The sequence below is a fragment of the Marinobacter daqiaonensis genome (assembly GCF_900115285.1).
GTDB classification, from domain to species: Bacteria; Pseudomonadota; Gammaproteobacteria; order Pseudomonadales; family Oleiphilaceae; genus Marinobacter; species Marinobacter daqiaonensis.
The window spans coordinates 1,089,616-1,147,286 of the sequence record NZ_FOYW01000001.1; the positions used below are offsets into that span (position 1 = coordinate 1,089,616).

The following is a 57,671-nucleotide window of genomic DNA, read 5'->3' on the forward strand; positions in this document are numbered from 1 at the left end:
ACTGTAGGGCTGGCCTGCCAGCGAAGAAGCCAGCACCATCGCCAGCAGGCTGGCTCCTACAGTAAGCGGTTGCCACGATCTTGAAAACGAGGCCCCTGACAGGCCAGAGAAACATTTTGAAACAGGAGCAGCAGATGAGTTTTGCATTCGGAATTGGCATCGGTACCCAGAACCAGAAAAGCGAGTGGCTGGAGGTGTTCTATCAGCAGCCGGTGCTGATGCCCGACCGCGACCTGATCGAGATCGCCGGTAACACGTTGGGTTACAAGGGTGGTAACCAGGCCATCGAAGCCTCGGCCGAGCAGCTGCGGGCCTTTGCCGACGCCCTTGGTTCGACAGCCCACACCGCCCAGGCCGAGCTGGCCCGCAGGGCGGCGGTAAGCCAGCGGCCAGTGGCTGTGACCATTCTTGAGACCGACGACTCCGCGATCACCACGCCGGAGGTCTACCTCAAGCTGCACCTGCTGTCCCATCGACTGGTCAAGCCCCACGGCATCAAGCTCGATGGCATCTTCGGACTGCTGCCCAACCTGGCGTGGACCAATGAGGGCGCCATCGACCTGAACGAGCTCCCCGAGCGCCAGCTGCAGGCACGTCTGGCCGGCCATACCCTGGAAGTGAAGTCCGTGGACAAGTTCCCCCAGATGACCGACTACGTGGTGCCCAAGGGTGTGCGTATCGCCGATACGGCCCGTGTTCGTCTCGGCGCCTACGTCGGTGAGGGAACCACCGTCATGCACGAAGGCTTCATCAACTTCAACGCCGGCACTGAAGGCACCAGCATGATCGAAGGCCGCGTTTCCGCCGGCGTCATGATCGGCAAGGGCTCCGACCTGGGTGGCAGCAGCTCCACCATGGGCACCCTTTCCGGCGGTGGCAACATCATCATCTCCGTGGGCGAGAACTGCCTGCTGGGCGCCAACGCGGGCATCGGCATCCCCCTGGGCGACCGCTGCACCGTCGAAGCCGGCCTCTACATCACCGCCGGCACCAAGGTTGCCCTGCTGGACGACCAGAACCAGCTGGTGGAAGTGATCAAGGCCCGGGACCTGGCCGGCAAGACCGACCTCCTGTTCCGCCGCAACAGCCAGAACGGCGCGGTTGAGTGCAAGACCAACAAGACCGCTATCGAACTGAACGAGCAGCTGCACGCCAATAACTGACTGTTTGCCGCGGAATCCGCGGAACGCGCGGAAAGAAAAGATAAAGACGATCTAGCCACGGAAACCACGGAAGGACACGGAAAAGGACAAAGAAAAAGCTGAAGAAAAGAGAACCCGGCTGCGGGTATCTTCAGTGTTCGAGGGTTACCCGCAACCCATTTTTTCTTTTTTGTTTTCCTTCCGTGTCCTTCCGTGGTTTCCGTGGCTAATCAGTCTTTTTTCCGCGTCCTTCCGCGGTTTCCGCGGCAAAAAAGAGGCCCCTATGACACTCTCCCCCACTCTCGAACTCGCCATGGACCTGATTCGCCGGCGGTCGGTAACCCCTGATGATGCCGGCTGTCAGGAACTGATGATGTCCCGCCTGGCGCCGCTGGGATTTGCCGGTGAGAACCTGCGATTTGGCGATACCGACAATCTCTGGGCCCGCAAGGGCAAGGACGGGCCGGTGCTGGCGTTTGCCGGGCACACCGATGTGGTGCCGACGGGGCCTGAGAAGAACTGGGCCTATGCACCTTTTGATCCGGTAATCCGGGACGGCTATCTGTATGGCCGTGGCGCGGCGGACATGAAGGGTAGCCTGGCCGCATTTGTCACCGCCTGCGAGCGATTCGTGGAGAAATACCCGGAGCACCGGGGCTCCATAGCCCTTCTGATCACCAGCGACGAGGAAGGCCCGGCCCAGGACGGTACCGTGAAGGTGATCGATACCCTTGAGGCACGCAACGAGAAAATCGACTGGTGCCTGATCGGCGAGCCTTCCAGCACCCACGAGGTGGGCGATATCATCAAGAACGGTCGCCGGGGCTCACTGCACGGCTACCTGACCGTACACGGGGTACAGGGCCATGTGGCCTATCCCCACCTGGCCGAAAACCCGGTCCACCTGGCCGCCCCGGCTCTCGACGCTCTGGCCAATGAGTTCTGGGACAACGGCAATGATTACTTTCCGCCCACCACCTTTCAGATTACGAAGATTGAGGCCGGCACCGGCAGCAATGTGATTCCGGGAGAACTGCTGGTGCACTTCAACTTCCGCTACTGCACGGAAAACACCGCGGAAAGCCTGGAAGAACGCGTGGTGGCCATCCTCGAACGCCACAAGCTGAAGTATGACCTGCAATGGCACCTGAGCGGCCGCCCCTTCCTGACCGACCGTGGCGCCCTGGTCACCGCCAGCCAGAACGCCATCCGCCGGATCACCGGCCGCGAAACGGAACTGTCCACCTCCGGCGGCACCTCGGACGGCCGCTTCATCGCCCCCACGGGCGCCCAGGTCGTGGAACTCGGGCCCTTGAACGCCACCATCCACAAAGTGGACGAATGCGTAAAGGCCGAGGATTTGGATACCCTGTCCGCGATCTACGAAGAGGTGTTGGTGGAGTTGCTGGCCTGAATACAGGAGCTGGCCAGCCAGCGAAGCGGGTTCCACCATCGCCAGCAGGCTGGCTCCTACAGAGGATCGGGGCTTGCGCAGACTGTAGGAGCTGGCCTGCCAGCGAGGAGGGCTCCACCATCGCCAGCAGGCTGGCTCCTACAGAAGACCGGGGCTTGTGCCGACTGTAGGAGCTGGCCTGCCAGCGAAGCAGGTTCCACCATCGCCAGCAGGCTGGCTCCTACAGAAGAGCGGGGGTTGCACAGACTGTAGGAGCTGGCCTGCCAGCGAGGAGGGCTCCACCATCGCCAGCAGGCTGGCTCCTACAGAAGATCGGGGCTTGCACAGACTGTAGGAGCTGGCCTGCCAGCGAAGCGGGTTCCACCATCGCCAGCAGGCTGGCTCCTACTGAAGACCGGGGGTTACGCAGGCTGTAGGAGCTGGCCTGCCAGCGAAGCAGGTTCCACCATCGCCAGCAGGCTGGCTCCTACAGAGGATCGGGGCTTGCGAAGACTGTAGGAGCTGGCCTGCCAGCGAAGCGGGTTCCACCATCGCCAGCAGGCTGGCTCCTACAGAAGATCGGGGGTTGCACAGGCTGTAGGAGCTGGCCTGCCAGCGAAGCAGGTTTCGCCATCGCCAGCAGGCTGGCTCCTACAGTCTGTTCGAGGCTTAATCGAGGGTAGAGACGTTATCCGCCTGCAGGCCCTTGGAGGCTTCTACCACGTCGAAGCGCACGGTCTGGCCCTGGCGCAGTACCCGGCGGCCGCGGCCGCGGATGGCGCGGAAGTGGACGAAGACCTCGTCGCCACTGTCGCGAACGATGAAACCGAAGCCCTTCTTGACGTTGAACCACTTCACCGTGCCTTCCTCGGCACCTTCGGGACCGTAGTCCTCGTCGTCTTCCTCATCCGTTTCGGTCGAGGCGGCGCTCCGGGTCCGGTCGTTGCTGCTGTACTGCTGACGGCTGGAAGTCCGGGGCTGGCGCTCGCTGACAAGCACTGTCAGCACGCCCACAAGGACGAACAGGATAAAGGTGATGATATAGGCCGCAATGGCTGAAGGCTCTCCGAGAATCTGCAGGCTGCCGGTACCCTCACCGGTCATTGAAAGATAAAGCACCTGGAAAAAGGCGGGCGTGGCGTTGACGAGAATGAACCCCAGAATCAGAGGGGCGAGCACCGCAACCAGAACCGCTGAAAGGATTGTTCTAACTGGATTACGCATGGACAAAACAGGCTCCGTAAATAGGATAGATAAAAGTTGACTGACCATTATTCGCCGGACACGTGTCTGAACCTGACATCCCGGCAAATAAAGCGGGCATAATAGCAGATTCACCACAAACCTGACCAAAGCGTTGCACACAATGGCGAATACAGACACAAACGCGACAGAAAAACTCGTCGCCCGAATGGATGAACTGGAGACCCGGCTGGCCTTTCAGGACGAACTGATCCACACCCTCTCGGATCAGGTCGCACAGCAGGAACTGGACATCCGGGCGCTCTGGGAAGCGAAGCAGCATCTGAAGAAGCAGTTATCGGAAATGAGCCCGTCCAATATCAGGCCGGAAGAGGAAGAGTCGCCCCCACCCCACTACTGAACACAGGCCAGTGAGTCACCGGGACGGGGCGTCAGTGTCCCGCCTGGCTAATTCCACACCACCAGCTGTTCGCCCCGCTCATCCAGGCGCCACCACTTTTCATCCTGGACCGGGTCGCCCTCCTGCCATTCGCCCTGGCTGCAGCGGATTTCGGTTTCCAGGGCCCGCCAGGCACTGCGGGCGCAGGCCAGGTCGGAATCCCATGGCAGGCGTTCGCCCTCCAGAACCACTGAGCTGAAGCGCTTGCCAAAAGCCTCTGCGTAGACGCTGATGCGAATCAGGCTATCGCTGTAACGGCCCTCTGCCTTGAAAAGGCCCGGCTTGTTACCGAAGGGCGTTGGGGGCACCAGGATCTGGTCCAGATTGGCTTCGAGCCACATGGCCAGACGAACGGGGTCAAGGTCACGAACGTAGATTTCCAGATCCTGCACTGCGGGCGCCTCCGGCGACATCTGATGGAACATGCAAGTCGGGATGATCGCTGGTCCCGGTGAGGGATTCAAGCTCCGCCCGCAGATCCTCCGGTAAAACCTGGAGCAGGGTGCCCCGGCTCTGACGCTCGAGCCAGTCGATTTCAGCAGCGGTGAGTTCCAGGGAAAGAATCCCCTGCTCCCGCTCCAGCTGCTCAAAGGGCTCACCCCGTTCGCGATTCGCCTCAATGCGACGTTCGAGGGTGGTCAGTTCGTCCCGCAGTCGCCGGCACTCCCGGGGACCCTCCTCGGCCACCACGGCAACCCTGGCCGCTGCACGCTCCAGCCACTCCACCACCTGCCCGGGCGTGGCCCGGTAACGGAGACCTGACACCGCAAAGGCCATGGCCTCATCGCTGATCTCAACCTTCCAGCGGGCCTCGATCATGGGACGATGGGCGACCAGGATCGCCTGGTTCTGGGCACGGCTGCTGGCAGGGAGTTCATGACGCATCAGCGACCGACCCGTTACCCGCTCCAGGCGCCGGGCCGCCACCTGATCCTCTTCAGCCTCAGGGCTGAGCAGAAGGATTGGCCCGGGATGGCCGGGCACGATATGCCTTGCGGCATGGGACGGTTCCGCCAGCAGGCCCATCAGCTCCGACGGAGAGAGATTGTCCAGGATCAGGGCCGGTGCAGTGCCCTGGATATAGTCGGAATAGCCCGCCATGTCTTCCCGTACAGAATGGACCTCAGCTTCGTGGCGCAGGTCCAGCAGATAGAAGTCCGTTCTCAGGGATGGCGTCAGCGCCTGCAGCCAGGCGGTCTTGCCGCATCCCCTGGCGCCGGTAATCCAGATCAACCCCCTGGGCGCGGATGCCAGGGCCACGGCAATATCATCCGCCAGGCGGTACCAGGCGTTATCGGTAATCACCACCGGGTCGGCAGTGCGACCGGATGCAGGCACTTGGCCCATTCGCATAAGGAACTCCTTTTCAACGGCAAGGAGGAATCGGAACTCCCCAATCTACCGTGTCATTCGTGCGCCTTCGCTTGCCGGCGTCACATTCCATCCTGAGTAATGTAACTCAAGTATCCGCAACGAGAAGTACGTCGCATTCAAGGTCCAGAAAACGCGAATAAAACGAGACCTTATCCAGAACGTCTCACTACAGGTTAGACCCGATTGTAGCTATCTTCAAAGCGCACGATATCATCCTCGCCCAGATAGCTGCCGGTCTGCACTTCAATCAGCTCAAGGGGAATGACACCAGGGTTGGTCAGGCGGTGGGTCACGCCCAGGGGAATGTAGGTGGACTGGTCCTCAGTCAGCAGGGTTTCCTCACCGTTGCGATGGACCCGCGCCGTACCTCTCACCACGACCCAGTGCTCCGCCCGATGGTGGTGCTTCTGAAGGGACAGTGATGCTCCCGGGTTGACGGTAATACGCTTGACCTGGAACCGCTCGCTGTTGGCGATACCTTCATAGGTGCCCCAGGGACGGTGCACCTTCTTGTGGAGCTTGTACTCAGGACGACCCTCCGCCTTGAGGCGATTGACCAGTTTCTTGACGTCCTGAACCCGGTTGCGATCGGCCACCAGCACGACGTCATCGGTTTCCACGATGACATGATCGGTAACACCGAGGGCAGCGATCAGACGCCCCTCCGAGTGAATATAGGAGCCGCTGACGTCTTCCAGAATCACGTCCCCATGGCAGGCATTGCCATGCTCATCCTGGGGCTGGATCTCCCAGAGCGTGGACCAGGAGCCAACGTCACTCCAGCCCGCATCCAGAGGCACCACTACCGCATCCCGGGTGTGCTCCATTACCGCGTAATCGATGGAGTCGTCCGGACAGGCCGCGAATGCCTCCCTGTTCACCCGGGTAAAGTCCAGGTCGCCCTCGCGCTGCTGGTAGGCCCTGCGGCAGGCTTCCAGTATGTTCGGCTGGTAGCGCTCCAGCTCCTCAAGATAACGCCGGGCTGAGAACAGGAACATGCCGCTGTTCCAGAAGTATCCCCCCTCGTCCAGATAACCCTGGGCGGTTTCCGCGTCCGGCTTCTCGACAAAGGCATCCACCGCGGACCAGCCCTTCTGCGGGCTACCGGCGCGAATGTACCCGTAACCGGTGTGGGGTGACGAGGGCACGATGCCGAAGGTGACCAGCTTGCCCTGCCCGGCCGCTTCCGACCCGGCGGCCACCGCCCTGGCGAAAGCCTTTTCGTCCTTCAGCACCTGATCGGAGGGCATCACCAGCATCAGCTCATCCGGGTCCCGCTCGGCCATCGCCAGGGCGGCAAGGGCAATGGCCGGAGCGGTATTACGCCCCACCGGCTCCAGTATGATGCCCTCGGTCCGGCCCGGCGCCAGGCGCTGCAGGTTCGCCGCCACCACAAAGCGATGCTCCTCGTTGGTAATGGCCAGCACCCGGATATCGTCACCCAGCTTCAGGCCCCGGGTCACGGTATCCGCCAGTAACGACTCCTCGGAAACAACGGGAATGAACTGTTTGGGATAGGCTTCACGGGAAAGCGGCCAGAGGCGGGTTCCGGAACCACCAGAAAGAATGATCGCAAGCATGACGTGTCCTTTTCAGCGAATCAGGGCAAGTTAACAAGTCACGCTAATGATAACAAAAGAGAGGGAGTTTCTCTGCGACAAGGAGGGATTTGAGGAATAAAATCACTTAAAAAACGGACAGGAAACAATAACCCGGGCGCGCTGAAAGCGCCCGGGTGGGTCTCGCAGCTTAGTTTTGCTGCCAGCTCTGTACAGCTTCCTTACCGTACTTGTCGCGCCACTCATTCAGTGTCTTGTGGTTGCCACCACGGGTCTTGACCACTTCACCGGTGTGTGGATTCTTGTAGGTCTTCAAAGGACGCTTGGCACGGGTACCAGTGGTATCGGACTTGCCACCGGAGACAGACGGGTCGATGGCACTCAGGATCTGGAGAACGTCCTTGGGGGCCTTATTGTGCTCGTCCATCAGCGCCTTGATCTTGTTTTCAAACTCAAGATCACTCTTCAGCGTCTGGTCCTGTTCCATCTTGCTCAGTTCTTCGGAAAGCTTTTCGAGGAGCTGTTTCTTCTGGTAGTAATCGTTGATATTCGCCATGAGCTAAACCTTTTAAGCTGTAAATATTCTAATGTATGGTAACCCTTCGCTCCATGAAACCACCCGCATAATAAAATAACGCCCATCGTTTTAAAAGTATTCAGCGGGCATTGCCCATGAAGAAAAAATAATAAATGGCACCATCAGCAAGGAATGACAACATTCCCATAGCCCTTTTCCTGCAATAAATTGTAAAACCGTTGTTTGACGTCAGTATCACCATGGACAATGCGGATTTCTTGTGGAGCCACCGGAATACCATCAATAAACCGGCATAAATCCGCCTGATCCGCATGGGCGGAATACCCCGATATCTTATGAATGGCGGCCCGGATGGTATAGCGCTCTCCATCCAGTTCCACCCAGCCCTGGCGGGGGCCATAGGTTAATATATCCCTACCCGGCGTGCCCGCTGCCTGATACCCCACAAACAACACGTCATTCCGTTCATCGCCGAGCATACGCTTGAGGTAATTGACGATTCGTCCTCCGGCACACATGCCGGACCCCGCCAGGACAATGCAGGGCCGACCGGACCGTGCCAGATAATCCACCGCCCGCAAATGGTCCTCGTGGTCGTTGATAACCGTCAGCTGTTCGAAGGAAAGCGGATGACGGCCGGCATTTACCCGGGCCATTGCCTCTTCATCCCAGAAAGGTTTCAGGTCACGGTATATGCGGGTGAACTCCGCAGCCAGGGGCGAGTCCACAACGATCTCCAGGTCCGACCAGATCAATGACGACCGGCCGGCCGCCACAGCCGCCCGAGACGGCAACCGGTGATCGCCGTGGGCATGAATGATATCCTCCAGCTCATACAGCAGCTCCTGGGTCCGGCCGATACTGAAGGCCGGAACCAGCACCGTGCCGCCATCTTCCAGGGCATGCTCAAGTATCTGCCGCAGCCGATGACGCCTCCCTTCGCGGCCCTCGTGATGACGATCACCGTAGGTGCTCTCGATGATCAGCCGGTCCGCCCGCTCCGGGGAGGCCGGCGGTGGCAGCAATGGCGAATGCTCCGCCCCAAGATCGCCGCTGAAGACGATCCGCTCGTCTCTGCCATCCGCCCGTGTATCACACTCCACATAGGCGGAGCCGAGGATATGCCCTGCCCTTTGCAGACGCACCCTCAGGCTGAATTCGTGGCCATTCGAGCGCTCATCGAGAACGTCGTGCCACTGCCCATAAGGTACCGGCACCAGGCGGGAGCGGATCAGGGAAAGGACCTGGCCAATCAGCTTCCGGTCACGGGTGAAACCTATCCTGAGGGCGTCCTCAAGGATTTCCGGCAGCATCACGGCTGAGGGTTCAGAGCAGATAATCGGGCCTTCAAAGCCGGCGGCCAGCAGATAGGGAATCCGGCCAACATGATCGATGTGGACGTGGGTGACCACAAGCGCCCGGATATGATCAACAGGAAAGTCAATGGCCAGATCCCGGGCATTGGCTCCCACACCCGTGTCCTGCCCCTGGAACAGGCCGCAGTCGATCAGAATGCCGTGGGTACCAACGGTGAGTTCGTGGCAGGAGCCGGTGACGCCGGTGGTGGCGCCGTGGTGTTTGAGGTTAAGCATGGGAACATCACTCCTTGATGTCATTTCGTATTCTCTTGGGTTGGGAACCCAATACCGAGACAGGTCAATCAATTATCAGGAGACCGGCAAAGTCATCAAAAGGCAGGTTACCCTTAAATACTACCACTGGCCGGTTTTTACTGCTTTTCAAGTCTGAAAAATAAGATCGACACAGAACCACCTCTCCCTGGTTCAGATCCACTTATCATCCTCTTCAGCATCCTTCCATTCTTTAACCGACCGTACTCGTCAGGGATCCGCACCACGCCGTCCCGTATTTCAGTTTCAAACTCAATGGCGTACATATCAGAGCCCTTAAGCAAAGAATGACTGAATCATAGTACACCGCCGTGTCGGTTTTTTTCGATTGCCGGTTCATGCAGACATCATCCAAAGGCAGCGCCACTCAGACGTGCAGACCACACTCCCGCTTCAGACCAAAGAAGCGGGTTTCTTCTTCCGACATGCCTGGTGTTAAAGGCCGGGAGGTATGCCAGTCCCCCACGGAAACATAACCCTGCTCCCACAGCGGGTGATACGGCAGATCGTGCTTGACCAGGTATTTGTGGACATCACGGTTGTGCCAGTCGATCAGCGGGTAAACCTTGTAGCGACCGTCCTGACGCTGCTCGACAACCGGACGATGCTCCCGGGAGCCAGACTGCTGGCGACGAAGACCCGCGAACCAGGTACCCACGCCCAAGTCGTCCAGGGCCTGCTCCATGGGGGCCACTTTCATTATCTGATTGTATCGCTCGATACCCTCAACGCCCTGCTCCCACAGCTTGCCATGGACTGCCTCGAGCCTGGCCGGGGTCCAGTTGGAGGACACCACCTTCAGGTTCAGGTCCAGCCGCTCCCGCAGGGCTTCAACAAACTCGTAGGTCTCCCGGAACAGGTAGCCGGTATCCACCAGCAGCACCGGAATATCCGGCTGGATCCTGGTCACCAGGTGCAGCAGAACGGCAGACTGGATACCAAAGCTGGAGCTCAGCACAAACCTGCCCGGCAACTGGGACAGGCCCCACTCCACCCGCTCCTCGGCGCTGGCCGATTCGAGCCGGGAGACATCTGATGCAGAACGCTTGAGGGCCACACTGGAAACTGTCATTACCACTCCTGGTGGAAGAATTTCGACAGCACACAGGGTAAGGCCTAAACCTTAGAACGTAAACGAACAAAAAATTATGTGGTTATGCCGCAACAAAAATAGGGTCAGCCCCACTAGTGTCCCATGAAACGTTGGGACACTAGTGGGGCTGACCCTATTTTTCAGAAAGCCCAGACCAGCGGAATCAGCAGCACCGCCGTGATGCCGACAATCAGGCTCAGGGGCACGCCGATGCGGACGTAGTCCGTAAACTGGTAGCGGCCGGGGCCGTAGACCATGAGGTTGGTCTGGTAGCCCAGCGGGGTGATGAAACTGGCGGAGGCGGCGAACATGACCGCGATGGCGAAGGGAATGAAGTTCACACCGAGCTGTTCGGACACCGCCAGGGCAATGGGGAACATCAGTACCGCGGCGGCGTTGTTGGTGATGACTTCGGTAAAAGCCGTGGTGAGCAGATAGATCAGGGCCAGGGCGACCCAGGGCGAGAATGGCCCTAACTGCAGCAGGCCCCCGGCCACCCACTGGGCGGCGCCGGTGTCTGACATGGCGGTGCCCAGGGCAAACGAGGCGGCAATGACCACCAGCACCGGCAGATCGACGCTGCGGCGGGCGCGGCTGGCGGTAATGCACCCGGACAGGATCATCGCCCCCGCCGCCAGGAAAGCCGCTTCAAGGATATCCAGCAGCCCGGAAGCACTTACCGCCACCATGGCCAGCAGGATACCCAGGGCCATGGGCGCCTTGCTGAAATCCGGCGGAGTGGAATCGTTCAGGGCGCTCACCAGAAGGAAGTCACGCCGGAAACGGTACTGCTCCGCAAACTCCTGGCTGGCCTCCAGCAAGAGGGTGTCACCCATCTTGAAGCGGATATCGCCAAGCTTGCCCGGCACCCGCTTACCCTCACGGGAGACCGAAAGAATCGCCGCATTGAAGCGGGACCGGAAACGGCTGTCGCGCACCGTCTGGCCCAGGGCCGCGAATTCCGGCCCGAGCACCACTTCCACCAGACAGCGCTGATGGTTGGCCAGGTCCAGCTTGTGAACGCTGCCATTGGCAGGCTTGAGCCCCTGTATACGGCGCAGCTCGCTGGCGCACTCCGGCGCGCCCACGAAATACAGTTTGTCGCCCGCCTGCAGGGTACGGTCCGGCTCAACCGCCGTGATCAGGCGGCCCTGGCGGTCAATCTCGGTGAGGTAGCCGTAATTCAGGGCCCGCAGGCCTGCTTCGGCCACCGTACGGCCCACCAGGGGGCCGGGGCTTTCCACCTCCACCTCAACGCCGTATTCCCGGACCAGTTCCAGTTCCTCGTTCAGGCTACCGCGATCCGGCAGCAGGCGGCCGGCAAACAGCACCATGAAGCCACCACCCACCAGCAGCAGGGGAATCCCCACCCAGGCCAGCTCGAACAGCCCCAGGTGAATATCGAGACGGCTCTGGAGCAGGCCGTCTACCACCAGGTTGGTGCTGGTACCGATCAGTGTACAGGTGCCACCGAGAATGGCGGCATAACTCAGGGGAAGCAGAAGCTTGGAGGCGGGAATGTTCAGCCGCTGGGCCCAGTCCTGAACGGCGGGGATGAACATGGCAACCACAGCGGTGTTGTTCATGAAGGCCGACAGCACCCCGGTGGGTGCGATCAGCCTGGCCTGGGCCCCGGAGGCGGTTTTCGGGTGCCCCAGCATCCGCCGGGCAATCCACTGGACGGCCCCGGTTTCCTTGAGACCGGCGGCAACAACGTAAAGCGTGGCGATGGTGATGACACCGGGGTTGGCGAACCCCGTCAGGGCGGAGGCCGGGCTGAGCACCCCGAAGATAACCAGCGTTATCAGGGCGGCCATCAGGATCAGGTCCGCGGAGACCCGGGTAAAGGCCAGCGACCCAAGCACCACACCCAGCAACACAAGAGTAAAAACGGCTTCCCACGCCATGGACATCAGGCTCCTTACCCGGCCACACCATCCCTAAAAAGGCATAATCACTTATACGCTAATAACCAGAGCGCACAGTAAACCCGTAACCCGGCGGTTTTCCAAATACGGAATACGAATAAGGTAATGAAGTTCAGGGGGTTTTGCCGTTGTCGAAGATCAGACCCCGCTGCAGCAGATAACCGATCAGGTGATCAATACACTGCTCGACGCCCATAATCGAGGTATCCAGGCGGACCTCCGGACGCTCCGGGGATTCGTAAGGAGAGTCGATACCGGTGAAGTGCTTGATCTGCCCCGCCCGGGCCTTCTCGTAAAGGCCCTTCGGGTCACGCTGCTCACAGGTTTCCAGGGGGGTGTCCATGAACACCTCGATAAACTCGCCGGCGGGAAACAGGTTGCGCACCATGCGCCGGTCGCTGGTAAAGGGCGAGATAAAGGCGCTGAGCACAATCAGCCCCGCATCAGTAAACAGCTTGCTCACCTCACCAATACGGCGGATGTTCTCCACCCGGTCCGCGTCGGAAAACCCCAGATCCTTGTTCAGCCCATGACGAACATTATCGCCATCCAGCAAAAAGGTGTGGTAACCCCGCTCATGGAGGGCCACGTCCAGGGCATTGGCAATGGTGGACTTGCCGGAGCCACTCAGCCCCGTGAACCACAGCAGGCAGGGCTTCTGGTTCTTGTTATGGGCGCGCTCCGCGCGGGTGATTTTGTGCTGGTGCCAGACAATGTTGGTAGACAAAGGATCCATCCTTTCTTGCAGAGGTCGGGAATTAGATTATAAGCGGAGGAGATATAGGGGGGCAAATGAAGGAGGGTTTTTAGCTACAGAATCTGCGGAAGAAAAGAAGGGGAACCCGGAAGGAGATTTATTGCCATGTCCTCCCGGGTCGAGCTCCGTATCGGTTTACACCGACACGAAGGAAAGAACCGTTGGCATCACCTTGACATCTCGCGGGTGCGGCCACGGAAGACGACAAGCAGACGCCATGCATGCTGAAGCATCCAGTTGTAACCGGCGAAAACACCCATGAACACAGCGAACATTATCCATTCCGGGATTACCAGCCACTCACCGAACAAACCGAAACCGGCAAACAGAAGTGCTATTACTGTAATAACTACCAGTGCCTCCCTATCCGTAAACCCGGCCCGCATAAAGATATGGTGCAAGTGATCCCGATCCGCCATCATCACGGACTGCCCCTTACGCGCCCGACGGACCATGATGGCAACCATGTCCATCAAAGGCACGGCACAGAGCCACAAGGCGGTAACCGGGCGGAAAGCCTGCTCCCCAGCCTGCGTGCCGTTGACCAGCAGCCATACCACGGAAAAACCGATAAACATCGAACCGGCATCCCCCATAAAAATCTTATGGCGGAACGGTGGTAGCTTGAGATTGGCGGCCATATACGGCAACAGAGCCATGGAAATAGTCACCGCCAGCGCAAATTCCATCCCAAAGCCCGGAGCAGCTACAAACAGTAGCGCCAGTGCCAGCAGTGTCACCAGGCTCATAGACCCTGCCAACCCGTCGATTCCATCAATCATGTTGTAAGCGTTAGTGGCACCGATTACTGCCGCGATGGTAATCAATGGCCCCAGCCACCCGAGGGAAATGTCACCAAAACCGATGAGGTTTCCGAAAGTATTCAGATAGATGCCCGAGCCATAGACCAGCAAGGCCCCCAGCGACACCTGAGCCCAGAGGCGGAGACGAGCAGGAATGTCCCGGGCATCATCAATCGCCCCTAGCAATACCAACAAAGTGGCGCACAACAAGTAGATGCCAAAGCCATTGGTTAGTGGCATCGAGATCAACCAGGCCACCAGCAAACCGAAAAATGCGCTCAGCCCTCCTGTCAGCGGGATCGCCCCGCTATGAGCCTTACGATGATTTGGGGTATCCAACAGCTTGATCCTCTTAGCAAAAGGACTAAGAAGAAGCAGGGCAATGAATGCCGATATAATGGCAATCATTCCCGTGGAGCTTGCAAATTCCATGAATGTTACCTGACAGGTATGGGGTGTCGTTTTCTAATATTTGGTATCTCATCTTAGATGAGAGTGGCTAAGGTCGTTATACCTCCATTGGCTAAACTTTGAGAAAATCCACCAAAATCAGGCCTCCTTCAGCTATTAATTTTTTTAAATGTGTAGATAAACCAACCCCGCGAACGAGCGATCAAGATCACGCCATCAATGAGATAGCTCAGGTTTTTCGCCGGTAACGTCGGCTTTGACCCTATTTTCAGGTTTCTGGAGCCCATCCAGCCTCAGAGCAGCGATTCCGCCTGGGCCAACATCCGGTTGAGATGTTCCTCGTCGACGAAGCTCTCCGCGTATATCTTGCAAAGGTTCTCGGTACCACTGGGACGGGCGGCGAACCAGCCGTTGGCGGTGGTCACCTTGATGCCACCGATGGACTCGCCATTGCCGGGTGCGTTCGTGAAGCTGGCGGTGATGGGATCGCCCGCAAGCTCTGCGAACGGGATGTCTTCGGGCTTCAGGGCTTTCAGGCGTTGCTTCTGTTCCGGGGTTGCCGGGAAGTCTTTCCGCCGGTATACCGGCGCCCCATGCTCGCCGGTGAGATCGCGATAGTATTCGCTCGGGAGCTTGCCTGTTCTGGCGGTGATTTCCGCCGCCAGCAGGCAAAGGATGATGCCGTCCTTGTCGGTACTCCAGGGCTGCCCGTTCATCTTCAGGAAACTGGCGCCGGCGCTTTCCTCCCCGCCAAAGGCCAGATGCCCTTCTGACAGTCCATCGACAAACCACTTGAAGCCTACCGGTACCTCATACAATTCGCGTGCATTACCCGACACGACCCTGTCAATCAGCGACGACGATACCAGGGTTTTGCCGACCGCCAGCCGGGAAGACCAGTCCGGCCGGTGTTTGAGCAAGTAGTCTATGCACACCGCCAGATAATGGTTCGGGTTCATCAGGCCGGCGGCGTCAACAATGCCGTGGCGGTCTGCGTCCGGGTCATTGCCGAAGGCAAGATCGAAGTCGTCCCGGATCTTCAGCAGATTGGCCATGGCCGCGCTACTGGAGCAGTCCATTCGGATCTTGCCATCGTGGTCCGGCGGCATACAGGTGAATTCAGGGTCCTGGGCGCTGTTAGCAATCTTCAGCCGGACACCGTACCGCTCGGCAATAGCCTCCCAGACCGCCAGAGCCGATCCGCCCATGGGGTCCACGCCGAGGTTCAGGCCGCTGGCCGCAATCTGGGCCATATCGACCACCTCGCCCAGAGCCTCCACATACCGGCCCACGAAATCCCAGGGCTCGGCTTCCGCCCTGGCCAACCTCAGCGGTGATGTACGGCAGCCAACCAAGCCAGCCTCAAGTAATTCATTGGCACGGGCTTCGATCCAGCTGGTTACATCGGTGCTGGCCGGACCACCATCCGGCCCGTTGTACTTGATGCCGCCATCTTCCGGGGGATTGTGCGACGGCGTGATAATCAAGCCGTCAGCCAGAGCGCCGGGCTTGGCCTCGTTATGGGCAAGAATCGCCCGGGAAACCAGTGGCGTTGGTGTAAAACCCCTATCCCGATCAACCCGAACCGCAACGCCATTTCCCACCAGCACCGACAGCACGGTATCCAACGCCGGCCCGGAAAGGCCATGAGTGTCCTTGCCAACATAAACCGGCCCTCCCAGTCCCTGTCCCCTGCGCCAGTCAACCACCGCCTGGGTAATGGCCAGAATATGCCACTCGTTAAACGACCAACTCAGAGAGCTGCCCCGGTGGCCGGAGGTGCCGAAGGAGACACGCTGGTCAGGGATGGATGGCTCTGGCCTGTACTCACTGTAGCCGGTAAGGAGCTTGCTGATATTGATCATAAAAGAGTCCGATGTTGTGCCGCCGATTACGCGCAAAAAACAGTGAAAAAATGCAGCCGCGGACGGCACGGACTACCACGGTCGAAAAGACCAACAGTCAAAAGAATTTCTTTATCCTCGTCCGCAGTAGTCACTTTCATCCTTGGCTATCTTTAATCTTTTCTATAAAGCACAGCCAACAAGCCACGCAGGAATGACCTGAACTAGCCAATTCGCCACCTTTTTGAACATACCGCCTCGACTAGTTCGAAATAGGCACGGCCCACTTGATCCCAACAATAGCGACGCTGCGCAATCTCCTGCATCCTCTCGCCAATCTCGTGCAAACGAGTCATATCCACCCCCCTCACTTCCGCTACAAGCCCAGCGGCGCTTTCAAAGTAGCGGGCCTGATCCTCTGTCGTGTACCGGTTGAAGCTGCAAGCATGGGCGAAAACAGGAATGCCGAAATGCATCATTTCAACAAGAGAAGGATTCGTGCCCCCTGCAGAGTGCCCATGGATATAAGCTCGAGCGCCATCGCGGATCCAACGCAGCCGGCCGGGATCGTAGATGGGATCAACCATGTAAATATTCGCGTGATCGTGATAGTGCGCACGTAGGTCACGTCCAAAATCGCTTTTATCCCAATTACCGACGAATACCAGGTTACGCTCCGGCATGCTGGAAAAAGCTTCAAGAATCATACTTACGTTGTTCTCGGGCTCAATCCGACAAAGCGCGAGAGCATACTCTTTCGGCAGATCCAGAGATTGATCTTCAACGGGCTCGACGGCTAGGGCGTGGTCTCCTCCATAAGCAATAACCTCACAGCCAGAGCGATACCGCTCCCGCACATGCTCAGCAATAGCTGAGTTGTCTGCAATGACAACATGAGACCAACGCACAGCGACTCTTTCAGACCAACGTAAAATCATGCGCGCCAGACCGCGCCATTTCTCCCGCTTCCACTCAATGCCGTCAATGTTGGTCAGGATGCGCGCTCGCGACACCAATCGAACCAATGGCAGTGCCAGAGCGCCAGAGACGCCCAACAGCACAATCACATCATCTCTACGACGCACCGCATCCAGAAGAGAAAGGACATCGTAAGGAATCGACTGCGGGCCATTAGCGTTCAGAGGAAGGAAACGTAATTTGGCACCAAGATATTCGTGCGGACGCGATTCAAAAGCCCTAGACGAGCAGTACACGCTCAGTTCCACATCAAGATCATGTTCCTTGCGGAATCTCACTAAATTTTCTGCAAGTGTCTCAAACCCACCATAATTGCCAGGCACCCCAACTGTCCCAACGATCGAGACAGAGTATCTTGTCCACATTCGTCCACCTTAAATTGAAATTTCAAATAACACCAAAAATTATACCATTTTCAGGTACATAGATTAGTCAGATCAGAATACAATCCCCGGACTGCCTTCATCCCAAAATATCCAGCAGCGTACTGAACGAAATTAGGAAAATAATTTCTCTTCTTCTCTTCTTCTCTTCTTCTCTTCTTCTCTTCTTCTCTTCTTCTCTTCTTCTCTTCTTCGACCATTGTCCGCGCCTAACTCGTGTGCCGGTGGAAAATTTTTAACTTCCAGAAGCCACTTTTCTGAATCCGATACTTAAAGATGGCTCACCGGAAGGCTTGAAACTCTTTTCTTCCTAATCACGAGCATTAGAATCGTGATGCTGAGATGGCCCGATTTTACCGGGTAACCCCATACCTGATCAGGTGATTATGTATTTAATCATTGATCGCGGCGCCTTAATCTCTGCTTATTAAGAACTAATTTACGTATAAATATATCAAACAATGAGACATCAAAAATCCTCGACAATTTCATGTAAAGAACCATCCTCCTTTTTAAATGCCTCAACTGACCGATCATATAAAAAATATCCACAGGCTTAGCACCTTCGACATTCGAAGAGTGCTGCCTATAAAGAATAGTTGGCGTAGACAGCCAATCTATATGACCATTTTTTGCAACGTTTATAGCTAGCCAATGGTCGTATATCATGTCCAGATTAGGCATAGGAGGGCACACGTCTCTCGCTTGAGAATTTATCATTACAGTACAGCCAGTGACAACATTTTGAGCGAGGATATTTCTCCAGTTTTTTGATAACAAACTATCAAGACGTTGAAATCTCCAAAATGAAGAGGATATTTCACTTAAGTCATCAGCAACAACTAAAAGATCCGTGAAAGCAAGCAATGCAGTATCACGGCCATATTCAGCTTCCATTTCTTTAATTTTTCTTAGAGTTATATCAATCTTATCAGGACACCAAACATCATCCTGATCCGCAAACATAATATAAGGAGAGCTTGAACGCCCCAGTAATTCCGAAAAACTTAAGGCACTCCCTAAGTTACCATAAGCATCATCAAGCACACGAACCTTACCCGGATATCGCCTAGAAAACTCATCGATAATATGAACTGTAGAATCTCTTGACCCATCATCCCTAATTGTAATAATAAAGTCTTTGTAGGTCTGCTCTATAATAGAACCCAACAACTCACTAAGATACTTTTCACCGTTATAGGTTGACAACAAAATTTCAACTGTATGCATCTTTGTTTTCTTTTCTCTGTGAAAGCAAAAACTTTGAAAGTAGTACGACCATTAGGAAAAAATTAAAACCATAAGGCGAGACGAAATAGACATCCTTGAAATTTAGCAAAAATAACATAACCACAAAAAAAATTGCGATAAAACTACGAGAAATAACCGCTATCACAAAAAGAAATAAGAAATATAAAGAATAGAGAATAGCACCAACAAAGCCAGAGCTATTAATCATTCTAACAATACCCAGGTCACTTTTTACGTCACTAAACTTAATTGAGTCGCCAATCAAAAGGCGCTCTGGTAAGAAAATGTGATGGGAAACAATTCCGCTTACAGAAGAATCAATCTGACTTGAACCGGAAAAAATCCGACGTAAAAAAGAAAATGACCAATCCTTATACCATTCATAAGAGCCCCAATCTAGAAGTGTAAGGGAAAAAAAAGCGATCCCCATAATCAAAATATTTTTCATAGCTGAGAGATTGAACGTAAGCAACCTTGAAAACAAATACAATAAAACGATCACAATCCCAACCCGCCCGGAAAGAACAATCGAAGCAGCAATAATTATAATTGAAACAGAAATATACAATCTAGACTTTATAATTCTCTTAAAAGAACAATCCAAAAGCAGGCAAAGCCCAAAGGCATTTAAAGCTGACAAATATGAAAACGAATCATATGCAAACCCCGGATACCTTTGAATTGGATACGTAAACACTTTTGGATCAATATGTACAAAATTATAAAAACCGACTACATCCAGCACTCCCAAATTCAAAAAAATGACAAATACTGAATTAAACAAAATGGAATTTATAAGTATAATGTAGATTGATGCAGCACTATAATTTTTTAGGATTAATAGTACAAGAGTGTTAGCTGAAAGAAAAATTATTGGAAAATAGACCGCCAGTTCGACTACTCTAAAACTGAACACCCCCCCTTTAACAAGGCCGATCGTAAAAGTTACTGAAAGAAAAAATAAAGACAAAGAAACTGCAATCAGTTCGTATTTTTTTAAGCTAACCTTTAAAAAATAGGGAAGCAATAAAACCGAAAAAGACAACACATACACAGGCAACGGAAACCCGAAGACAATAATGTAGGGTGCAATTATACACAAAAACGTTATTATACTAATACAAGCAAAATCGATCCTAGATGCTCGCAAACCTTAATTTCCCAAATCCGACTGTTTTTTTGTAAACCTACCCTTAAATCGTTTTTTAAGATAATCTTACGAGAATAGGCCTCTACAATAGTAATCATTCTTCTCATCACATGGCAGATAACCGTCACCATTCACAAAAAAGCAACAGGTGCCCTTAAGTCACAAAGCAACAGGATTCCACCGTTTAATAAATCATCGACATTAAACAGCTTAATTCTTCGGCGCACTCAACAAAAGCTATGCAAGCGACAAACAACGCTGACTCTAACTTGGCGCCAGGCTACCTCGGAATCCAGCCTCGCCGATGTCTTTTTGCTTCCTACAAAATTTATTTTTATTCTCTTAGCTGTCGGACGCCCTGCAAGACAAACTCATTTATATTTTTTTAATCTCAAATGCTATACTAACTCACCGAACGACGAGTAACAAAGAACCGAATACAGTGATCGTTCGTTATTGCAATCATCAATAATTCTTATTTCAATACGGATATACTATTTATTAATTTTGTCTTTAACACCGTCATAAATATATAAGCAGAGCCATACAGCAAAGCAATCGAAACCAAATAAAATCGTTTTTGGAGAAAGGCGTTGCTTTCTGCTTTTAACTTGAAAGAAGTTAAAATAGCGTCGGTCTCTCTTTGTCATTGGAATATTTTTGGTTATCCATTCACGCACTTTTGCAAAATCATTTATGAGTTCCGGATGAACGTCTTTGCGACGGCCACTCATACTCACACCACCAATCTGATGCTTCATCGTGATACGATCTATGAAACCAATAGAATAACCTTTTTTTAAAGCTTTTAAATATAAAGGATAGTCTTCGAGCAACACAAAATCTTCATCGAAACCGCCCATCTCTTGAAGAAATTTTTTTTGATAGTAAGTGCAGGCACCGCTAATAAAATTGCCTTTCACCGCTAAAGCCTTAAGGGTCTCTTTTCTATCCCCTTTTTTAAGTAGCTCTGCATCACGACGGACTGGTCTAACTGAAATCGCTTGGTCGTTGCTCAATATTTCCCTAAATGCAGTCAACATTTGAAAATTACTGGATTCAAAGGCCCGCAATATTGTTGAAACTGAGCTTTTATTATAAAACTCATCTCCCGAACTAAGCGGAATTATAATATCCCCTGAACTCAGCGACACCGCCTTATTAAAAGACTTTACAGTACCCAAATTTTTTTCGTTAGAATAGATCAAAAAACTACAATGAATTTTCTCATTACAGCAATATTCTGATACTTTAGAAACGAGGAAGTCGTAGTTATAGTTATCAGAACCATCATCGGCTATTATATATTCTACATCCCTAGACATGAAAATATCTTGATCAAATACTGATCTGATGGTGCGCTCTATTCTTGAAAAGTCGTTATAAGAAAGCGTTATAATTGTAACTTTATGGCCATAAAATCTATCAAATTTTTCCTTCATATAAAACCGACCCAGTCGTACTAGTTTTGAAAAATTGTCTCAAAAATATATTTTTAATAGGTATAATACTATTGCGATTCGCTGGAAGTTTAGTTAACTAAGCAGCCAGAATAAACGAGTGAAATCGGTTTGACCAGTGTTTATGTGATGGTGGCTGGGCATCACGTCTAGCTTGCAAAAAAATTTTCACTTAAATAATTTCTGGTTCTTTCTAGCAAAGATCAGGATTTATAGAATAACTAATAAACTAGGAATTCCTCGTGCTTACAAGACCACTTTTCCCAAATGCTCGAAAAGAGCTTCAGATTGGAAGGTCCCATTTATATTGCCAGTAACCCCCTTCAAGGCCGATACGAGTTCCGTCCTGATTGTACTACCAGAGTACGCAATCCGCAGCAACGGCTCGTATTTTAGCTTTCGATATATGGGCGTTTATCTGGAACATACTCGCTTCAACAAACCACAGCTTTGTATTTGGTTTGCACGCCAATGTAGCATTTTTATACTAGTGCGCTCGGGACAAATATTACAAGGGCTCAAGCGGACTCCGTGCCCAGCTCATTTATCTGCGACAGGAATCGAATAACGAGCTCTGCCCGAAATGAAACTTCGGCCTCAATACTGAAGGTATCACGGAAGAAGAGATTGATGACCTTTTAAAACAGCTTGCTGCGACCACCCCTATGCGCCAAGGTAGTACATGTGAAGCTCACGGGTAACCGTCCTGAAGAGCGTCCAACGCTGCTGGGCGCGCGGGCGGCAATATGAAGTGGGCCTGTCGTCGGAGCAATCTCAGCGTCACGCGCCAGCACGCCAGCACGCCAGCACGCCAGCACGCCAGCACGCCAGCACGCCAGCCTGATCGTAGGTGAATGTCCTGTCAATTTTATCCGGCTGAGCCCGATATAAACACCTCCTGCAGCTTGGCAGCGAGTACTAATTACTCTTGCGCTTGATCCGGCACCTCATATTTAGCACAGTTGAGATGAGCGGCAATTTTCAACCCAGTTGTCCAAATGACCACATTTAAGCGGCCAGTTTATTGCGCTCAACTTCCTGCATCTTGCCAAGGTTGAGCGATACCGGTCCGGTGACCTCCCAGTTCCGGGTATTGTCAGACCAGCACCGTGGATTCCGGCGCTTTGCTCTTTCATAAACCATTTTCCGGCGTGCTAGGCGCTCAAGATCAACACCACGGTGGCGATCTGATGGTGTCACGCACCGGATGCCGCTGTGAAGGTGCTGTTCGTTGTAGGCATACTCGAATGCCAGCACCCAGTCGCGCACGGCCGTGAGCGATTTAAAGCCCTTTGATGGCCACTCGGGGCAGCATTTGACGGTCCGGAACAACGACTCCGAATAGGGATTATTGTTGCTGACTCTCGGTCGACTATGGGACAGCAGCATGCCTAGATCGGCCAACCTGGCTTTGAGCATGTATGACCTCATTGGCGCTCCATTGTCGGAGTGCAGCACGGGTGGATTGTGCCAGCAGCCCTCTCTTAACGAAGCACGCTCAACCAGCTTTTTAGCCAGCTCCCCGGATTCCACATCATGGATTTCCCAAGCAACGATCTTGCGACTGTAGATGTCCATGATCAGGTACAGGTACCAATGCTGGCCACGCACCGCTGAAGGACAATAACTAATGTCCCAGTTCCACACCTGGTTCGGGCCTGCCGCGGTAAAGCTGGTAGGCTCCAGCACCTTGCGGGGCGACTTCACGCGTCCCCGGTGATTCTGTTGCTGGTGCTTTTTCAGTACCCGATAAAAGGAGGATCCCGAGGCTAGGGAAAGGTCTTTGTCGGCCAGTGACGGCATAACCGGCGACGGTGGCGAACTCCGGTACTGAGGTTGATTACACGTACTCAGGATGGCCAGCTCCTCGGCTTGTGTTAGTTTATGGGGCTGCTGAATCGGCTCTGCTTCAGGGCGCTGATCTTCAGCAACCTGGCCGTCAGTACCTCGCCAGCGCTTCAATGTGCGCTCGCTGATATCGATTGTCTGGGCCACCTTGTACCGGGCAGCGCCACCGGTAACGGCTTCATCAAACAGCTCCAGAAGCCTTGCACGCTCGTCCAGTGGCGTCAGCTGTCCCCGCCGGTGTCCGGATCCTCGCCGTACAAGGCTTCGAGCTTTTTTGACAGCACCAGAAGCGACGTGGTCTCAGCCAGAGCCATGTCCTTGCGGCGAACTTCCGCTTTCAGCTTTTTGGTGGTTTTCCGGGACTCTCGTTTCTGCTTCTGAGCCGCTTTGTCCTGGTCTTCTTGCATGCCAGCACCCTGAAGGGAGGCTTCTTTCCAGCGCTGCACCTGTTCTGGATACAAGCCTTTCTCGCGGCAATAGCCAATGAGTTCGGCTTCAGACATAGAGGCCGTTTCCGCTACAACGGCCAGCTTGGCTTCAGGGGACCAATCTTCCCCGGTGGTGCGATTACCTGGCACGGGCATTCCTTGTTGTCGACACTGTTTCAACCAACTATACAGAGTCACATCGGATATGCCTTCCTCCACCGACACTGACAAAACACTGCGGTTCTGTGGTGGTAACAACTTATTCAAAACGGCTGCGTTACGCTCTTCGGAATAACGCGGCATAAATGCTCCCATGCCGCCCCTAGATTATTAAATTCAGGCGAAATCGCCAACTGGACAACTAGGCGGACAGAGAGGGGGGGGGATCGTCTATCCTGCGGCGCGTTAGCTACCGCCTCAAGCTACTGGGAAATCAGTTCAGCTCATGAGCGATGATCCAACGATTGCCGCCCTGCGCGTCATTCATTTGAACGTGACACGATCAGTGGTGCAGAGGAGACGATTGCGTTTTTCATCTGCAATAAGAGTCCGTTTACCAGAGGGTATTGAGCTTAATTATTGAAGGCGCGCCCTCTTCACAAAACGAAAAGCCATTCCTAGAAAAATAGGGTCTTTAAGAAGGATTAACATCGAAAAATACACAACGGAACCGACGCCCACTTTCATGCAAAGCCAGTACCACTCTTCCGAGAAGCCTAAAAGCCCTACGCCAATGAACATTATTGCAGCGGCAATAAAATAGTTTTTGGTTGAATTTAGCTGCGCCAAGGCCCCAAAATCAAAATATTTTCCGGGGAAATAGGAATTTATCAAGAAAGATATTAGTACATTAATGACAACAGCAACGGCAACAGCTTCGATCCCAAAATTTACGGCAACAAGAAGAGTACCTACAGTAACAGGGAGCTTAACTAGATCCACCTTAAGGAAAAGATCTGATCGACCAATAACATTTAAAATACTCATACTAACAGCGCTAATCGGCGTTATCGCGCGCGCAAAGCACAATATTTGAATAATCGGCACCGCCGACAGCCATTGTTCTCCAAGGAAAAGATGAACGAACTCTTGTGCGACGGCCGAAAAACCAATCAATGCTGGCAAAGAAACCAACATTGTTAACTGTATTATTTTCCGATATGCAGCGATTAAACGCTCTCTTTCCATTTTAATCGAGGTGAGGACTGGGTACGAAACCCCTTGCATTGTAGAAGTAATAAACTGAGCCAAAAAATTCGTTAGATTGGTGGCTTGCGTAAAGTATCCTACGCTCGCGGCGTTATAATACTTCCCCACCAACGCAATGTAAATATTGTTTACTAATGTTGATATAAAACCTGCAATGATCAAATTCGAACCAAAGAAAAAAAGACTCTTAAACGAATCGAGGCTAAATACTAATTTTGGGATCCAGCGAGTGAAAAGCCAAAGACATATAGTCTGAACCAATGCTCTGAGCAAGAGCATCCAGACAAAGGCCCAGTAATCGTATCCAGATTTTGCCAAGTACAGCCCCGCACCAGCGCTTATAACTGTTGCGATTGCTGCTGCGATAGCTTGACTCTTAAAATCAACCTTGATTAATAATTGGGCACGCACCACTACTGCCAGAGAATTAATTATAATCACCAAAAACAGCAATCTCGCTATTTCTACTAATTCAGGCTCACCGTAAAACTGTGCGATCAGGGGGGCGGAGAAATACAGCAGTGCATAAATGGCTAAACCGTAGGCAACATTTACATAAAAAATAGTAGATGTATCATCACTAGTCAGGGCTTCGCTACGTTGGACCAATGCCTGAGAGAACCCACTGCTAACAACGCTTTCTGCTAGAAGCATAAAGATCATCAACATTCCGATCAAGCCAAAGCTCTCAGGGCCGATCAGTTTAGCTAGATAGAGGGTTACAATCAGAAAGCCGAACTGGCTTATCAACTTATCCAAGACGTTCCAGACTAAGCCGGACACGAATTTCTTTTTTAGATTGTCAGACAAGAGAGGTAATTCTCTATAGACCAGTTTAGTCCGCAAGCTCAATATACGAGCTAAGGCAATTCTGGGTGTGCATTTGATTATACTTTTCGAGTTCTATAGCAGTATCGACTTCCAGCCAGCCGTTGGAAATCAGAGCTGGTCTAATGTCCCAGCCCGAATCAATTAGAGATTGGATAAAGCTAGTCATATACATATTTTCAAAATCTTTACCATCATAACTTTCCGAAGGATCGAGTGAATGATAAAAGTTGATGAAGTCCTGAACTTTGTCTGCCCGAACTTTAATCAAGCCCATATATTGCGCTTCGACATCTTTATAGTCATTTGGCTTTTTTCCAAGCTCGACTACACGACCTGACTTTATTTTAAACGTTTCTGCATCGGCAAGCGGATCCTCCATGCGTAGTGACCATAATCGTCTCCATTCTTTATCTGCAGCAATGCTCACTTCGCCTTCAGTTTCTAATAGCCTTTCTAAAACTCTCTGTTCGTAGACGACGTCACCATAACAGATTAGTAAATCAACGCCGGGACTCATGAAGGATTCGGCGCAAAACAAAGTGTTTACCATATTGGTTTCTGCAAATCGATCATTTACAAAAACCTTTACACCAGGTGCGGTAAGCTGGTTTTTCAGATAGCCGCCGACTATAGCAATATCAGAAATCCTAATACCGACCGATTTAATTACATCAAGTTGCCTGTGTAATAGCGGTCTACCTGCTAATTCAACCATACATTTTGGCCTGTCATGAGTGTAAGGTCGCAACCGTGTACCCTTTCCCGCAGCCAGGATAATCACTTTCATTAATTTCGCTCCTTCTTTAAGAAAAAATCTATTACACGACTCCGAAGGGACGGGTGCATAAAAAAGTAGGTCCGTCCTCCAGATGCGTTTTGAGGCGCGCCGGAGATATTTAGCATGTCTATGTTTCCACTATTGTCGAGCAGCGACTTATTTTCAAATATTGAGTTCAAGAAATTAATAAACGTTATAATCCGAAGGGCAGGGTCGTAGAACTCAAGAATTGCCTGGTAGATTTTCTCATTTTCAAAAGCTCCTAGATCGGTTCGACTAAAATCGACCTCAAACTCCTGCTGAACGATCACATCTCCTGTATCTATTCCTGGCTCCATATAGAATGCACTATATCCAACTTTACCTCTCAGGAGCAATGACCAATAAAAACCGTCAGCCCCCCTAACTTCGGGCACGATTCCCGGGTGAATGTGGAGAAATTTTATATTCTTAACGGATAGTACTGGCTCTTTTAGCAATCCGCCCCCGGTGAAGAGGACAACTTGCGGGCTGATCAGTCGTAGATATCGCGTTAAACGGTCATCGTTGATTCCTGTAACCGAAATTTTTTCTATTGGATTTTGACAATAAGTGTTTAACTTTGCGTTTAAACAGTGACGTGTGAGTCCATTCTCTTTAAGAAATATTTTAGATAAATTAGACGGAATAGTCAGTGCCGAATATCTCTTATATAATTCGACTATCTTTCGAGCAACGAATTTTCCGATCCCAGCCTTTAATAACTTATATTTTTTCGAAGCCGGCTCAATATCCAGAAAGATAATTTTATTCGGTCGATAACCATGCTTTTTCAACAGTGCTAGGTATATCCTAGCGGGAATGGTATCCACAAACAAAACTGTTAAACCAAGCTCTTTCATAGATGATGACCCACAGTTTTTCTCATAAGCCTGATGGCTAAACATTGCAATTTTTGGAAAACTTCTTGGGCCTCCCATTCCTCAAGAAACTTCTTTTCTACCAAGAGATCATTCAATTTTAAAGCCGTGTTAAGAAATTTATAGTCTTCGAAAGACGAAGCTGCAACTAAGAATAATTCCAGTAAGTCCCTATAGGGTTGCCTGCCAATTTCTTCGTTGCTCATCTTGACGGAAAGATCCGGCGTGTAGCTACGGTAGACCTTTTTTACTACATCAACTTTTTTACACAGACGGTCAATTTTAACGAAATCGATCTCACTAAAAACGAAGTCGCAGCTTACTTTCAAAGAAAGATATTGTTCCGTATTAAAATCACCGTTCACAGTTATTTTCCATCGAAATGGTTTTTCAACAAAGCCAGGTCGCTGTCGGCTATTGGTTTTTCGCGCTCAGGATGCCACATGATCCCTAGCCACGGTAACGATCGATGCCTTAAGGCCTCAATAACACCATCAGCAGACTGTGCGAGGGGCGTTAATGATGATGAGAGCGTTGTAGAGATGATCGACTGTTTGTGGAAACTGTTGACAGCCAGCAAACCGTTTTCTTCTGCCCAATGGCCCGAAAGACTGTGTCGAGTATTTACATGGCCTTGGGTCACTATGAGGTCTCCGCCGCAATAATAGTTAATAAATTGCATACCCCGGCAAACTCCAAGCACTGGCAATCTTTTGGAACTGCTATAATCAAGAACACCTAGCTCAAGACGGTCACGAGCTGGAGCACTGCCAATATCATTGCCCCCACTAAGGATAAAGCCATCCAGACTCAGCGCTTCCAAATATTCAGTGACCTCAGCCACTCCGCTGCATAGTGGCAGCGGGAGATACCCAAGACTCCATAGCAATGTTGCCCATCGCACGTCTAAGGCGTCGCGCTCCTCGCAGCGCCCTTGAACTTCATCTAATCTCGCGCTTATACCGATCCGTTTCATTAATAAAGTATCTTCAGTTGCCTGTTCGGAGGGTCCAACTCCAGAACATTTGCTTTCGCTAGCTGCCTATAAAGGTGTTCCCCGATACCAATGGCGGCAGGTAACCCAAACTCCGCAGTACGAATGGCCATGTGAGAGTTTGCACCACCATACATTGTGACAAGACCAGCGATGTCCTGCCCGAATAGCCAATCATATCCGGGGTCAGCTTGGGGGATCAGTACGATCCGACCCTCGACTTGAAGTTGCTCTGAATCCGTGGTTATTTGCGCCAAATTAATACAGTCGGCTACTATCCTCTTCGATCCGATGTAGTTTGGCTGACCAGCCTGCAGCAGAAACGAATAAAAATCCTGCCTTCCGCAAATGAGAGCAGGCAGTTCACACGCCAATGACACCTGTCGTTGAGTAGCGCTACGACTCGCCAAATAACGCGCATAGTCGCCATTATCCTGAGATTTCACACAGATATTCTGTAAATCAGATAGCGTAAGGTTGGCAATTTCATCTCTTGTAATAGAATATTTCTCACCCCACTTCGCTATCAGATCGAGGGCCCGCGACAGGTTACGGGTGAATATGAATTTAGCTTTTTCGCGGCCCTCTATTGCATTAAAGAGAAACCGTTCAAGTTCCACGTCTGAATAATCGAGTCCTTTTGCGCGAATGGCTTCAAAGAAGGCCGCTTTTTCTCTCTGCCAATTCCCAACACTTTTCGCTTTTCGTTCACTTCCACTACTGCTATACACGATTGGCCTCAGATATTTCTCTGGGTCATCTCTGTATGCAGGCGACGTGATGTCATACGTTCCTGGGCGTAAATGGCCATACTTATTCACAAACACTTCCCAGGGCATTTCGCCTTTTTCCGTCGCTTGAGCGTCTGCATTCAGTTCATGAGAAACAGTTCGAACAGTCGTCATTAACTCATCATGCGCTGACCCACTAATTATGCCGGTTTTAACAGCCTCCTTAAGTAAGGTCACGGCAACGAATGCGCTTCGAGCTAGGTGCGCAAAAGGCAGGGTTCCTAACATTTTACAGTCATCGAGCAAGATTTTTGCTTTTTCAATCAGCGCCGAGTTACATGTAATTGGTCTTTCATTGATGGCAGTATAGTTCGACTGCAAACGAACCAGGCCTCCAATATCTGCATTAGTACGCTCAATAGCATTTGCGGTTATTTGACGAAGGCCCGTTTCCAAGCAGTCCACCTCCGTATCCGATAAGCCAGCTTCGTTAACGAGGCGATTCCTCCAACCAGCGAAATCCAGTCCTAGACACGTTGGTACTACATCAAACTCAACCTTGTCGTGTAAATGGGGGTGCTGGCGCAACCAATTGAGGTAAAACGTAACCAAACGCTGCGCAAGTCCATCTGGCACACTGGCCGGAATAAAAGAGTTGAAACTGGCTCTGACGTCGATGTATGGCTTGCCAGCAAAGTTCACCAAGAGGGGGTGAGGGCGCACATCCCGGTAACCAAATTCTGCGCGCTGCGTCGCCCAAACCTCATCCAAAATCAGGTAACGGTAGAGGCTTTCTGCAAGGGTCGACGGGTGGGTCCCTATAATCTCAGCCGGATTCCAGTCTGGCATTACCCCATAAATTGGATCGGTCCCAACCACTTGGGGTAAAGCGGGCTCCAGCGAATCCCAACGCATCTCCGCTTGTCGCAAATTTTCGTTGATGACTTCTGATAGTCCTGGGACGTTAGTGTGCTCTACTGCAATTGGCCGAACCTGAAGTATGTAAACCTGCCCAGATTCATCCAGGGCAAACTCTACATCAAGAGCGTCATAGGCCAGTAATTGTTCAATTTCCTTCAGGGCCCTTACTAACGTAACTAGCCTTTGATCCGCAACCAGGTCCATAGATGCGTCCCGGCGGACATAAAGGGTCCGGCTGTTAATGCTGTGCCCCCCTGTAATACCATCCGTTCTGCCGCTTTCTTCATAATTGACTACATACCAAGGTCCGCCCCGTTCCAGAGTACGGGTGAACGCCACCCCGCTCATTAAAACGTTCCCTAGCATTGGCTGTATTAAAACCTGATCTTCGAGACAAGCATTCTGATATGACGAAATAACTTCGGTTACAGCACACTCCAATCCCGTACGAATATCAACATTCAATACACTTGAATAGGCTCCTGCATTGGAGTGATTAAACCCATCCTCGCTTCGCGCACTTGAACGAACTACTACGGAATTACCATTAAATTTATCTAGAACAGACTTCATTATACTACTGGCGTTGCTTTTCCAGTCAGAAATGCTGAAAGATACCTGATCCAGTATAATCGCGGAGGAAATCATTCCTCGTAGGCGAGCGAGAGTATCTGCCTTGGTTCCCAGAACGAAGTGAGCGATGTCTCTTTCCTGATTCACTTCAGCCCAATCTCCGGAAACATCGTACCCAACAACAGGAAGTCCATTACTACGCAACCACTCCACGAGACCTGAAAGGTGCATACGTCGTAGACTTTCGGGCGCTTCAGTTTTCAATAATCGAAGATGATCTATCGCTCTTCCTGTTAACCAGACCAAACCGATGAATTCTCCGCTAGCCCAGTCCATTGGAATATCGCTTCCGAGGCGGTGAACAGCCGGTGATCCGCCAAGAATTTTCTCACTTTGCTCCATGTCCCGAGGATCGCGATCGAGGTATCGTTGCTTCCAAAGGCTGTCCCATGCAACAACAATAGGGGCTTCTTTTTCTTTCATCTCCTCCACAACCTGAGGTCGGAAAAGAATGTCGCCATAACAGACGAGCAGGTCTTCAACGTCATCAAGATCAACCTCAAGAAGAGACCCAGCACTTCCCGTAGTTTCCCAGCGTGGATTAACTACTCTTCTTATATCTGGATAACGTTCGGCAATATGCTCCGATTGATAGCCAAGCACCAAATCGATCTGTGATTCTGGTACGGCCAATGCGTTGAGTAACCAGTTGAGAACGGAAATCCCGTTCACAGGTTCAAGTAAGGTAGGTTGTTCTCCTTGATGGGGTGCTCCCGCCCCGAGAATGACGCAGCGACTGTAAGTAGATTTCAATTTAACCTCAAATTCTTCAGTGATAACTTTTAGTCAAGGCACTCTTAATATCTTTAATTATTTTCTCTGAGGGAAGCTCTTCATCGTAAAACTCGGAAAGATACCGATTGAAGCAGGAACTATCACTATTTTCATGAAAGCTTTTGTCTCTTACTAAATCTAGGATGAAGTCGCTAATCTCTGCCTCCGAGTTAGCAGTCCGATAACGCTCGAAGACACATTTTCCAAAATCATTAAGGAAATCCATATCGCTTCTAGTGCCATTTTTTAGATATAAACCTGGCTTCCCAGTAACTGCATACTCAACAATAAAAGAGCTGCAATCATGAATTATGGCGTCGGAATGCATAAATAAGTATTCGTACTCGCCTTCGTCCAACTGGGTGTGTGCTTGATTTGACCAAAACTCATAATACTCATCAGTTCTCTCTTTGCCCCAATCAGGATGAAGATAAAGTTTCGCCTTAAGAATGGGGTGAGGCTTAAAAGACCACTGGACGAAATCTGCATATTGCTCAGCAAGCTGCTTCATAACCATGCCAAGCCTAAGGAAGGTAGAGAGAGACGAGTTATCATCCGATATACTGTGGTGCGGTGCATAAATTATTTTTTTCTTTTTATTAATCTGCATTTTCCAAACGTCCCCTTCGGCCGGGAGGTCGCACTTTAGCAGCATCTCAGTCGCCGGATAACCCGTGAGTTTACTATTTCTTCCTTGAATTCGAGAGACAACAGAAAACTTATCAAATATATACTTGTGCGGCCAATATATTCGCCACATAGAATTTAGCATCAGCGTATCGAGCTCTTCCTGGGCATCACCTACGTGATTTGTAGCCATATAGTAATAGGGTACGTATATACTCAAGTATCTTGAGTAAGCATCTTGATAATACTCTTTCAACGTTAGGTTATGGGGATTCGTAAATACAACAATATCTGGATCCAAATCGCGAAGACGAACAATTTGACCATCATCTTTAATAGATTTTTCAACTGAATAACCTTTAGTCTTGAAATACTCATAGGTTTTTTCGAGCTCTTCGCGCATCCTTTCGTGCCCGAACGAAGTATAGGGACATACCAAAACTTCAGGTTCAAAAAATGGATCGGCGGCCATTATTTGATAGAGAGCATCCACTTTCCAGACACTCTTGTGAACCGCAAGGAAGACCACTTTTATCCGTTTTCGCTGCGCAAGTTCATCGACTAAGTAGGCGTGCCTCAGCCTAACTCTATTAATTTTAAGACGGCCACTAATTCGATCGAAAGTATTACGCTTTAGTATTTTAAGATAGCTTTTCAGAGGACCGGGTAGGTAAGCCTTTATAAAATCAATCATGAGGGGGTTGCTATTTCAAAAAGGCGTTTATTGCATCAATAACGGCGAAGACCTGGGATTCTGTCATCACAGGGCTCATCGGCAAGCTAAGAACATTCCTGTGAATGCGCTCGGACACTGGGTGGCTGCGTTGACTCCATGATTTAAAGGCTTTTTGCTTATGTGGCGGGACGGGATAATGAATCAGAGTTTGGATGCCCGCTTCACTGAGATGTGCCTGGAGTTCTTCTCGATTATCGGTACGAAGGACGTAGAGGTGAAATGCATGGTAACCCAAGCCTGCAAGGCTACAGTTAGACGATATCGGATGCTCAATTTTTGAGCTAACAATATGTTCTACGTAATTAAGAGCAATAATGCGCCGACGCAATATTTCTGCGTCAAGGTTTTGGAGCTTGACGCGCAGTAATGCTGCCTGCAACTCATCTAGGCGGCTATTGACCCCCTGGTAAACGTTCTCATATTTCTTATGGCTACCGTAGTTGCCGAGAGCACGGATGCAGCTCGCCAGCTCTGGATCGTTAGTCGTCACGGCGCCTGCATCTCCCAACGCCCCAAGGTTTTTACCTGGATAAAAACTGAATCCTGCAGCATGGCCCCAGCTGCCGGCTTTCCTTCCGTTCAGAGTGGCCCCATGAGCCTGGGCGGCGTCTTCCAGAACGAGAAGACCCCTTCGTTCCGCAAGCGGCATTATTTCAGCCATCGGAGCCAATTGACCATATAAATGCACAATCACAATGGCTTTCGTATTCGGAGTGATCGCTTCTTGAATACTATCTGCACTGAGGTTGAAGGTGGACTCATCCGGCTCAACCAAGACCGGCGTAAGACCGTTTTCAGTGATCGCCAAAATACTGGCGATATATGTGTTTGAAGGCACGATCACCTCGTCACCTTCGTTGATCTTCCCCATCTCCTTCCAAGCGCGAAGAGTCAAAGTAAGTGCGTCCAGACCATTCGCAACGCCAATACAGTGCTTCGTGCCGCAGTAGGCCGAAAACTCGTTCTCAAAAGCATGAACCTCAGCCCCTTGGATGTACCAACCTGAGTCAATGACTCTGGTGGCAGCTTCCACCAATGCGTCACGATATTGGCCGTTGATAGACTTTATATCCAGGAAAGGAATCATTCTTCTAAATACCTTAAAATTCGGGCAGGGTTTCCGATAACAAGCGCGCGCGGCGGAATATCCTTAGTTACTACAGCCCCGGCTCCAACCATAGCGCCCTCACCGATACAAATTCCGGGCAACACCGTTGCATTTGCTCCAATGCTCGCTCGACTTTGGACAGTAATACCTAAAAATTCATCTGGATACGCCTTAGAGCGGGGGTAAGAGTCATTGGTGAAAGTCACATTCGGACCAACGAAAACGTCGTCTGAAAGCCGGGTTCCATTCCAGAGCTGAACTCCTGACTTGACCGTTACTCTATCGCCTATGATTACGTCACCCTCAATCAAAGTTTGGGCACAAATATTACAGTCGCGACCGATTGTGGCGCCTTTCAGAATGACAACAAACTGCCAAATTTTTGTTCCGTCGCCAATGGAACATTCGGCAACGTCCGCCAGCGGGTGAATGAAATTCATGCCGTAACTCGCCTAATGAACTCTTCGTAGTCTCGAATATAGTCAGACTCGTCGTAGTGCTCGCTTGCCAATACGAGCAGAACACAGTCTTCGCTAAAGTCATGCATTTCTCGCCAAACCATATCCTCGATCAGCAAACCCTTTGTCGGCGAGTCCAACCAAGTCTCTACCCGTTCTTCGCCGTCATCAAGCACCATCCGGCATTTACCGGCGACACAAATGGCGACTTGTTTCAGAACTTTATGGGCATGAAAGCCGCGGCTTACCCCCTCTGCCGTGTGGAAAATGTAATAGACACGCTTTATATCGAATGGAACGGCTTTCTCCATACCAATTTCGACGGCTACCAAACTACCACGGTCATCGCCCAAGCTCTGAAAATCAATCCATTTCAACTGACTCATTGGCGGTCATCCGATTGCTGATATTTCTCTGCCTGGAGGAATGGAACGGCCGCCCCGTCTTTTTGTGACACGAGGGGGCAAGCACCCTCACCAAGCGGCCAGTCTATCGCGAGCTCTTTATCTGCCCAATGAATAGACCGCTCATGCTCGGGTGCGTAGAAATTTGTGCACTTGTATTGAAAGTCCGCCGTTTCGCTAGTTACTAAAAATCCGTGTGCAAACCCCGGTGGCACCCACAACATGCGTTTGTTATCTTCCGAGAGATATTCCCCTACCCAGTGGCCAAAAGTGGGTGAACTTGCACGCAGGTCTACGGCAACATCGAACACTTCACCACGAGTTACACGTACGAGTTTGCCCTGGGGCTGTTTGATCTGGTAGTGAAGGCCGCGCAAGGTGTTTTTGACGGAACGGCTGTGGTTGTCCTGCACAAAGGTCGCATCGATTCCGGCATCACAGAAGGCTCGTTTGTTCCACGTTTCCATGAAAAAGCCGCGATCGTCTCCGAAGACCTTAGGTTCAATGAGCTTTACATCTGGAATTCTAGTTTCAATGATTTTCATAGAGTTCGCTTACTTGGTTTCGGCCAATTTCCTTAGGTATGCTCCATAACTGTTCTTTTTGAGGTTTTCTGCCTCGGAAAGCAGTTGTTCCCTGCCAATGAAGCCCATTCGGTAAGCTACTTCCTCTAGGCACGCAATCTTCAGGCCTTGGCGTTTTTCCAACGTTTCGATAAAGCCCGAGGCCTCGTGTAGAGAATCGAAAGTGCCTGTGTCGAGCCAAGCGAAGCCTCGGCCCAACAGCTCTACCTCCAGATCGCCCCGTTCCAGATAGGCTTGGTTTACGCTGGTGATTTCCAGCTCGCCTCTCTCTGAGCGTTTTACCTGTTTGGCGATGTCGACCACATCATTGTCATAGAAGTAGAGGCCGGTAACGGCGTAGTCGGATTTTGGGTTGGAAGGCTTTTCTTCGATGGAAATGGCGCGTCGTTTATCGTCAAACTCCACTACCCCAAAACGCTCGGGGTCGGTTACCTGATAACCAAATACAGTAGCACCTTTGTCTCGCATTGCTGCATTTTGCAGCATATTGCTCAACCCTTGGCCGTAATAGATATTGTCGCCCAAAACCAGGCATACGCTGTCTTGACCGATGAATTCCTCGCCAATGATAAACGCTTGGGCCAGCCCCTCTGGGCTCGGCTGTGCTGCATAGGTGAGATTGACTCCCCATTGACTTCCGTCATTCAGCAAGCGCTTAAAGCCCTCTTGGTCTTCGGGAGTGGTGATCACCAGGATCTCCCGTATTCCGGCCAGCATAAGCACTGACAAAGGGTAGTAGATCATGGGTTTGTCGTACACTGGAAGGAGCTGCTTGGAGATGCCACGGGTAATCGGGTATAGACGGGTGCCGGAGCCTCCGGCGAGGACAATGCCTTTCACTTACTGCTCCTTAAAAAGACTTTTTAGCCACGGAATCCGCGGAAGGACACGGAAGAATAAAAACAAATTTCCTCGTTTTCATCGCCAAGAACGGTTTTCAAGGTACTCGCCAAGGGTAACCTCTAGCTGGCTTTGCCAGGACGGCATCTGGAGACCGAGAGTCTGTTCGAGTTTGCTCACATCCATTCTTGAGTTCAGCGGTCTTTGGGCGGGTGTTGGATACGCGCTAGTTGGGATTGGGTTCGCATTGTCAGGATCCAGCTTTAGTTCTTCCCCTGCGTCGATAGCCAGCCCAAAAATCCTGGTGGCAAAGCCGTGCCAGCTGGTTTCCCCTTTCGGGGCCAGATTATACAGGCCCGCTTCCAGCTGGCTGTTGAGGGCGAGGGTAGTGACCTGGGCGATCAGGCGGGCCGGCGTGGGAGCGCCGATCTGATCCGCCACTATGTGGAGCTCGGTTTTGTCCCTGGCCAGGCGCAGCATGGTTTTCATGAAGTTGTTGCCTCGTGCGCTATAAACCCAGCTGGTGCGGAAGATAAGGTAATCCGCACCGCTCTGTTCGATGGCCTGGTCCCCGGCGAGCTTGGTTGTACCGTAATGGCTCAGGGAACCGGTAGGGCTGGATTCCTGCCAGGGTGTTTCGCCAGTCCCAGGGTAGACGTAATCACTGCTGTAGTGGACAAGGCGGATTCCTTTGGCCGCAGCATAAGCGGCGAGCTGGGCAGGCAAAGCGGCGTTGAGTCGCTCCGCTTCGGTTTGCTGTTCCTCGGCTGCGTCGACAGCAGTCCAGGCTGCTGCGTTTACGATCAGGTCTGGTTTAATGTCCGCCAGGTAAGCAGTTACGGCCTGTTCACTCATCAGGTCCAGTTCCGCCCTGGTGGGGGCGATGATGTTGCCTAGCGGGGACAGAGTACGATGGAGCTCGAAGCCGACCTGGCCGGTTTTTCCCAAGAGCAGAATATTCATAGAAAAAAGACTTTTCCTTGCCACGGAATCCACGGAAGAAAACGGAAGTTAAAAACGAAAAACTGAAAGATCTTTATCTTTGTTGCTATTTTTCCGTGTCTTTCCGTGGATTCCGTGGCTGAACGATTATTAGTTGGTCACGCCCAAGCGCTCGCGTTGGTAGCTGCCGTCCTGGACTCTTTGGCACCAGTCCAGGTTGTTCAGGTACCACTCAACGGTTTTTCGAATACCACTTTCGAAGGTTTCTTCCGGAGCCCAGCCCAGCTCTTGTTGGATCTTGCTGGCGTCGATGGCGTAACGCATGTCATGACCCGGACGGTCAGTCACATGGGTAATCAGGTCACGGTAACTCAAAGCCCCTGGGCGCAATTCCTGAAGGATATCGCAGATAGTGTGTACCACATCGATGTTCTGTTTCTCGTTGTGGCCACCGATATTGTAGGTTTCGCCCGGCTTGCCTTCGGTTACCACTTTGTATAGCGCACGGGCATGATCTTCCACGTAGAGCCAGTCGCGGATCTGATCGCCTTTGCCGTATACAGGGAGCGGCTTCCCGTCCAGGGCATTGAGAATTACCAACGGAATGAGCTTTTCAGGGAAGTGGTAGGGCCCGTAGTTGTTGGAGCAGTTGGTGACCAACACTGGCAGGCCATAGGTACGCATCCAGGCCCGTACCAAGTGGTCTGAGCTTGCTTTGCTGGCCGAATATGGACTACTTGGAGCGTAGGCGGTGGTCTCGGTGAACAGGTGTTCTGTGGCGTCGTCACTCTCACCCGGGTGTGGCAGGTCACCGTAGACTTCATCCGTGCTGATGTGGTGGAAGCGGAAGTTTTCACGGCGGTCCGCATCCATACCCTGCCAGTATCGGCGGGCGGCTTCCAGCAGCGTGTAAGTCCCTACTATGTTGGTCTCGATGAACGCAGCCGGGCCGTCTATGGAGCGATCCACGTGGCTCTCCGCTGCAAGGTGCATGATGGCGTCAGGCTGGTGCTGGGCGAGCACACGATCTACCTCGGCACTGTTGCAGATGTCCACCTGTTCGAAGGTGTAACGGCTGCTTTCGCTCACCTTGGCAAGGCTTTCGAGGTTGCCGGCGTATGTAAGCTTGTCCAGATTGATTACTTCATCGTCAGTGTTCTTGATGATGTGACGAATGACAGCAGAGCCGATAAAGCCGGCACCGCCAGTGACTAGCAGTTTCATAATGTCTACTTCTCTTGTTTGCCGCTGCGAATAAAGGCAATGACGAATACAATGAATACGCCCAGCATGCCGCCGAGCATGGTGGCTACGATACAAATCAGTGCCCGCTTGGGTTCGCTCTTCTCTTGTGGAACAACAGCGGGATCCACGGTCTGGAAAACATACTCCTTCTGAGCATTTGCCAACATAACCGTGCGAGTTTCACTCTCGATCAGTTGGTAGAACACCTGCTGCATTCCAGAAATGTTGGTTTCATTCAGTTTCTCTTCCAGGTAATCGATGCTTGCTTCCGCTTCCTCGATGTCTCGCTTGCGCATGTGTTCGTTGATGTCCCGCACCAGCCAGTCGGTCCAGTTCTTGGCTGCGACCGGTGACAGGCTCTTAACGCTTACAGTGACCATTCCATTTTCCTGGTTTTCACTGACACTCAGGTGGTCTTCGCGGAATTTCTTGACCATGTCCCAGTCAGTGGGTTCCAGGCTCTCGCCATCCTCCATGGCCCACTCGTCGGTATCTGGGTTGTAAATTTCGCGGTCATAGACCCACTCCTCCTGCTCTATGTCCCAACCCTCGGTGGCCATCAAGGGGACTTTCAGGTTATGGCGGTGGATAAAATCCGTCAGAAAAGCGCGGGACTGGAGGATTTCTCTCGCAATAACTGTCTTGTTAGCGCTACCGCCGCCAAGGTTGACGCCGGCAAGACTGGCCAGGCCGCCCAGCTGCCCCGCCATTCGACTCAGGCCGCCGGAGTCATCCTCCGTGGGTGCTAGAAGGGCGCTGGCTTGGTAAATGTTGGGCTTGTAAAGCGCATACGCCACGCCGGCGACGGCGAAGACGAAGGTGGTAGCAATGATGATCCACTTACCGCGCCAGAGGGTGGCGAAGAGTTCGCGAAGGTCTATTTCGTCGTCTGGGTAGTGTTGGTGTTCTGGTGTTTGGTTCATAGAAAAATGTTAGCCACGGAATCCACTGAAAAACACGGAAAATGAAAGAAGGATTTAGTTACGAACGGTATGGACTTTACGGAAAAGAGATCTTGAAAATATGGGCGGAGCCTTTCTCAGGAGACCAGTTCCTCCAAGGATATTGCTGCACCAACATGTCGCTGCTTGAGCTTTTCGTCGTTGGTAACTAGCGTGAACCCGCTGGTTATGGCCGTTGCAGAGATAATACTGTCTGGAAGCTTTAATGACGTTGTTCGGCGAATCTTGATGGCAGCATCCTGGACCAGCTTGTCCAGCTGGATTATTGCGACTTTCTGAAGCACCTCGCGCAGCTTTACTTCGTCCTCGGCAGTCAGAGCTGGCCAAGAGAGCAGCTCTGACTCGGTGATCACAGAAGCACCGTACTGATTGACCGGGAGCTTCAGCTTGCGATCTATGGCGTAGATGATGGCGCTAGTGTCGAGGAGGTATTTACCACTCATCTCGCATTTCCCTTTGCACCTCAACGGCGTCCCGTCCCTGGAACGCTTCCACCCGCAGATTGCTAAGATCCAGGGATGCTGCTTCGGGACTCGGTGCCGACTCGTCTCTCACCATCACCACGATTTTTGCGTGGCTATTCCTGAGTCGACTGTACTCAGGAGGAATTTTTACCACGCCATCCTGGATGTCTGCCTCAAACTCTATCGCATACATGACTGGACTCCCATTTGATCTTTCGCCTGGCTAACTGTACCAAAAATTCCGGTTTGGGATTAGGAAAGCTGGTTTCGCCACGGAATCCACGGAAGGACACGGAAAAATAAAAGAAAAAATTGAAATTAAAGGACAATTCTTCTTACTACGGCCTTTGGAAAAGTGAAATTCACCAATAGACCAACTTTGAGGTTTGTCGCTCTCAGGTAGTTCATCAGTTGGGCTTCTGAGCCTACCGGCAGTTTCTGCTGGGCTTTGAGTTCCACGATGACGGAATTTTCAACCAGCAGATCCAGTCGAAAGCCGCCTATCTCCTGGCCTTTGTATCGAATAACTACCGGCTTCTCCTGCTCAACCAGCAGGCCTTTGCCAGTAAGTTCGTGGACAAGGGCTTTCTGGTAAACAGATTCCAGAAAGCCGTGCCCAAGCTGGCGATAAACTTCATAAACACAGCCACGAATCCGATAAGTAAGCTCTGCGTCCTTGAGCATGTTTGATTCCTTTCTTGCCACCGAATCCACGGAAAGCACGGGAAAGAGACGTAAAGAAACTGACTGAGATAGCGGGTATCCTCTAAATCAAAGGCCTCCCGCAACCAAAGGTTTTATTCTTTCTTCCGTGTCCTTCCGTGGATTCCGTGGCTAAATCAGGTCCTTACAGGTTGCCCACCGCAGCGGCACCCAGGGCCATCTGGTAGATGATCTGGCTTACGTTGCTCCAGAGTTCCAGCTGGTTGAGGCGGTCGACGTCGATCGGGACGATGATGGTGTCGCCTGGTTGCAGGGTCTGGCTGCGGCCGCCCCACCAGCGGCTTTCTTTGGGTAGCATGACGCTGCCGTCGGCCTTGACCACGTAGACGCGGGTTTCGTCTGCCTGGCGGGTGGGGCCGCCGCTGCGTTCGAGGTAGTCGTCCACGGTGACGCCGTTACTGTGCAGGTGGCTGGTGGGGTACTGCACTTCGCCGAGTACGGTGACGGATTGGGGCATGGTGGGTACGGTCAGCGCGTCGCCGTCCTGCAGGCGGATGGCCTGGTAGTTCTCATTGCTGACCACGGCTTCCAGGTCGATGACCATGCGACCCAGGGGACGACTGTTCTGGACGTCTTCCAGCAGGCCCTGCACCTGTTGTACGCGATTGGCGTTCTGGCCGCCAAAGCTGTCGCCCTGCAGCTGAACACCCAGAAGGTCGCCCTGCAGTCGTTCCTCTGCTTCCCTCAGGCGTTCGGCCTCCAGCTCGCGGAGCTTCTTGCGGGTGAATACCGCGCCCCGTGGGAAAGCGTTGTCCGTCAGCCCGCCGGCTCTTTCCAGAACATCGCTCAGGGTTTCGCCTTCACCAAAGGTGTATTCACCCGGGAAGCGGACCTCGCCTTCCAGGGTAACGCGGAATTTCTTGTCGAAGTCCGGAATGGGCTTGATCAGGAGCGTGTCGCGGCTTTGCAGGTTTATGCGCTGCTGGCCTGCAACGATGGCGGCCAGATCAATCTGCTGGATGGTGGTTCTGGCGTCGCCGCGGTCGCCTTCTTCGATTCGGGCCAGTTCGGCGGTGAGCATTGAGGCGGAGTCCTTCAGGCCGCCGGCAAGGGTGATCACCGCAGTCAGGTCATGGCTCAAAGGCAGGGGGTACTCGCCCGGGTAGCGCACTTCGCCGTTTACTTCCACCACCTGGGCGGGGTACCGGGGCGTGGCCTGGGACTTCAGGCGCTGAATAACCCCTGCCAGCATGGGCTCGCGCTGCCACTGGCGCAGGTTGAGGAGCTTTTGTTCCTCTTCCTCGGTAAGGGCTTCCCGTTCGAGGATGGCCAGCCACTTTTCTTCCTCCAGGCGGACCTTTTCCTGCTCGCTGAGGTTTTGCTGGTTCTGCTGGCGTTTGTTGCGCTCTTCCAGGCGCTCGACAGCCAGCTTATGTTCCTCGTGTTTCAGCTTGCGCTCGTCCAGGTCGGTCTTGTCCAGGTCAGAGAAGATGTAAAGCCTGTCCCGCTCCTGAAGGACCGGGTCGTGCTCGCTGCCGGGCAGGGAAGCCACCTTGCGGAGGTTAACGGCCAGGGTAGAGATACGATCGGTGTCTTCGTCCACCCGCACGATCAGTGCGCTGGTGGTGTCTGCTGCGGGTTCCAGGTCGTTCTGGATGCTCTGAATCAGAGACGATGCCCGCATGCCGGGTATCCAGGCGTAGCGCCCGGGTCGGGTGGCGGCGCCCTTGATCTCCACATACTGGCCAGTGATGTCGGCAATGGAGGCTACGTCGATACGGTCACCGGGCTTAACCCGGGCCTGCTGGCCCTGGGGGGTGGTGAGGTTGGCTTCGGCGACAATGCGAAGGAACTCGTCATTGGTGCGCTCGATCTTCACCCGCTGGGGGTAGGCCTGTGGCGTCATTCCGCCGGCCAGGCGCACCAGTTGCTGGAGGCTGGTTTCGCCATCCAGCTCGTAGAGCGCGGGCCGGTAGACTTCGCCGTCTATGCCGACCCGCGGACCAACCGGCGGGATGAAGATGGCATCGCCCGGCTGCAGCCGTCGATCCGCCGAGGTGTCGCCCTTCAGGAGCAGATCGTACAGATCCAGGGTTCCGATGACCTTGCCATCGCGCTTGTGCTGTACCTGCCGCAGTGAGCCGGTCTTCTTGATACCGCCAGACACGTAAAGCGCATTGGTGATGGTGGAGAGTGAGCTGACACTGTAGGAGCCCGGCTTGCGGGCCTCACCCAGTACGAACACGCGCATACTGCGCAGCTCGCCCAGGCTGACGCTGGCTTCCACGCCGATGTACTGCTCTGAAACCCGCTTCTTGATCTGCTGGCGGGCTTCGTCAAAACTCAGGCCCGCGACGGATACCGGGCCGGAGTCCGGAAAGCTGATGGTGCCATCCCGGGAGATGGGCAGCTCCAGCTGCTGGTTTTCCTTGCCCCACAACTGTACCCGGAGGACATCACCCGGCCCGAGGGTGTAATTGACGGGCACGGGAATCTCGGTCACCGGGGCGAAGGTGGTGGACGTACCTTCAAACAACTCGTATCCGAACGGCTTCAGGCCGCCGTTCTTGCGCTCTTCCTCCTCTTCCCTCTCCTGTTCGTCCCGCTGCCGGGCCTGCTCGCGCTCCTCGTCGGAAATGCTGCTGAGTGGCTCGACCACATTCACATTGTCGGGACGCTGTTGCTGGCTGCCGCCGCCCCTGATGGTGTCCAGGTCCACGCCGTACTGCCGCGCCAGGGCTTCCTGCTGGGCACGGGGCATGTTCTTGAACTGCTCAATCTGGGACTGGCTGATGGACTGGGCAGAGATGGTCAGGGGCAGCAGGGTGGCTGCCAGGGCGGTGAGGAGTTTTTGTTTCAGAGTCACGAGTTTGGAGTCCGGTAGTGAAAGACTTTTTGCCGCGGAATCCACGGAAGGACACGGAAAATAAAAAGCATTAATTGGTGGCGGGCGTTCGCAGGGTTTGGCGTTTGCCCGCTGCCAGTATTTTCGCTTTTTCTTTCCGTGCGTTCCGTGGTTTCCGTGGCTAACAATTTTTTAGAAGCGGAAGCGCCAAGTAGCGCCCAAGGACCATTGGTCTTTTTCGCCGCTGATAAATTCTATTTGCTTGTCGGCGTAGCTGGCGTGCAGGTCGAGCCAGGTGCCCATCAGCTGCTGGCCGTAGCTGAGGGTGGCTATGGCTACGCTCTGGTCGGTGGCCGGCACATTGTAGAATATGTCGTCGTCGGTCACGACGGTGCGATTGGCCCCGTCCTGGTTGAGGTCGGCGATGGTGAGACTGGCGCCTAGGTTGTTACCGTTCGGGAAGAAGTTGTAGCCGCCCAGCACGATGGCTTCGGCGTCGCCGTCCAGGCTGGCGCCCATGCTGCGGCCGTAGTAGCGGTAGCCACTGCGATAATTCCGGTGATTGTAAATAAGGTTGGGCATTGCGTCGCCCAGGAAATCATCGGCGGTGGTATTGATGTATTCCGCGTACCATTGCTGGTCACTGCTCCCAAGCTGGGTGGTGACATCCGCCCCTAATAACCAGGCTTTTCGAGAGGGAAAGGCACCGGCTTCGTCTTCGCCCATCATTTGCACGTAGAGGCCCACGGACTGACTGCCCAGAGCAAATCCATACCGTGCGTCGACGGAGGCGAGCTGGTTGCCAGGATCGGTCTCCCCCCCTTCCACATTGTCACTTCCTATCAAAGCATCCCAGAAGGTGGATGCGTCTTCTGGTCGACCCTCTCCGCCAAACATGATGGCGCGGGAGAGGCCGATGTCCAGGCCGTCCACGGGCCGGAACGCCAGGCGCATGCCGATAAGCTTGGCATCGGGGATTTCCCGCTCGCTTTCGTACTGCCCCGCCAGCAGGGTGAACTGCCAGGGACCGATCCAGCTCAGCCAGGGGGTTTCGAAACCGTGGGCGTCTTTGCGGTTGAGCCATACGGAGGGCATGGGACGGGCGTTGCTGGAGAGGATCAGGCTGTTGCTCCAGCCCGGACCCCACCAGCGGTCGATGGCCCCGGCCCCCAGTACCCAGTTGCCGGCGGTGCCGGCCAGATAGGAGTCGTCGAGGCGAAGCTCTTGGTCGTCTTCCGGGCTGGCGGCGTAGGTGGGCGACAGGCCCAGGGCCCAGGCTTCACCCTGCCATTCCATGGTGAGGGAGATTTCGCCATTCTCCCGGGGCCGGTCCTGGAAGATGCGGTTAAAGACCGGCTCGCTGGTGGCGGCCAGTGCAAATTCACCCTTGAAACCGGTACTGGCCTGGTAGTCCTTCTCGAAAGAGAGGTAGGCCCGTGCGTTAGCGACCGAGGGATCGCCGTCCGCGGAGCGACGCTCACGAAGCCCCGCATCGACACTGGCCCACATCATCGGCCAGGTGGTGGCAATACGGTCCAGGTGGCCACGGTCCGCCAGTTTCTGAACGGCGTGACGGGCACGGGGGTCGCCGGGGTCGAGCCAGGGGGCGGCCTGAGTAACGGCAGAATGACCGATCAGGCACGCTACCGCCCCACCGACCAGGGTCCAGTGTTTTAAGGGCATGATAATAGACTGTTTTTGGTTGGCGTTTGCCGACAGGAGACGTGAGGCGCGACTGAAGGCCGACGTGATCCCTGTCAGATGTTAAACGGGTGCATTGCCAAAACGTGACAGAATTCTACGGCAATCTGAGTGTCAGGCAAGGGGCAATGGGACGAATAGACGTGAGGTTTCGTAACCTGCGGATGAAAGTTCGTAAAAGGTTCAAGACCTGATATTTTATGTGGGTATTTCTGGTTAAATTTTAACCATCCGTGGAGTTACGGGTTGGCTTGGCAGCGCGGGGGTTGTAGGCTGCGCGCCTTCTTTTTACGGATTCGCCGCGGAACCTGCGGAAGAGCGCGGAAAAAAGACTGTTTGGCCACGGAATCCACGGAAGGACACGGAAAAATAAAGAACAGACAAAGAGATTTGGCTGCGGGAGCCCTTCAGTTCTGAGGTTAACCGCAACCAGGGATTTCTTTTTTATCTTTTCTTCCGTGTTTTCCGTGGCTTCCGTGGCTAAAATTTCTTTGTCTCTTCTTTCCGCGTACTTCCGCGGATTCCGCGGCAAATAACACAGAGGACCCCATGCCCTGGTACGCCATTCAGCACAAACCCGCCCAGGGAGACCGGGCGCTGGAGAACCTTCAGAACCAGGATGCCCGGTGCTTCTACCCCAAGGTCATGGCGGAGAAGATCCGGGGTGGCAAGCGCACCATGAAGCTGGAGCCGCTGTTCCCCGGGTATCTGTTCATCCATATCGATCCGACCGACCCTCTTTGGGGCAAGCTGAGGTCTACCCGCGGAGTCCTGCGGGTGGTGAGCTTCGGCGGTAAGCCCATGGCCATCCCGGATGATGTGATTGACTACATTTACGATGGCCTGGTTGCGGTCGAGAAACAGGGCGGGCTGAAGAAGGGAGAGAAGGTGCAGATCCAGGGCGGCCCGTTCCGGGGAATGGAGGCCATCTTTGATGCCTACGAGGGCGAGGAGCGGGCTGTTCTGCTGATTTCGTTTATGCAGAAGCAGCAGGCTGTTTCGGTGCCTCTTAGGGATCTTTAGTCGCGGAATCCGCGGAAGGACGCGGAAAAAAGACTGATTAGCCACGGAAACCACGGAAGGACACGGAAAAATAAAAAACAGACAAAGAGATTTGGCTGCGGGAGCCCTTCAGTTCTGAGGTTACTCGCAACCAGGGATTTCTTTTTTATCTTTTCTTCCGTGTTTTCCGTGGTTTCCGTGGCTAAATGAATCCGTTTGCGGAAATCAGGGTCAGACGCCGTTTTCCAGAAGGTCGGAAAATACCCTGGCGAACTCGCGGAAGTCACCCAGATGATGCTTGCAGATGGAGAACACGATCTCCCAATTCACTTCATCGTAGTTACGTACCATGACATTGCGGAAACCGACAGACCTGCGCATTCTCTCCGCAAGCTTGTCGTCAATAACGCCGGACATCGCCAGCCCCTCGAACACCTGTCCCATCGTTCTTGGCGATGTTGCCTCACCATGTTCAGCGAGCCAGTGAGCCCCTACATCCACGCACATCTGCACGGCCCTGGTCAGATTCAGGGCTACAATGTCCTGAGCATCCAGGTCGGTCATCAGCGTTTCGAGATCTTCGGGAGCGCGAGATTCCACCCGTTGGATGCAACGCCTCAGTGATTCCAGCTTTTGGGCTACGAGTTGCTTATCCATTATTTATTCAGGCGCGACGTCGGGTTTCGAGTATTCGTTTCTGGTAGGGCACAAAGTCTTCGTTTTCCATGACGTTCCGGTAGACAAGGTCTCCCCACAGGTGCCTGGTTCCCAAAACCTGAATGCCACCGGTGACGATTTCATGCAGAAGCGGCTGCCCTGCCGTGCGCAGGTCGATCAGATCAACCGGACGGTTAAAGGCGAGCGCCAGGGCTTCGGTCATGGCGACGCGTTCTTCCGCCGTTAAGCGAAGGCCAGGGGATTCCACAGGTTTCAGATGCCCCGGTTTGACTTGTTGTGTCATCAAGCCTCTGTTGCCTTCGCAACCTTGGATAAGATTCCTTCTCTTGGATCCGTCGCTACCCTAGCGTTTGGTTATTTTCGGGACCAGTTAACTCAGGCCCTGCCACTATCCGGTTTTCCACCGAAGGTTTTGCGGTGTTTAACATCACCACCTACTCCCAACTCGACAACCGCGAAAGAGGTCTTTGCCAGATCCAGTCCGATGACGCTATTATTTTGCATGGTCTCCTCCTCAACTCTGTGGATAGTGTTCGCAACATCTATCCTGGCGCATCGCGACGCCGATTTGGAGTGGGGAGGGGACCATCCCATCTCGGAAGCACACGGACTTTCACGAACAACTAAAACTGACGGCTTGATCTATGCCTGACTGATCAGTCCAGCTGTCTTGCTGTATGAATTACTGCCAGTACATCGATCTGATCGGTCTTGCTCTTCGACGCTACGGAGTGCGCCTGCCTCACTGTCACGGAGTCCGCTTTCGATGGCTTCGCGCACTCTGATCTCGTCTATCAGGTCTTCCCAGGTGGCGGTATCCGGGAGTTGGTCAATCAGGCGGCGAGCCTGGTCTTTTGGCATTGCGTTGGTCATTTTGAGCTTCCTTTGCCGCAAAGGTAGAAAGACGATTATAGGTTGGCCACGGAATCCACGGAAGGACACGGAAAAATAAAAGACAAGAGAACAGTAATGGGTTGCGGGAACCACGATAACGATGATGAGCCCGCAACCAGGAATTTCTGTTTTTATCTTTTCTTCCGTGTTTTCCGTGGATTCCGTGGCAAATCAGTCTTTTTTCCGCGTACTTCCGCGGATTCAGCGGCTAAAAAAGTCAGTACCAGTCCCCGGACGCCACAAAATGCGGGTTCAGGACGTCTTCCTTGCCGTAAGTCAGCGGTGTTCCGTCCAGTTTGTTGACCTTGCCGCCGGCGGCGAGCAGCACGGCGTGGGCGGCGCCGGTGTCCCATTCGCAGGTGGGACCGATGCGGGGGTAGATGTCGGCCTTGCCTTCAGCGATGCGGCAGAACTTGAGGCTGCTGCCGGCCTGGACCAGTTCGTGGTCGCCCAGGCTGTTGAGAAAATCCCGGGTCTCCTCGTTCATATGGCTCTTGCTGGCGACGGCGCGAACGGCTTTCGGCGGTGCCACCACTTCCAGTTTTTCGGTACTGCCATCGGATTTCCGCTTCCAGGCGCCCTTCCCTACGATGCCATAGAAGGCCTCTGCCAGTGCCGGGGCGGTCACCACGCCCATGACGGGTTTGCCGTTTTCGATAAGGGCAATGTTGACGGTGAACTCACCGGTGCGGTTGGTGAACTCCTTGGTGCCGTCGATGGGGTCAACCAGCCAGAACCGGGTCCAGTTCCTGCGCTCGTCCCAGGGGGCGTTGGCGGACTCCTCCGAGAGGATGGGGATGTCCGGCGTGAGCTCTTTCAGGCCGTCCACGATCACATGATGGCTGGCGATGTCCGCCTCGGTGATGGGGCTGTTGTCTTCCTTGGTCTCGACCTTGAAGTCCGTCTCGTAGATGTCCATGACCTTGTCGCCAGCCTTGTCGGCAAGGGCGAGAACGTCGTCCAGTAGTGATTCGTAGTTCATGTGGGTTCCTGGTTACGTTGGAAAATGGGGTCTGACCCTATTTTTGAAGACGATAACGATTTAGGCGGCGGACTGTCTGGAGTCTGTGGTCAGCATGGCCTCAATACTGAGGTGGTAGTCCAGCGCCTCCCATTCGATACCGGTACCATCACAGATGAAACGGTACTTCCGGAATTCACTGATGGGAGCCTGCCCAAGCTCGGGATACCAGGAAATCGGCGTTGAAATCACCCGGCCATCACTCAGCGCCACGTGCAGGTGACGATCGTCGATATGAACAGCTTTACCGGTTAACCCAGGCATAACCTTGCTCCAGAAATTGCTCGCGATGATTGTCCACGATGTCCAGACAGGATTTCAGCTCCCGTCTCTTCAGCGAACGGCTTACCACTTTAGCATGCCGCAGTTCAATTTTGGCCCACCGCTCGCCTCGCAGGACATGCACATGAGGTGGTTCATGATCGTTCGCATAGAAGAAAACTTGAAGTCATTGACGGTCAATCACGTTTGCACAAGTGCTGTCTCAGTTCCTTTGAGAGGGCTGCTACATGTCAAATATTATTGGTCAGAGTGCCGCATCTTGCGAAAACTCCGAACCTGGTTGTCAACTGATCCTTGCTTATCCGCCCACATACCGAAGCCTGGATTCCTCCCCCCACTTGCGGCGTTGTCTTTCAGGGCCACTAACCGGGCTGCTCGCTTACCACGGTAGATGATAATAACTTCCTTGCCGCGCTCTGCCGCGGAAAGTAGCTCCTTTGTGTTGGTGCGAAGGTCTTTCGTGTTTGCTTCCATAAATACGCCGTGCTCAAGCTCTGAAGCGTAACCACTCAGGATGGCCTTTGCCAATGCCCTCTTCCAGGACAGATTCTGATCTGGTAATGAAATAGCATGCTCCACGTCAAGGCAGGGTTTCCAAACGTGATCCATAGTCACAACTGACCGTTTCAAACAAAGGACGACCTCAATGAAACTGCGTTTTCTAGGCGGTGCCGGCACGGTGACCGGCTCCCGTTACCTGCTCAGCGATGACAAACACCGGCTGCTGGTGGACTGCGGCATGTACCAGGGTGTGAAGATGTTGCGGAAGCGCAACTGGGCACCCTTTCCCGTGGAGCCAAGCACCATTGATGCGGTGGTGCTGACCCATGCCCATATCGATCACAGCGGGTACCTGCCGGCACTGGTAAAGAACGGTTTCAGAGGAAAAATCTATTGCACCAAAGCCACCCACGAACTGTGCAAGGTGCTGCTACCGGACGCCGGTTACCTGCAGGAGGAAGACGCCAGGTACGCCTTCCGCAAGGGCTTCTCGAAGCATGACAGGCCCGAACCCCTGTTCACTGAGAAGGATGCCTTCGAGGCCCTGAAGTACTTTGAGTCGTTTCACTATCACGAGGCGTTCGAGCCGGTTAAAGGCTTCGAGGTGAGTTTCACGCCGGCGGGGCACATCCTGGGCTCGTCCTGCGTAAACGTGAGCCATGCCGGCAGCGACCGCACGGTGGTCTTCAGTGGCGACGTGGGGCGCCAGGACGATGTGATCATGCGGGCGCCGGAGCCGATCGGCAAGGCGGATGTGCTGGTGTGCGAGTCCACCTATGGTGATCGGCTGCATGGGGAGGCCGACCCGGAAACGACCCTCGCGGAGATCATTGCCCGAACCGCCGCCCGGGGTGGCGTAACCCTGATGCCCGCTTTTGCCGTGGGGCGAGCCCAGATGCTGCTCTACCTGGTGCACAAGCTGATCGCCGAGCAAAGGATCCCCCGGTTGCCGGTGTACCTGAACAGCCCCATGGCGATCCGGGCCACGGAGATCTTTTCCCGCCATCACAAGGAGCACAAGCTGAACGAGGCCCAGTGTGAGCTGATTGATGAGAACACGAATTTTGTTCGCACGGTGGAGGAGTCCATTGAGCTCACGGGCAAGCGCTTCCCGGCGATCATCATTTCCGCCAGCGGTATGGCCAGTGGTGGACGGGTGCTGCACCACCTGAAGGCCCTGCTGCCAAACCCCCGCAACAGCATCGTATTCGCCGGCTTCCAGGCGCCGGGCACGCGGGGCGATGCCCTGGTGAATGGCGCCGAGTCGGTGAAGATCCACGGCGAATACTGGCCCGTGAAGGCCGAGATCCACAACCTGGACTCCCTCTCCGCCCATGGCGATTACCAGGAGATCCTGGACTGGCTCGGTCAGGGCGCCCTCAAGCCGGAGAAGGTCTACATTACCCACGGCGAGCTCGTCGCATCCGATATCATGCGCAAACGCATCCGTGACCGCTTTGGCTGGAATTGCGAGGTGCCGGAGCTGTTTGATGAGGTGGAGGTATGACTCATAGCGAAGGTTGATTTCGCGCTATTTCGACAATCCTGCTCTGCCCGGTGATAATGGCGAGAATCAGAAGGAGGCGAAGACGAGATGGCAGAGCAGGACATCCGATGGGTCCAACGCTACCGGAACTTTCAGAGGGCTTTCCAGCAGTTGGATGAAGCCGTTCAGCTTGGTGGGGAGCGCGCCCTTTCCAAACTTGAGAAACAGGGGGTCATTCAGGCTTTCGAATATACCTGGGAGCTGGCCTGGACGACTTTGCGAGATTTTCTGAAATGGCAGGGTATTTCTACAATGACCGGCTCAAGGGACACGATTCGCGAGGCCTTTGCCAACGGCCTGGTGGAAGATGGCGAAGGCTGGATGGCGATGTTGCAGGATCGCAATCGCACTTCCCATACTTACAATGAAGAAACGGCTGAGCAGATCCTGCAGGCCATATTCAACAGATACCACGGACTCTTTCTGGACCTGAAACAGCGCTTCGAGCAGGAGATATCCCGTCATGGCCTTCACTGAACCGGTCCCGCCGCAGCGGTTTGGCCTACCGGCGTCAGCCCTTGACTCCCTGGCGGACGTATTCGGGCAATTCCCTGAAATAGACAAAGTGGTTCTGTATGGATCGCGGGCTATGGATCGCTACCGTTCTGGCTCCGATATTGATCTGGCGGTATCGGCCCCGGACATGGGCTGGGCGACATTCCTTCGGCTGGAACAGGCAATTGATGATCTTCTTTTGCCATGGAAAGTGGATCTTGCCTTGATTCATCAGATAGAAAACCAGGAGTTGATGGATCACATCCAGCGCGTTGGAGTCTTGCTCTACAAGGCTTAGGAACCCGCTTAGTCAGTACGTCTCCCCAAGACGCCTGCCAAGACACCACCGGAAACGGTATAGTACGCGGGTCTTTTCATTACTCGGGACCCCGACATGCTGTTTGCAATCCTTCTGGGGGGGCTTATTGGCCTGGCCATTGGTAAGTTCCCCGGCCTTCTTATCGGCGCCGCTCTGGGCGCTTTCCTGTTCAATCGCCTGAAGAAACGGCTTGTGACTCGCCTGCAGGACCTGCAGACCGGCTTCATTGAGTCTGTCTTCGCGGTGATGGGTGCGGTCAGCAAGGCCGACGGCACGGTTACCCGGGACGAGATCAAAATGGCGGAGGCGATGTTTGATCGCTTTCACCTGAATACCGCCCAGAGAGAGACCGCCAAGCAGGCCTTCAACCGGGGCAAGTCGGCGGATTTTGACCTGGACGTGGAGCTGCAGCGCTTCGTGCAGAAATCCGGGCGACAGCCGGCCTTCCTGCAGATGTTCCTTCAGGTTCAGGTATCGGCGGTGGCCGCCGACGGCGAGGTCCACCCCAGCGAACACGAGATGCTGGTGCGAATTGCCCGCGGCCTGGGGCTGCCGGAGAGCCAGGTTGACCAGCTCGAGGCCATGCTCCGGGGCACTCATACCGGCCAGGCTGGTCGCCAGCCGTCCTCAACCCAGCAGATCAATGATGCCTACAAGGCCCTGGGGGTTTCCCCCTCCGCCAGTGATGCCGAAATCAAGCGCGCTTACCGCAAACTCATGAGCGAAAACCACCCCGACAAGATGGCCGGGCGAGGGTTACCCGAAAGCATGCGGGAACTGGCCGAGGAGCGTACGCGGGAGATCAGTCATGCCTATGATGTGATCAAGGAGGCGCGGAAGAGCAGCTGAGTGGTGGCTTGCTGGCTGGTGAGAGAAACTATGCTAGGTTTTTCTGTGTGCCCTTCAACAATCGGCCCACGTTCGGATGTCGCCGACAAACGCAAACTGACAAGGAGTTCACGATGATGCTCAGCCACCGCCCATTCATCCTCCCCCGGCTGCTGACCCGCGCCGCCATCGCTGTGATAGCCATCCTCGTGATGGCCGGTACAGCCCAGGCAGAGTCGCTTACCGACAGCAAAATCCGCTCTTTTATTGACAGCCTGGAATCCGCCCAGGCACTGGGAGACGAGTACCCCGAACTCGAGCAGGACATGGCCGATGACAACGACATGCCAGACCTGACCCGCCTGTTTTCCAGCTCCCTGGCAAAACTGGACAGAAACCCCCAAATTCGCGGCAAACTAAAGAACATTGTGGTGGACCACGGCTTTGACAGCCTTGAAAGCTGGGGCAGAACCGGCGACCGCATTTACGCAGCCCTGGTCGCACTGGAGATGGGCGGTCAGGCGGCCAAAAGCGCTCGAGAGATGGAGCAGGCCCTGGCGGAAGTGGAGAACAACCCCAATATCAGCGATGCTCAAAAGGCCGAGATGCGCCAGAGGATGTCAGCCGCGATGTCTGGCATGGAGGCAGCACAGAACGTGCCGGAGGCGGACAAACAGGCGGTGCGGCCTTTTGTCGACGAGCTGGAGGCCCTGGGGGACGAATGAGATATGCGCTGAGCCGGAACTCATTTGTGCTCTGCTGTTTGAGCGCCAGATAGCTACAGTTTGAAACGCCGGCAGCCGGATCGGGTTCTACCCCATTTTACAGACGACAGCCCCGAGGCAGGAAGCTGCCCTGCCAGCCGGTCGAGTTAGCGGAATTGTCGATCACGCACTCCCAGGCACCGGCAGCGGTTCTTTCTAACGAAATCACGACGCCTGACACTCTGGGATGGGCTTTGCCCCCTAGGGTCACCCTCAGGTGACCGGATCCGTCAGCATTCAGAGTGGCGATAGGATCTGCCACAGTTTCGATAATGAGCTCGGTGGGCTGGAAACCAAGGATCTCATTGGTCGTTCCCCGGTTGTTACTGACCGAGTCTTCCACCGGCGCCCGGTAGCTGTTCAGCTCGGCGACGGTTCGGGTCAGCTGGGTTTTCGGGACATAGGACTGATATACCGGTATGGCGACGACCGCGAGAATTCCGATGATTGCGACCGTGATCATCAGTTCGATCAGGGTGAATCCAGCCATTCTGTTCCCCATTATTCCTGCTCCCCTGCCTGAGTGATTCGCGTTGACTGAATTTAGTCAGGCAAAAGGCGCGCCATACATAAAGAGGATCCGATCCGGTTTTTATCGGGAGCTCTGTGCAGCACTTACTCCATTTACAGGTTCAGCCAGAAACGCTAACACTCACTGGTTAAGAAACAGGGCCGACGGAGAGCCGTATCTGAGGTAATACCCTGGTTCTCACGAACGAACTCACTCATCCGACTGACGTGAAACAAGACACTTGAAGGCTTCCGGGCACTGTGGCTTTATACGGCCAGAACGCGACGCGCTAAGGACCAGCATGACTCGCCCCCGAGAACAGCTCATCTCCGTTTCCGAGACACCCTACTACCATGTGGTATCGCGCTGCGTACGTCGCACCTTTTTGTGTGGCATCGATCATCAGACTGGGCAAAGCTACGAGCACCGCCGACATTGGATCGAACAGCGTATCCGACTCCTGTCATCTATCTTCACCATTGACCTTTGCGCCTATGCGGTCATGTCCAACCATTACCATCTGGTGGTCAAACTCTGCCCCGAACAAGCCGATGCATGGAGCGATGACGAGGTGCTGGAGCGCTGGACCAGTCTCTTTAAAGGGCCAGCACTAATCCAACGCCACCGGGCCGGGAAGGCCCCGCACGAGGCAGAGCAGCTATTTGTCAAACAAGTGGTGAGCGTTTACCGGCAGCGGCTGACTGACCTGAGCTGGTTTATGAAGTGCCTGAACGAGTCGATTGCCCGCGAAGCAAACCGGGAAGATGGGTGCACAGGGCACTTTTATGACAGCCTTCCCTGGCCGTCACCCCTTCGGGGCCAGCCTTCGGCTGTTCCAATTTGGTCCAGTCAAATTGGTGGGAAAGCCGCTTCAAATCTCAGGCCCTGGTCTCCGAACAGGCACTACTGAGCTGCATGGCTTACGTGGATTTGAATCCCGTTCGTGCCGCTATAGCGGAAACCCCCGAAACCTCGGACTACACCAGCATCAGGGAACGGCTGGCGCCGCGATTCAATCTCGCGGACGCTATCCAGGCACAGACGGAGCGGCTATTTCTGAATCAGTTTCCACTCCCCCTCAAACCGTTACTCAATTTCGAGGGCGCCATAAGAGACGAACCTCAACGGGGCATCCTATTAAGCCTCACTGACTACCTGGAACTGGTGGACTACACCGGGCGGATCATCAATCCCGACAAGCGCGGCCACATCCCAGAGCACCAACCTCCCATCCTGCAACGGATTGGGCTCGGTGCGGACGAATGGCTTATCGAAGCCACGGAATTTGAAAACCGCTATCGGGATAATCAACGAACCCATCTGGATCGGCGACGATCGGTGGCCTGACCTCATATAACCCGTTCAGAACCCCTCGAACTGGCCGCCACCAGGGGAACTCGCTTGGCTGGCATCTGGTGAAATGGCCAGAAAACAATCGAAACTGAGCAACGGCACTCGGTCCGTATTCGTTCAGATGACCTCACTTGGCACTGACGCACACCTGTTTGAACGGAGATCGGTTTCTTTTCGGCTGGTGCCTGTCCCTGCTCCCCTGTTTGTCCCTGCTCCCACGTTCAGAACCCCTCGAACTGGCCTCCACCAAGGGACTCGCTTGGCTGGCATCTGGTGAAATGGCCAGAAAACATTCGAAACTGAGCAACGGCACTCTGTCCGTATTCGTTCTGATGACCTCACCTGGCACTGACGCACACCTGTTTGAACGGAGATCGATTTCTTTTCCGCTGGTGCCTGTCCCTGCTCCCCTGCTCCCCTGCAGGTGCCTGTCCCTGCTCCCCTGTCTCACGCCTGTCCCTGCTTGTTTCTACCTGTCCCTGCTTGTTTTCTATCAACGTAAAACCCGAGGATCAGTGCATTATTTGTGGCCCGTTGTTCGATGGACAAATTCATAAAAGCTAAAATCAGGCCAACTGGCTTAAGTTTTCCCATTAACCCTCAGCTGGAGCTTCAATCCGGGCTATCATTTAATGGCGGCATAAGTGACGGATGTCGGGGGTAGTTACCGTGAGCCCAGAATCGTGGCACCCTTCCAAGTTCAATATGCTCCTCGTAGTAAGCAGTGTCGATTATCATCGCATTGTGGTACCGCCATACTTCCATCAGCCACCAGCCTCCTCCTCCAGCGACTATTAGTATCAGCACGACCCCAACACCCCGACCCACCCATCCAACCCCTTTGGAGATTGCTGGTAAAGCCAGTGAATACTGAGACGTCAACGCCCAGAACATGGAGAGAATAAGAAAGCCAGCCAGCATTGAGGCAGGAGCAATGAAAACAGCTGATACGGCAGCATGTATGAGGGCGGCCAGCACAGAGGCGGAAATACCAATTAGGCACAGCAGATGAGGCTTAGAATGCTGGGCCACCTGAGTCCGCGCCGCCAGCAATCTCCGGAATCCGACAATCGCCGGCAACGCCATAGCCACCAGAGTCAACCAGCCATACTCGGCTGCCCACATCAGGTACATATTGTGAGGGTGCCCAACCTTCTTCGAGCCCTGGTAACTATCGGTCAAGATGTCGTGGGTTAGCCATGATTGAGGGCCCATCCCAAAGGGAAATTTCTGCAGGCTCATTGTCCAGGCTTCCTGCCAGAGTGGCATTCGCCCGGAGGAGTCGGTCCTCAAATTTCTTATCTGAAGTTCACCGAACACCACTGAAGGAATAATTACGGACAACAAAAGCCATGTGGCTACACCGAAGACAAAATACCGAAAAAAGGTCTTGAACCAGGGTAGGAAGGCTCGTCCAAAAACCAACAAAATAATTATCACTGCGGTTGCGAGCCCAACCATTGTACCCCGGGATCCCGACAGAAACACGATCCACCACCAGATAGCGGCGGTAACCGCCATTCCCGGAATCCACAAGCGATTTGTTCGGAAAGGGATGACAAGAGCAGCCAAAGGCAACAGAGGGAGAAACCAGGTAGCCAAATGACTCCAATAGCGGATATTGACGAACCCCCACGGAATGACCTGATCCAGCCCGGAAAAATCATCGGCAACCGCAAACAGATAAACTGTCACCGTCATTGCGCTATAGAAAAAACAGGCAACCCCAATCGCGAACACAAGAACTTCAACTGTCAGGTTCAACAGCCCTGCCTTCCGAATACAATAGCCTGTGAGGCCGAACGAAACAAAAAAGAGCGCATAAAATATTGCCTCAACTGCGGCGAAAGCAGTAGTAGAACTCTGGAAAGCAAAGAACATGAGGCAAAGCGTGAGCGGGGCAAACGGCCACAGCGTTAAGCAGTGAGCGCCGGACAAACCATCATAGACAAGGCACCAAAGGCAAATGATAACGCTCATGAGTAAAAGAAAGCAGAGCATAAGCCGGCGGTCTGCGTATGCGCCGGATATGACTGGAAGAAAATCGACAAACAGCGCGTAGAGAAGCGACAAAAATATAACAGAAATTATTGGAAACGCGAGGCGTTCAGTTACTATACGTTTTGAAAACTGAGGAGCTGATTCCATAATCTGGCATTTCTCGCTTCAAGAAGTATGCATAATGAGCAGAAATTTTCCCTGTAGGATTTACACAATCGTTTTTACTGCCAAAAAATCCAAGCTAGAGTAGGCGTATTTTTATGTAATCTACCATCTTTTTGGTGATTTTTGATTCCCCTAAAATTGGAAAAGGTCGAAAAACCAAGCCGGAAAATCCATAGCACTACCACTAACAATTCGCTCTGTTTTAGTCCGTTCTATCCAGGGCGAATTTCCTGTCAGCTCCTGCGCGGCCCTGCTTCGTGCTAAAACCGAGTCTTCGCCAACTCAGCCAGAAACCCTTTCATATTCTGGCCCGCGGCTGCATTATCTGTATCCGAATTCCCCAGCCATA

Annotated in this window: 56 protein-coding genes and 2 pseudogenes (1 of these 58 running past the window's edge); 11 read left to right on the forward strand and 47 right to left on the reverse strand. The window is 53.3% G+C overall.

The genetic code is table 11. The features are described from left to right. Positions 1-134 precede the first annotated feature (134 nt). Together dapD and dapE are read left to right on the forward strand one after the other, a co-directional pair. Positions 135-1,163 (forward strand): 2,3,4,5-tetrahydropyridine-2,6-dicarboxylate N-succinyltransferase, encoded by a 1,029-nt coding sequence (dapD, locus tag BM346_RS04990; protein ID WP_092009424.1) that lies wholly within the window; start codon positions 135-137, stop codon positions 1,161-1,163. A gap of 262 nt (positions 1,164-1,425) precedes the next feature. Beyond that, positions 1,426-2,556, forward strand: coding sequence for a succinyl-diaminopimelate desuccinylase (dapE, locus tag BM346_RS04995; RefSeq protein ID WP_092009426.1), 1,131 nt, complete (start codon positions 1,426-1,428; stop codon positions 2,554-2,556). Between the two features lie 648 nt (positions 2,557-3,204). On the opposite strand, the gene BM346_RS18365 is transcribed toward dapE, so the two are convergent. After that, positions 3,205-3,759: a cold-shock protein gene (locus tag BM346_RS18365; RefSeq protein ID WP_092009428.1), complete on the reverse strand. Its 555-nt coding sequence runs from the start codon at positions 3,757-3,759 to the stop codon at positions 3,205-3,207. A gap of 142 nt (positions 3,760-3,901) precedes the next feature. On the opposite strand from BM346_RS18365, the gene BM346_RS05005 reads away from it, so the two are divergent. Continuing rightward, a complete protein-coding gene (locus BM346_RS05005; protein ID WP_092009430.1) occupies positions 3,902-4,138 on the forward strand; it encodes a SlyX family protein in 237 nt (78 codons plus the stop codon). A 47-nt stretch (positions 4,139-4,185) separates the two neighbouring features. Here BM346_RS05005 and BM346_RS05010 read toward each other — a convergent pair whose 3' ends face one another. From BM346_RS05010 to BM346_RS05175, 36 genes and pseudogenes are all read right to left on the reverse strand, one after another. Then, a complete protein-coding gene (locus BM346_RS05010; protein WP_092009432.1) occupies positions 4,186-4,569 on the reverse strand; it encodes a hypothetical protein in 384 nt (127 codons plus the stop codon). Next, a complete protein-coding gene (locus tag BM346_RS05015) occupies positions 4,541-5,530 on the reverse strand; it encodes a hypothetical protein (RefSeq protein ID WP_092009435.1) in 990 nt (329 codons plus the stop codon). Before BM346_RS05015 ends, BM346_RS05010 begins: the two co-directional genes overlap by 29 nt. A 194-nt stretch (positions 5,531-5,724) precedes the next feature. Next, the gene (locus BM346_RS05020) at positions 5,725-7,131 is read right to left on the reverse strand and encodes a mannose-1-phosphate guanylyltransferase/mannose-6-phosphate isomerase (protein ID WP_092009437.1); all 1,407 of its coding nucleotides are present in this window, start codon (positions 7,129-7,131) and stop codon (positions 5,725-5,727) included. Between the two features lie 169 nt (positions 7,132-7,300). After that, positions 7,301-7,666, reverse strand: a complete 366-nt coding sequence (locus BM346_RS05025) for a histone-like nucleoid-structuring protein, MvaT/MvaU family (RefSeq protein WP_092009439.1) — start codon at positions 7,664-7,666, stop codon at positions 7,301-7,303. A 143-nt stretch (positions 7,667-7,809) separates the two neighbouring features. Next, positions 7,810-9,240: an MBL fold metallo-hydrolase RNA specificity domain-containing protein gene (locus tag BM346_RS05030; protein ID WP_092009441.1), complete on the reverse strand. Its 1,431-nt coding sequence runs from the start codon at positions 9,238-9,240 to the stop codon at positions 7,810-7,812. Positions 9,241-9,646: 406 nt separating this feature from the next. Beyond that, positions 9,647-10,351 carry a phosphoadenylyl-sulfate reductase gene (locus tag BM346_RS05035; RefSeq protein ID WP_092009442.1) on the reverse strand — a complete coding sequence of 235 codons (705 nt, stop codon included), beginning with the start codon at positions 10,349-10,351 and terminating at the stop codon, positions 9,647-9,649. 161 nt (positions 10,352-10,512) lie between these two features. Continuing rightward, positions 10,513-12,279 (reverse strand): SLC13 family permease, encoded by a 1,767-nt coding sequence (locus tag BM346_RS05040; RefSeq protein ID WP_092013326.1) that lies wholly within the window; start codon positions 12,277-12,279, stop codon positions 10,513-10,515. A 133-nt stretch (positions 12,280-12,412) separates the two neighbouring features. Further along, positions 12,413-13,027 carry an adenylyl-sulfate kinase gene (gene cysC / locus BM346_RS05045; RefSeq protein ID WP_092009444.1) on the reverse strand — a complete coding sequence of 205 codons (615 nt, stop codon included), beginning with the start codon at positions 13,025-13,027 and terminating at the stop codon, positions 12,413-12,415. Between the two features lie 197 nt (positions 13,028-13,224). Then, a complete protein-coding gene (gene wecA, locus BM346_RS05050) occupies positions 13,225-14,292 on the reverse strand; it encodes a UDP-N-acetylglucosamine--undecaprenyl-phosphate N-acetylglucosaminephosphotransferase (RefSeq protein WP_227662893.1) in 1,068 nt (355 codons plus the stop codon). A gap of 272 nt (positions 14,293-14,564) precedes the next feature. Then, entirely contained in the window at positions 14,565-16,172 is a 1,608-nt protein-coding gene (gene pgm / locus BM346_RS05055) for a phosphoglucomutase (alpha-D-glucose-1,6-bisphosphate-dependent) (protein WP_265013563.1), read from the reverse strand. A gap of 167 nt (positions 16,173-16,339) precedes the next feature. Beyond that, positions 16,340-17,458, reverse strand: a complete 1,119-nt coding sequence (locus BM346_RS05060) for a DUF1972 domain-containing protein (protein ID WP_092009448.1) — start codon at positions 17,456-17,458, stop codon at positions 16,340-16,342. A gap of 50 nt (positions 17,459-17,508) precedes the next feature. Further along, a complete protein-coding gene (locus BM346_RS18035; protein ID WP_167812639.1) occupies positions 17,509-17,676 on the reverse strand; it encodes a hypothetical protein in 168 nt (55 codons plus the stop codon). 196 nt (positions 17,677-17,872) lie between these two features. Then, complete coding sequence (locus BM346_RS05065) at positions 17,873-18,706, reverse strand: glycosyltransferase family 2 protein (protein WP_092009450.1); 834 nt, start codon at positions 18,704-18,706, stop codon at positions 17,873-17,875. Next, a complete protein-coding gene (locus BM346_RS17890) occupies positions 18,693-19,772 on the reverse strand; it encodes a hypothetical protein (RefSeq protein WP_139229905.1) in 1,080 nt (359 codons plus the stop codon). Before BM346_RS17890 ends, BM346_RS05065 begins: the two co-directional genes overlap by 14 nt. A gap of 599 nt (positions 19,773-20,371) precedes the next feature. Beyond that, complete coding sequence (locus tag BM346_RS05075) at positions 20,372-21,319, reverse strand: glycosyltransferase (RefSeq protein WP_092009454.1); 948 nt, start codon at positions 21,317-21,319, stop codon at positions 20,372-20,374. Positions 21,320-22,345: 1,026 nt separating this feature from the next. Continuing rightward, positions 22,346-23,916, reverse strand: a pseudogene (locus tag BM346_RS05080) (IS3 family transposase). Positions 23,917-24,189: 273 nt separating this feature from the next. Beyond that, a complete protein-coding gene (locus BM346_RS05085; protein ID WP_227662934.1) occupies positions 24,190-25,605 on the reverse strand; it encodes a lipopolysaccharide biosynthesis protein in 1,416 nt (471 codons plus the stop codon). A 52-nt stretch (positions 25,606-25,657) separates the two neighbouring features. Further along, on the reverse strand, positions 25,658-26,440 hold the full coding sequence (locus tag BM346_RS05090; RefSeq protein ID WP_092009458.1) for a phosphocholine cytidylyltransferase family protein: 783 nt from the start codon (positions 26,438-26,440) through the stop codon (positions 25,658-25,660). Beyond that, on the reverse strand, positions 26,440-27,312 hold the full coding sequence (locus tag BM346_RS05095) for a formyltransferase family protein (protein WP_167812638.1): 873 nt from the start codon (positions 27,310-27,312) through the stop codon (positions 26,440-26,442). The genes BM346_RS05090 and BM346_RS05095 overlap by 1 nt, the downstream gene beginning before the upstream one ends. Beyond that, positions 27,309-27,695 (reverse strand): hypothetical protein, encoded by a 387-nt coding sequence (locus BM346_RS18040; RefSeq protein WP_167812637.1) that lies wholly within the window; start codon positions 27,693-27,695, stop codon positions 27,309-27,311. The genes BM346_RS05095 and BM346_RS18040 overlap by 4 nt, the downstream gene beginning before the upstream one ends. A gap of 2 nt (positions 27,696-27,697) precedes the next feature. Further along, positions 27,698-28,306: a gamma-glutamyl-gamma-aminobutyrate hydrolase family protein gene (locus tag BM346_RS05100; protein ID WP_092009462.1), complete on the reverse strand. Its 609-nt coding sequence runs from the start codon at positions 28,304-28,306 to the stop codon at positions 27,698-27,700. Next, complete coding sequence (locus tag BM346_RS05105; protein ID WP_092009464.1) at positions 28,306-31,362, reverse strand: PEP-utilizing enzyme; 3,057 nt, start codon at positions 31,360-31,362, stop codon at positions 28,306-28,308. Before BM346_RS05105 ends, BM346_RS05100 begins: the two co-directional genes overlap by 1 nt. 16 nt (positions 31,363-31,378) lie before the next feature. Further along, positions 31,379-32,704 carry a CDP-glycerol glycerophosphotransferase family protein gene (locus tag BM346_RS05110; protein ID WP_092009466.1) on the reverse strand — a complete coding sequence of 442 codons (1,326 nt, stop codon included), beginning with the start codon at positions 32,702-32,704 and terminating at the stop codon, positions 31,379-31,381. Between the two features lie 10 nt (positions 32,705-32,714). Further along, positions 32,715-33,833 carry a DegT/DnrJ/EryC1/StrS family aminotransferase gene (locus BM346_RS05115; RefSeq protein WP_092009468.1) on the reverse strand — a complete coding sequence of 373 codons (1,119 nt, stop codon included), beginning with the start codon at positions 33,831-33,833 and terminating at the stop codon, positions 32,715-32,717. Then, the gene (locus BM346_RS05120) at positions 33,830-34,294 is read right to left on the reverse strand and encodes an acyltransferase (RefSeq protein WP_092009470.1); all 465 of its coding nucleotides are present in this window, start codon (positions 34,292-34,294) and stop codon (positions 33,830-33,832) included. The genes BM346_RS05115 and BM346_RS05120 overlap by 4 nt, the downstream gene beginning before the upstream one ends. Beyond that, positions 34,291-34,698 carry a sugar 3,4-ketoisomerase gene (locus BM346_RS05125; RefSeq protein WP_092009472.1) on the reverse strand — a complete coding sequence of 136 codons (408 nt, stop codon included), beginning with the start codon at positions 34,696-34,698 and terminating at the stop codon, positions 34,291-34,293. The genes BM346_RS05120 and BM346_RS05125 overlap by 4 nt, the downstream gene beginning before the upstream one ends. After that, positions 34,695-35,261: a dTDP-4-dehydrorhamnose 3,5-epimerase gene (rfbC, locus tag BM346_RS05130; protein WP_092009474.1), complete on the reverse strand. Its 567-nt coding sequence runs from the start codon at positions 35,259-35,261 to the stop codon at positions 34,695-34,697. Before rfbC ends, BM346_RS05125 begins: the two co-directional genes overlap by 4 nt. Positions 35,262-35,270: 9 nt before the next feature. Continuing rightward, the gene (gene rfbA, locus BM346_RS05135) at positions 35,271-36,140 is read right to left on the reverse strand and encodes a glucose-1-phosphate thymidylyltransferase RfbA (RefSeq protein WP_092009476.1); all 870 of its coding nucleotides are present in this window, start codon (positions 36,138-36,140) and stop codon (positions 35,271-35,273) included. 78 nt (positions 36,141-36,218) lie between these two features. Further along, positions 36,219-37,103, reverse strand: a complete 885-nt coding sequence (gene rfbD / locus BM346_RS05140) for a dTDP-4-dehydrorhamnose reductase (protein WP_092009478.1) — start codon at positions 37,101-37,103, stop codon at positions 36,219-36,221. Positions 37,104-37,232: 129 nt separating this feature from the next. Beyond that, complete coding sequence (rfbB, locus tag BM346_RS05145; RefSeq protein WP_092009480.1) at positions 37,233-38,306, reverse strand: dTDP-glucose 4,6-dehydratase; 1,074 nt, start codon at positions 38,304-38,306, stop codon at positions 37,233-37,235. Positions 38,307-38,311: 5 nt separating this feature from the next. Then, positions 38,312-39,250: a Wzz/FepE/Etk N-terminal domain-containing protein gene (locus tag BM346_RS05150; RefSeq protein ID WP_092009482.1), complete on the reverse strand. Its 939-nt coding sequence runs from the start codon at positions 39,248-39,250 to the stop codon at positions 38,312-38,314. A 116-nt stretch (positions 39,251-39,366) separates the two neighbouring features. Continuing rightward, a complete protein-coding gene (locus BM346_RS05155; RefSeq protein WP_092009484.1) occupies positions 39,367-39,732 on the reverse strand; it encodes a type II toxin-antitoxin system VapC family toxin in 366 nt (121 codons plus the stop codon). Beyond that, positions 39,722-39,946, reverse strand: coding sequence for a hypothetical protein (locus tag BM346_RS05160; protein WP_092009486.1), 225 nt, complete (start codon positions 39,944-39,946; stop codon positions 39,722-39,724). The genes BM346_RS05155 and BM346_RS05160 overlap by 11 nt, the downstream gene beginning before the upstream one ends. Before the next feature lie 125 nt (positions 39,947-40,071). Beyond that, complete coding sequence (locus tag BM346_RS05165; RefSeq protein ID WP_092009487.1) at positions 40,072-40,437, reverse strand: GxxExxY protein; 366 nt, start codon at positions 40,435-40,437, stop codon at positions 40,072-40,074. A gap of 163 nt (positions 40,438-40,600) precedes the next feature. Next, complete coding sequence (locus BM346_RS05170; protein ID WP_139229906.1) at positions 40,601-43,282, reverse strand: SLBB domain-containing protein; 2,682 nt, start codon at positions 43,280-43,282, stop codon at positions 40,601-40,603. 171 nt (positions 43,283-43,453) lie between these two features. Beyond that, a complete protein-coding gene (locus tag BM346_RS05175; RefSeq protein ID WP_092009488.1) occupies positions 43,454-44,944 on the reverse strand; it encodes a capsule assembly Wzi family protein in 1,491 nt (496 codons plus the stop codon). 567 nt (positions 44,945-45,511) lie between these two features. Between BM346_RS05175 and rfaH the strand changes: the two genes are divergently transcribed. After that, a complete protein-coding gene (gene rfaH, locus BM346_RS05180; RefSeq protein ID WP_092009490.1) occupies positions 45,512-45,985 on the forward strand; it encodes a transcription/translation regulatory transformer protein RfaH in 474 nt (157 codons plus the stop codon). 210 nt (positions 45,986-46,195) lie between these two features. Here rfaH and hepT read toward each other — a convergent pair whose 3' ends face one another. From hepT to BM346_RS05215, 7 genes and pseudogenes are all read right to left on the reverse strand, one after another. Then, positions 46,196-46,621, reverse strand: coding sequence for a type VII toxin-antitoxin system HepT family RNase toxin (gene hepT / locus BM346_RS05185; protein ID WP_092009492.1), 426 nt, complete (start codon positions 46,619-46,621; stop codon positions 46,196-46,198). A 7-nt stretch (positions 46,622-46,628) separates the two neighbouring features. Further along, entirely contained in the window at positions 46,629-46,844 is a 216-nt protein-coding gene (locus BM346_RS05190) for a nucleotidyltransferase domain-containing protein (protein ID WP_174805153.1), read from the reverse strand. Between the two features lie 173 nt (positions 46,845-47,017). Further along, positions 47,018-47,146 carry a hypothetical protein gene (locus BM346_RS18335; protein ID WP_265013562.1) on the reverse strand — a complete coding sequence of 43 codons (129 nt, stop codon included), beginning with the start codon at positions 47,144-47,146 and terminating at the stop codon, positions 47,018-47,020. 607 nt (positions 47,147-47,753) lie between these two features. Further along, a complete protein-coding gene (gene cysQ, locus BM346_RS05200; RefSeq protein WP_092009495.1) occupies positions 47,754-48,518 on the reverse strand; it encodes a 3'(2'),5'-bisphosphate nucleotidase CysQ in 765 nt (254 codons plus the stop codon). A 60-nt stretch (positions 48,519-48,578) separates the two neighbouring features. Continuing rightward, positions 48,579-48,821: a DUF2442 domain-containing protein gene (locus tag BM346_RS05205; protein ID WP_092009497.1), complete on the reverse strand. Its 243-nt coding sequence runs from the start codon at positions 48,819-48,821 to the stop codon at positions 48,579-48,581. Further along, positions 48,802-48,987 (reverse strand): annotated as a pseudogene (locus BM346_RS05210) (DUF4160 domain-containing protein); the annotation flags it as partial. The gene BM346_RS05205 and the pseudogene BM346_RS05210, both read right to left, overlap by 20 nt. A gap of 89 nt (positions 48,988-49,076) precedes the next feature. After that, a complete protein-coding gene (locus tag BM346_RS05215) occupies positions 49,077-49,367 on the reverse strand; it encodes a type II toxin-antitoxin system Phd/YefM family antitoxin (RefSeq protein WP_206675684.1) in 291 nt (96 codons plus the stop codon). Positions 49,368-49,485: 118 nt separating this feature from the next. Here BM346_RS05215 and BM346_RS05220 point away from each other — a divergent pair, with 118 nt between their 5' ends. From BM346_RS05220 to BM346_RS05240, 5 genes are all read left to right on the forward strand, one after another. Further along, the gene (locus tag BM346_RS05220) at positions 49,486-50,847 is read left to right on the forward strand and encodes an MBL fold metallo-hydrolase RNA specificity domain-containing protein (protein WP_092009501.1); all 1,362 of its coding nucleotides are present in this window, start codon (positions 49,486-49,488) and stop codon (positions 50,845-50,847) included. Positions 50,848-50,934: 87 nt separating this feature from the next. Then, positions 50,935-51,363 carry a nucleotidyltransferase substrate binding protein gene (locus BM346_RS05225; protein ID WP_092009503.1) on the forward strand — a complete coding sequence of 143 codons (429 nt, stop codon included), beginning with the start codon at positions 50,935-50,937 and terminating at the stop codon, positions 51,361-51,363. Continuing rightward, positions 51,350-51,679 carry a nucleotidyltransferase domain-containing protein gene (locus BM346_RS05230; protein ID WP_092009505.1) on the forward strand — a complete coding sequence of 110 codons (330 nt, stop codon included), beginning with the start codon at positions 51,350-51,352 and terminating at the stop codon, positions 51,677-51,679. The genes BM346_RS05225 and BM346_RS05230 overlap by 14 nt, the downstream gene beginning before the upstream one ends. Positions 51,680-51,775: 96 nt before the next feature. Beyond that, positions 51,776-52,549 (forward strand): co-chaperone DjlA, encoded by a 774-nt coding sequence (djlA, locus tag BM346_RS05235; RefSeq protein ID WP_092009507.1) that lies wholly within the window; start codon positions 51,776-51,778, stop codon positions 52,547-52,549. A gap of 113 nt (positions 52,550-52,662) precedes the next feature. After that, positions 52,663-53,253: a hypothetical protein gene (locus tag BM346_RS05240; RefSeq protein WP_227662891.1), complete on the forward strand. Its 591-nt coding sequence runs from the start codon at positions 52,663-52,665 to the stop codon at positions 53,251-53,253. A gap of 97 nt (positions 53,254-53,350) precedes the next feature. Here BM346_RS05240 and BM346_RS05245 read toward each other — a convergent pair whose 3' ends face one another. Next, complete coding sequence (locus BM346_RS05245; RefSeq protein ID WP_320083156.1) at positions 53,351-53,782, reverse strand: pilin; 432 nt, start codon at positions 53,780-53,782, stop codon at positions 53,351-53,353. Between the two features lie 322 nt (positions 53,783-54,104). Here BM346_RS05245 and BM346_RS18225 point away from each other — a divergent pair, with 322 nt between their 5' ends. Beyond that, entirely contained in the window at positions 54,105-54,713 is a 609-nt protein-coding gene (locus tag BM346_RS18225; protein WP_227662890.1) for a hypothetical protein, read from the forward strand. A 5-nt stretch (positions 54,714-54,718) separates the two neighbouring features. Then, a complete protein-coding gene (locus tag BM346_RS18230) occupies positions 54,719-55,150 on the forward strand; it encodes a hypothetical protein (protein ID WP_227662889.1) in 432 nt (143 codons plus the stop codon). Between the two features lie 618 nt (positions 55,151-55,768). Here BM346_RS18230 and BM346_RS05255 read toward each other — a convergent pair. Further along, positions 55,769-57,304 carry an O-antigen ligase family protein gene (locus BM346_RS05255; protein WP_092009511.1) on the reverse strand — a complete coding sequence of 512 codons (1,536 nt, stop codon included), beginning with the start codon at positions 57,302-57,304 and terminating at the stop codon, positions 55,769-55,771. A 278-nt stretch (positions 57,305-57,582) separates the two neighbouring features. Continuing rightward, on the reverse strand, positions 57,583-57,671 hold the final stretch of the coding sequence (locus tag BM346_RS05260) for a serine hydrolase domain-containing protein (RefSeq protein ID WP_092009512.1). It continues 1,060 nt past the right edge of the window; the window shows 89 of its 1,149 coding nt (coding positions 1,061-1,149); its start codon lies beyond the right edge, outside the window; it ends in the stop codon at positions 57,583-57,585.

Coding starts and splice junctions, on each gene's coding strand:
- BM346_RS05220 (WP_092009501.1), top strand. CDS start 49,486: ATGAAACTGCGTTTTCTAGGCGGTGCCGGCACGGTGACCGGCTCCCGT.
- BM346_RS05225 (WP_092009503.1), top strand. CDS start 50,935: ATGGCAGAGCAGGACATCCGATGGGTCCAACGCTACCGGAACTTTCAG.
- BM346_RS05100 (WP_092009462.1), bottom strand. CDS start 28,306: ATGAAACGGATCGGTATAAGCGCGAGATTAGATGAAGTTCAAGGGCGC.
- BM346_RS05060 (WP_092009448.1), bottom strand. CDS start 17,458: ATGTGGACAAGATACTCTGTCTCGATCGTTGGGACAGTTGGGGTGCCT.
- BM346_RS05015 (WP_092009435.1), bottom strand. CDS start 5,530: ATGCGAATGGGCCAAGTGCCTGCATCCGGTCGCACTGCCGACCCGGTG.
- BM346_RS05160 (WP_092009486.1), bottom strand. CDS start 39,946: ATGTATGCGATAGAGTTTGAGGCAGACATCCAGGATGGCGTGGTAAAA.
- BM346_RS05125 (WP_092009472.1), bottom strand. CDS start 34,698: ATGAGTCAGTTGAAATGGATTGATTTTCAGAGCTTGGGCGATGACCGT.
- BM346_RS05110 (WP_092009466.1), bottom strand. CDS start 32,704: ATGATTGATTTTATAAAGGCTTACCTACCCGGTCCTCTGAAAAGCTAT.
- BM346_RS05230 (WP_092009505.1), top strand. CDS start 51,350: ATGGCCTTCACTGAACCGGTCCCGCCGCAGCGGTTTGGCCTACCGGCG.
- BM346_RS05040 (WP_092013326.1), bottom strand. CDS start 12,279: ATGGCGTGGGAAGCCGTTTTTACTCTTGTGTTGCTGGGTGTGGTGCTT.
- BM346_RS05090 (WP_092009458.1), bottom strand. CDS start 26,440: ATGAAAGTGATTATCCTGGCTGCGGGAAAGGGTACACGGTTGCGACCT.
- djlA (WP_092009507.1), top strand. CDS start 51,776: ATGCTGTTTGCAATCCTTCTGGGGGGGCTTATTGGCCTGGCCATTGGT.
- BM346_RS05030 (WP_092009441.1), bottom strand. CDS start 9,240: ATGCTTAACCTCAAACACCACGGCGCCACCACCGGCGTCACCGGCTCC.
- BM346_RS05065 (WP_092009450.1), bottom strand. CDS start 18,706: ATGCATACAGTTGAAATTTTGTTGTCAACCTATAACGGTGAAAAGTAT.
- BM346_RS05205 (WP_092009497.1), bottom strand. CDS start 48,821: ATGCCTGGGTTAACCGGTAAAGCTGTTCATATCGACGATCGTCACCTG.
- dapD (WP_092009424.1), top strand. CDS start 135: ATGAGTTTTGCATTCGGAATTGGCATCGGTACCCAGAACCAGAAAAGC.
- BM346_RS05240 (WP_227662891.1), top strand. CDS start 52,663: ATGATGCTCAGCCACCGCCCATTCATCCTCCCCCGGCTGCTGACCCGC.
- BM346_RS05150 (WP_092009482.1), bottom strand. CDS start 39,250: ATGAACCAAACACCAGAACACCAACACTACCCAGACGACGAAATAGAC.
- BM346_RS18225 (WP_227662890.1), top strand. CDS start 54,105: ATGACTCGCCCCCGAGAACAGCTCATCTCCGTTTCCGAGACACCCTAC.
- BM346_RS05095 (WP_167812638.1), bottom strand. CDS start 27,312: ATGAAAGAGCTTGGTTTAACAGTTTTGTTTGTGGATACCATTCCCGCT.
- BM346_RS05255 (WP_092009511.1), bottom strand. CDS start 57,304: ATGGAATCAGCTCCTCAGTTTTCAAAACGTATAGTAACTGAACGCCTC.
- BM346_RS05190 (WP_174805153.1), bottom strand. CDS start 46,844: ATGACCGAAGCCCTGGCGCTCGCCTTTAACCGTCCGGTTGATCTGATC.
- BM346_RS05020 (WP_092009437.1), bottom strand. CDS start 7,131: ATGCTTGCGATCATTCTTTCTGGTGGTTCCGGAACCCGCCTCTGGCCG.
- hepT (WP_092009492.1), bottom strand. CDS start 46,621: ATGGATAAGCAACTCGTAGCCCAAAAGCTGGAATCACTGAGGCGTTGC.
- BM346_RS05120 (WP_092009470.1), bottom strand. CDS start 34,294: ATGAATTTCATTCACCCGCTGGCGGACGTTGCCGAATGTTCCATTGGC.
- BM346_RS05165 (WP_092009487.1), bottom strand. CDS start 40,437: ATGCTCAAGGACGCAGAGCTTACTTATCGGATTCGTGGCTGTGTTTAT.
- rfbB (WP_092009480.1), bottom strand. CDS start 38,306: ATGAAACTGCTAGTCACTGGCGGTGCCGGCTTTATCGGCTCTGCTGTC.
- BM346_RS18335 (WP_265013562.1), bottom strand. CDS start 47,146: ATGCAAAATAATAGCGTCATCGGACTGGATCTGGCAAAGACCTCTTTC.
- wecA (WP_227662893.1), bottom strand. CDS start 14,292: ATGGAATTTGCAAGCTCCACGGGAATGATTGCCATTATATCGGCATTC.
- BM346_RS05035 (WP_092009442.1), bottom strand. CDS start 10,351: ATGACAGTTTCCAGTGTGGCCCTCAAGCGTTCTGCATCAGATGTCTCC.
- rfaH (WP_092009490.1), top strand. CDS start 45,512: ATGCCCTGGTACGCCATTCAGCACAAACCCGCCCAGGGAGACCGGGCG.
- BM346_RS05075 (WP_092009454.1), bottom strand. CDS start 21,319: ATGAAGGAAAAATTTGATAGATTTTATGGCCATAAAGTTACAATTATA.
- BM346_RS18230 (WP_227662889.1), top strand. CDS start 54,719: ATGGCTTACGTGGATTTGAATCCCGTTCGTGCCGCTATAGCGGAAACC.
- BM346_RS18365 (WP_092009428.1), bottom strand. CDS start 3,759: ATGCGTAATCCAGTTAGAACAATCCTTTCAGCGGTTCTGGTTGCGGTG.
- BM346_RS05245 (WP_320083156.1), bottom strand. CDS start 53,782: ATGGCTGGATTCACCCTGATCGAACTGATGATCACGGTCGCAATCATC.
- dapE (WP_092009426.1), top strand. CDS start 1,426: ATGACACTCTCCCCCACTCTCGAACTCGCCATGGACCTGATTCGCCGG.
- cysQ (WP_092009495.1), bottom strand. CDS start 48,518: ATGAACTACGAATCACTACTGGACGACGTTCTCGCCCTTGCCGACAAG.
- BM346_RS05005 (WP_092009430.1), top strand. CDS start 3,902: ATGGCGAATACAGACACAAACGCGACAGAAAAACTCGTCGCCCGAATG.
- BM346_RS05155 (WP_092009484.1), bottom strand. CDS start 39,732: ATGAGTGGTAAATACCTCCTCGACACTAGCGCCATCATCTACGCCATA.
- BM346_RS05115 (WP_092009468.1), bottom strand. CDS start 33,833: ATGATTCCTTTCCTGGATATAAAGTCTATCAACGGCCAATATCGTGAC.
- rfbC (WP_092009474.1), bottom strand. CDS start 35,261: ATGAAAATCATTGAAACTAGAATTCCAGATGTAAAGCTCATTGAACCT.
- rfbD (WP_092009478.1), bottom strand. CDS start 37,103: ATGAATATTCTGCTCTTGGGAAAAACCGGCCAGGTCGGCTTCGAGCTC.
- BM346_RS18035 (WP_167812639.1), bottom strand. CDS start 17,676: ATGGTCGAAGAAGAGAAGAAGAGAAGAAGAGAAGAAGAGAAGAAGAGA.
- BM346_RS05175 (WP_092009488.1), bottom strand. CDS start 44,944: ATGCCCTTAAAACACTGGACCCTGGTCGGTGGGGCGGTAGCGTGCCTG.
- BM346_RS05025 (WP_092009439.1), bottom strand. CDS start 7,666: ATGGCGAATATCAACGATTACTACCAGAAGAAACAGCTCCTCGAAAAG.